The organism is Pseudoalteromonas sp. L23 (assembly GCF_021728455.1).
GTDB lineage: Bacteria > Pseudomonadota > Gammaproteobacteria > Enterobacterales > Alteromonadaceae > Pseudoalteromonas.
This window is the reverse complement of record NZ_JAKKCW010000003.1, coordinates 346,029-403,699: the sequence shown is the minus strand read 5'-3', so window position 1 is coordinate 403,699 and position 57,671 is coordinate 346,029. Positions and strand designations below refer to the sequence as shown.

36 protein-coding genes (1 of these 36 only partly in view) are annotated in these 57,671 nt (G+C 41.4%); 24 read left to right on the top strand and 12 right to left on the bottom strand.

Going from position 1 to position 57,671, the window contains the following annotated elements:
• Positions 1-159 precede the first annotated feature (159 nt).
• The 3 genes from L3V43_RS08270 to L3V43_RS08260 all read right to left on the bottom strand — a co-directional run bounded on the left by L3V43_RS08270 (position 160) and on the right by L3V43_RS08260 (position 5,631).
• Positions 160-3,252, bottom strand: a complete 3,093-nt coding sequence (locus tag L3V43_RS08270) for a DEAD/DEAH box helicase (protein ID WP_237116241.1) — start codon at positions 3,250-3,252, stop codon at positions 160-162.
• A 170-nt stretch (positions 3,253-3,422) separates the two neighbouring features.
• Positions 3,423-4,385, bottom strand: coding sequence for a ParB N-terminal domain-containing protein (locus L3V43_RS08265; protein WP_237116242.1), 963 nt, complete (start codon positions 4,383-4,385; stop codon positions 3,423-3,425).
• A gap of 13 nt (positions 4,386-4,398) precedes the next feature.
• Entirely contained in the window at positions 4,399-5,631 is a 1,233-nt protein-coding gene (locus tag L3V43_RS08260) for an AAA family ATPase (RefSeq protein WP_237116243.1), read from the bottom strand.
• A gap of 702 nt (positions 5,632-6,333) precedes the next feature.
• Here L3V43_RS08260 and L3V43_RS08255 point away from each other — a divergent pair.
• Positions 6,334-7,548 carry a hypothetical protein gene (locus L3V43_RS08255; protein ID WP_010605529.1) on the top strand — a complete coding sequence of 405 codons (1,215 nt, stop codon included), beginning with the start codon at positions 6,334-6,336 and terminating at the stop codon, positions 7,546-7,548.
• A 789-nt stretch (positions 7,549-8,337) separates the two neighbouring features.
• On the opposite strand, the gene L3V43_RS08250 is transcribed toward L3V43_RS08255, so the two are convergent.
• Positions 8,338-9,204 (bottom strand): DNA replication terminus site-binding protein, encoded by an 867-nt coding sequence (locus tag L3V43_RS08250; RefSeq protein WP_010605528.1) that lies wholly within the window; start codon positions 9,202-9,204, stop codon positions 8,338-8,340.
• 2,450 nt (positions 9,205-11,654) lie between these two features.
• On the opposite strand from L3V43_RS08250, the gene L3V43_RS08245 reads away from it, so the two are divergent.
• The gene (locus tag L3V43_RS08245) at positions 11,655-13,010 is read left to right on the top strand and encodes a 3-deoxy-7-phosphoheptulonate synthase class II (protein ID WP_010605527.1); all 1,356 of its coding nucleotides are present in this window, start codon (positions 11,655-11,657) and stop codon (positions 13,008-13,010) included.
• 31 nt (positions 13,011-13,041) lie between these two features.
• On the opposite strand, the gene L3V43_RS08240 is transcribed toward L3V43_RS08245, so the two are convergent.
• A complete protein-coding gene (locus L3V43_RS08240; RefSeq protein WP_039495336.1) occupies positions 13,042-13,851 on the bottom strand; it encodes a pyruvate, water dikinase regulatory protein in 810 nt (269 codons plus the stop codon).
• 143 nt (positions 13,852-13,994) lie between these two features.
• Here L3V43_RS08240 and ppsA point away from each other — a divergent pair, with 143 nt between their 5' ends.
• A complete protein-coding gene (gene ppsA, locus L3V43_RS08235; protein WP_237116244.1) occupies positions 13,995-16,370 on the top strand; it encodes a phosphoenolpyruvate synthase in 2,376 nt (791 codons plus the stop codon).
• A gap of 34 nt (positions 16,371-16,404) precedes the next feature.
• On the opposite strand, the gene L3V43_RS08230 is transcribed toward ppsA, so the two are convergent.
• Positions 16,405-16,611 carry a PGPGW domain-containing protein gene (locus L3V43_RS08230; protein ID WP_010605524.1) on the bottom strand — a complete coding sequence of 69 codons (207 nt, stop codon included), beginning with the start codon at positions 16,609-16,611 and terminating at the stop codon, positions 16,405-16,407.
• A 139-nt stretch (positions 16,612-16,750) separates the two neighbouring features.
• Between L3V43_RS08230 and L3V43_RS08225 the strand changes: the two genes are divergently transcribed.
• Positions 16,751-19,789, top strand: coding sequence for an FAD-binding and (Fe-S)-binding domain-containing protein (locus L3V43_RS08225; protein ID WP_237116245.1), 3,039 nt, complete (start codon positions 16,751-16,753; stop codon positions 19,787-19,789).
• A gap of 275 nt (positions 19,790-20,064) precedes the next feature.
• Here L3V43_RS08225 and L3V43_RS08220 read toward each other — a convergent pair whose 3' ends face one another.
• Entirely contained in the window at positions 20,065-21,387 is a 1,323-nt protein-coding gene (locus tag L3V43_RS08220; RefSeq protein ID WP_235367187.1) for an HD domain-containing phosphohydrolase, read from the bottom strand.
• 404 nt (positions 21,388-21,791) lie between these two features.
• On the opposite strand from L3V43_RS08220, the gene L3V43_RS08215 reads away from it, so the two are divergent.
• From L3V43_RS08215 to L3V43_RS08190, 6 genes are all read left to right on the top strand, one after another.
• Positions 21,792-24,905 (top strand): glycosyl hydrolase family 18 protein, encoded by a 3,114-nt coding sequence (locus L3V43_RS08215; RefSeq protein WP_237116246.1) that lies wholly within the window; start codon positions 21,792-21,794, stop codon positions 24,903-24,905.
• A gap of 46 nt (positions 24,906-24,951) precedes the next feature.
• Entirely contained in the window at positions 24,952-26,379 is a 1,428-nt protein-coding gene (locus L3V43_RS08210) for a lytic polysaccharide monooxygenase (protein WP_095726509.1), read from the top strand.
• 52 nt (positions 26,380-26,431) lie between these two features.
• Entirely contained in the window at positions 26,432-28,900 is a 2,469-nt protein-coding gene (locus L3V43_RS08205) for a glycosyl hydrolase family 18 protein (protein WP_102058130.1), read from the top strand.
• Positions 28,901-29,066: 166 nt separating this feature from the next.
• On the top strand, positions 29,067-29,828 hold the full coding sequence (locus L3V43_RS08200) for a transporter substrate-binding domain-containing protein (RefSeq protein ID WP_237116247.1): 762 nt from the start codon (positions 29,067-29,069) through the stop codon (positions 29,826-29,828).
• Complete coding sequence (locus L3V43_RS08195; RefSeq protein ID WP_237116248.1) at positions 29,825-31,759, top strand: RecQ family ATP-dependent DNA helicase; 1,935 nt, start codon at positions 29,825-29,827, stop codon at positions 31,757-31,759. The genes L3V43_RS08200 and L3V43_RS08195 overlap by 4 nt, the downstream gene beginning before the upstream one ends.
• Positions 31,760-32,923, top strand: a complete 1,164-nt coding sequence (locus L3V43_RS08190; protein ID WP_237116249.1) for an anhydro-N-acetylmuramic acid kinase — start codon at positions 31,760-31,762, stop codon at positions 32,921-32,923.
• A gap of 3 nt (positions 32,924-32,926) precedes the next feature.
• On the opposite strand, the gene L3V43_RS08185 is transcribed toward L3V43_RS08190, so the two are convergent.
• Together L3V43_RS08185 and L3V43_RS08180 are read right to left on the bottom strand one after the other, a co-directional pair.
• Positions 32,927-33,406, bottom strand: coding sequence for a hypothetical protein (locus L3V43_RS08185; RefSeq protein WP_102058126.1), 480 nt, complete (start codon positions 33,404-33,406; stop codon positions 32,927-32,929).
• A gap of 136 nt (positions 33,407-33,542) precedes the next feature.
• The gene (locus L3V43_RS08180; RefSeq protein ID WP_102058125.1) at positions 33,543-34,682 is read right to left on the bottom strand and encodes a Na/Pi symporter; all 1,140 of its coding nucleotides are present in this window, start codon (positions 34,680-34,682) and stop codon (positions 33,543-33,545) included.
• A gap of 329 nt (positions 34,683-35,011) precedes the next feature.
• Here L3V43_RS08180 and L3V43_RS08175 point away from each other — a divergent pair, with 329 nt between their 5' ends.
• Positions 35,012-36,922 (top strand): sensor histidine kinase, encoded by a 1,911-nt coding sequence (locus L3V43_RS08175; RefSeq protein WP_237116250.1) that lies wholly within the window; start codon positions 35,012-35,014, stop codon positions 36,920-36,922.
• Positions 36,923-37,168: 246 nt separating this feature from the next.
• On the opposite strand, the gene L3V43_RS08170 is transcribed toward L3V43_RS08175, so the two are convergent.
• Positions 37,169-38,905: a diguanylate cyclase gene (locus L3V43_RS08170; RefSeq protein ID WP_237116251.1), complete on the bottom strand. Its 1,737-nt coding sequence runs from the start codon at positions 38,903-38,905 to the stop codon at positions 37,169-37,171.
• A 242-nt stretch (positions 38,906-39,147) separates the two neighbouring features.
• Here L3V43_RS08170 and L3V43_RS08165 point away from each other — a divergent pair, with 242 nt between their 5' ends.
• Complete coding sequence (locus L3V43_RS08165) at positions 39,148-39,642, top strand: YcgN family cysteine cluster protein (RefSeq protein WP_237116252.1); 495 nt, start codon at positions 39,148-39,150, stop codon at positions 39,640-39,642.
• Between the two features lie 62 nt (positions 39,643-39,704).
• Here the strand turns inward: L3V43_RS08165 and L3V43_RS08160 are convergent, their stop codons facing one another.
• Positions 39,705-40,658: a carbohydrate kinase gene (locus L3V43_RS08160; RefSeq protein ID WP_102058121.1), complete on the bottom strand. Its 954-nt coding sequence runs from the start codon at positions 40,656-40,658 to the stop codon at positions 39,705-39,707.
• A gap of 1 nt (position 40,659) precedes the next feature.
• On the bottom strand, positions 40,660-41,841 hold the full coding sequence (locus L3V43_RS08155; protein ID WP_102058120.1) for an AGE family epimerase/isomerase: 1,182 nt from the start codon (positions 41,839-41,841) through the stop codon (positions 40,660-40,662).
• A 131-nt stretch (positions 41,842-41,972) separates the two neighbouring features.
• Here L3V43_RS08155 and L3V43_RS08150 point away from each other — a divergent pair, with 131 nt between their 5' ends.
• From L3V43_RS08150 to L3V43_RS08095, 12 genes are all read left to right on the top strand, one after another.
• A complete protein-coding gene (locus L3V43_RS08150) occupies positions 41,973-43,247 on the top strand; it encodes a sugar MFS transporter (RefSeq protein WP_010605507.1) in 1,275 nt (424 codons plus the stop codon).
• A 145-nt stretch (positions 43,248-43,392) separates the two neighbouring features.
• The gene (locus tag L3V43_RS08145; protein WP_102058119.1) at positions 43,393-45,747 is read left to right on the top strand and encodes a GH92 family glycosyl hydrolase; all 2,355 of its coding nucleotides are present in this window, start codon (positions 43,393-43,395) and stop codon (positions 45,745-45,747) included.
• Positions 45,747-46,514, top strand: coding sequence for a basic secretory protein-like protein (locus L3V43_RS08140; protein WP_102058118.1), 768 nt, complete (start codon positions 45,747-45,749; stop codon positions 46,512-46,514). Before L3V43_RS08145 ends, L3V43_RS08140 begins: the two co-directional genes overlap by 1 nt.
• 197 nt (positions 46,515-46,711) lie before the next feature.
• Positions 46,712-48,601: a methyl-accepting chemotaxis protein gene (locus L3V43_RS08135; RefSeq protein ID WP_102058117.1), complete on the top strand. Its 1,890-nt coding sequence runs from the start codon at positions 46,712-46,714 to the stop codon at positions 48,599-48,601.
• A 249-nt stretch (positions 48,602-48,850) separates the two neighbouring features.
• Positions 48,851-49,600, top strand: coding sequence for a DUF3450 domain-containing protein (locus L3V43_RS08130; RefSeq protein ID WP_235367204.1), 750 nt, complete (start codon positions 48,851-48,853; stop codon positions 49,598-49,600).
• Positions 49,601-49,614: 14 nt separating this feature from the next.
• Positions 49,615-50,982 carry a MotA/TolQ/ExbB proton channel family protein gene (locus L3V43_RS08125; protein ID WP_102058115.1) on the top strand — a complete coding sequence of 456 codons (1,368 nt, stop codon included), beginning with the start codon at positions 49,615-49,617 and terminating at the stop codon, positions 50,980-50,982.
• A 2-nt stretch (positions 50,983-50,984) separates the two neighbouring features.
• Positions 50,985-51,512, top strand: a complete 528-nt coding sequence (locus L3V43_RS08120; RefSeq protein WP_010378705.1) for a MotA/TolQ/ExbB proton channel family protein — start codon at positions 50,985-50,987, stop codon at positions 51,510-51,512.
• Positions 51,513-51,534: 22 nt separating this feature from the next.
• Complete coding sequence (locus L3V43_RS08115) at positions 51,535-51,945, top strand: biopolymer transporter ExbD (RefSeq protein WP_237116253.1); 411 nt, start codon at positions 51,535-51,537, stop codon at positions 51,943-51,945.
• Positions 51,946-51,954: 9 nt separating this feature from the next.
• Positions 51,955-52,560, top strand: coding sequence for an energy transducer TonB (locus L3V43_RS08110; protein ID WP_010605501.1), 606 nt, complete (start codon positions 51,955-51,957; stop codon positions 52,558-52,560).
• A 21-nt stretch (positions 52,561-52,581) separates the two neighbouring features.
• Positions 52,582-53,892, top strand: a complete 1,311-nt coding sequence (locus tag L3V43_RS08105; RefSeq protein ID WP_237116254.1) for a CDC27 family protein — start codon at positions 52,582-52,584, stop codon at positions 53,890-53,892.
• Between the two features lie 191 nt (positions 53,893-54,083).
• Positions 54,084-55,754 (top strand): hypothetical protein, encoded by a 1,671-nt coding sequence (locus tag L3V43_RS08100; protein WP_237116255.1) that lies wholly within the window; start codon positions 54,084-54,086, stop codon positions 55,752-55,754.
• 77 nt (positions 55,755-55,831) lie between these two features.
• A protein-coding gene (locus L3V43_RS08095) for a TonB-dependent receptor (protein ID WP_237116256.1) crosses the window boundary here: on the top strand, positions 55,832-57,671 show its 5' portion. The gene runs 848 nt beyond the window's last position; 1,840 of the gene's 2,688 nt are visible here — the first part of the coding sequence; it begins with the start codon at positions 55,832-55,834; the stop codon falls past the right edge of the window.

Sequence of the window (57,671 nt, the reverse complement as noted above, 5' to 3'; positions counted from 1 at the left end):
CAGGCCCTAGAGCCAGAAAAAAGAAAAGCCAACTTAATTAAGCTGGCTTATTACAATCAGTAACAAAGGGGGAAAATCAACATATGCCTACTGTTTCAACAATGTCACAACAAGCACTATCATAGACCTTCACCTTTGTTGATTAGTTCCAAATTATTTTTAATTTTTTATCAGCGCTAGCATTTGCGACTCATCAAACTGACCAAGATTGACTCCAGAGTCTGCAAATAGGGCGTCAACAAGGGCTTGCTTATCGCGCTGCATCTTAAACACTTTCTCTTCGATAGAATTCGCCATAATCAACTTGTACACGAACACCGGCTTATCTTGTCCGATACGATAGGCGCGATCTGTTGCTTGATTTTCTACCGCAGGATTCCACCAAGGGTCGAAATGGATAACCGTATCTGCTTGAGTCAAATTCAAACCAGTTCCCCCTGCTTTTAGGCTTATCAAAAAGACATTGCACTTGCCTTGAGTAAACGCCTCAATGGCTTTATCCCGTTGTCTGGTCTGCCCTGTCAGCATAGTGTATTTCAACTGTTGCTGTTGACACTGCTCAGCAATGAGATCTAACACGCTGGTAAACTGGCTGAAGATAATTATCTTACGGCCCTCACTGAGTAGCACAGGCAGGTGTTGTGCAAGCCACTCAAATTTAGCGCCATGTTGGTCGGTCAGTGATTTATCAACCAATTGTGGGTGACAGCAGATCTGACGTAACTTTAACAAGGCATCGAGAAATGCCAGCTTGCTTCTTTCAACGCCTTGCTCCTGAAATAGATTGAGCAATTTGCTTTCTACTTGGTGCTGAACACCTTGATATAGCTTATGTTGTTCATCAGAGAACTCTAATTCTTTGATGAGTTCTGTCTTATTGGGTAGCTCTTTCACTACCTCAGCTTTGGTACGACGAAGAATAAAAGGTGCGATCAGCGATCTGAGCTCTCGAGCTCTAGGGCGATCTTGTTCTTTTTCAATTGGGATCTGGAAGTGTTGCTTAAACTGCTGCTTAGTGCCCAACACATCAGGCATGACAAAATCGAGCAGCGATTTAAGTTCGAGTAAATTATTCTCTACTGGTGTGCCACTTAAACAAAGTTTGAAACGCGCGGATAGACTCTTTACGCATTTAGAGATTTGTGCGCTTTCGTTTTTAATATATTGCGCCTCATCCAACACGATGGAATCAAAATCTAGTCCTTTATAATACGCCACATCGCGCTTAAGTAGCGGATACGTCGTTAGAATAAATCGTGCACCTGACAAGTTAGTGAGTGCTTCATCTCTATTGGAACCATGAATAATAGTGAGAGGTAAATGCGGTGCGAAACGTTTAAATTCGTCACGCCAGTTCCCCACTAAACTCGTCGGACAGACAATTAAACTTGGTTGTGTCACTAGCGTATTGTGCTGAGAAATAAAGTAAGCAATAACCTGAAGCGTTTTTCCAAGGCCCATATCATCGGCCAGAATGCCACCTAACTGGTGACGATTAAGGAACTTAAGCCAGTTAACACCTTGCGCTTGATAATCTCGTAGGGTGAAGCTCTGTCCCTCGCTGGCAGGGATCATGTCAAGATTTTCTATCGGTTTATCTAGCTCAGCGAGATACTCAAGTAGCTTTTGATCGTCTGAGTCAGCATGAATATGCGTCAGTTCAAACAGCTTTTTGGCATACGACAACGGAAATTTAAATTGTGAGCTCGAAAGGTAATAACTAAAACGAGATTTCAGCTCCAGCAATTCATCAAATATGGATTTGCTAATGGCATAGAACTGCTCGCCAATTTCGACGTAGCGATATTCATGGGCGAGGTTGTTAAGCTCATGAACCGGATGCTTATCCCAGTTGAGCGTAACGGGCTTGTCATCTAACATCACCTTTCCAAGCACATGATGTTGCTTATCTCTCTTAAGGCTTAACAGCACTTTTGGTGTAACAACGAGGCCATTGCTTGGCAGCTCGTCAACAATCCAACGTTTACCCTGCAAAAGCGGCCTGATCTCCCTGTTAAACCAATGGACTTCAACGCCATCCTCAGTTGGTAATAAAAATTCGTCGCCCTCATGGATAAAGCCGAGACCAGTGAGTACCTGCTCCAGCCTTGCTAATTGCTTTTTCGTCGCGCCTTTTCCAAGCGGCTCAATTGCAAAGCGAATTTTATTTGGCCTATCTAGTTTTATAAGCTTAGCAACATTAGATTGCTTACTCGCTAACTGCGAAAACCCAGCAGGAGGCGCAATGACATCATCCGTAAAGATATCTTGGAAACGCGCCATCACCTGCTCTAGCTTTTCAGCCGTGATGGTAGGCATAGTATGAAGATGGGCGATTTCCTGCGCGGTAAGCTCTGACTCAATTCTGCCAACGACCAAGTTTTCAGTATCTAGATACACCGGAGGTTCGGTTTTAATCAAGCGCCAGTGTTCAACATTCGCTAGACGGCTTTTAAGTTGGTATTCATTGCCTTCTTGATGCCAGTAAAAATCAAGCGTTTGCTTATGCCCTAGCTCCAAAGGTTGGCGCTGGTTACGATAAAAACAGCGATGGGTATGCACAAGTTGTGTGAGTGCATTAAAGCCCCAGACGCCAAATAACTCAAAATGACCCGGTGTATTTTGCGAGCGGATCCAGCTAAATAAGCGAAAATCGTTTTCTAATAGACCAGCTGGAGCGACCTGACTATTGAGCTGTTGCTCAGTTAACACTCGGCCTAAGGGGTAAACACCGTCGGGCCTATTTGGCGAGACCTTTGGACTTACAAGGATTTCGTTTGCTCGAGGCTCTAACACGAAGAGTAAGACGTTTTCTGCGTCTGCTTTATCAACTTGCTGCAACTGCCCTAGTTCGTTAAACCAGTCATTAACTAAATAAGCCTCACCAAAGCCGCCAGAATGTTCAATTTTAAGTTTGAGTAATACCGCAGCAATGTGCCGACATTTAGGATTATTTGAACACGAGCAGTTTGCTTCGACCGAAACGCTACTTTGCGTTTGGTTTATTTTGATGTGCTGGGTGAAGGTATTGCCGTAATTTCCCAATACCTGTGCATCAATTTGCGCGAAGTTTTCGCTGTGTTGAAGGTAACAGACTTGCTCGTCTTTCAAATACTCCTTAGCTTTCGCAAGTAAAGCTGAATTGAAGTATTGACGAAGAAAACGTTCAGACAAAGGAAATTGATTAGCCTGCTCCTGTTTGATTTCTTCAAATAAGGCGAAAAGTTGCTCTTTAGATAACTGCGAAGACATTAAGTGCACGTCAAAATTAAAATAAAAAGCCAGTATATGAAATTAGTGATTTGAGCTAAAGAGAGAAATGTAAGAAATTCGCTAAAAAAGGACTGGTTGGAGGTCAACTGACTAGAAAAAGCGCCGAGTTGCTTGATAATTCAACCAACGCGGCAATTTTTGAACGAACCTTAATTATAACTACTTAGCAGCTTTTGCAATTGTTCCAGACGCTTATCAGTCAATACTCGATTATCTATTTTCACGGTAACATCACCACTCTTTAGATTTCTCTGTACTCGAATGTAGTCGTTCTCTAGCATGGATTCGACACGTGAATCGCTACTTCCGAATGTGGTCAAGAATTTAGTGATCTGAACAGCACGTTTCTCGTCCGACATCTCTTCTGTCATAAAGTCTTGCGCTTTTAGTGCGGCAATTTGCTCTGAAAACTGCCCAGGCTGTTCTTGTTTTGCTGTGATGAGCTTTTTAGCTGCTTCACGGCCTAGATGATTTGCCGTTGGATACAACTGCAATACTTCGACCGGAATACTTTCATAAGCTTTCAACGCGTCTGCGATAGCTGTGTGAGAAACACCTTCCACGGCAGCGATTTCTCGATACGATCCTTTTTGGCCTTGTTTGATCAAGTTATGCTTAGTATCAAAATAGGCTTTACCCAATTCCCAAAGGCTCGGGGCGATGTATTGATCGGAAGATACCGCTAATGTTTTTGCATCTTCATCACTAAAGTCTTTCGAGCTCAACACCACATAATCCGCTTCGGCCAGCATACAGGCTTTACGGCGTCTAGAACCCGATAAAACGTGAAGTTTGCCATTGTGCTGCCAACATAGGGCAGGGTGGAGATTACGTTTATCTTTTTTAATGGCAGGTAATATATCTGCGACCGCTTTTTCGCTTAATAGGGATTGCTCACGGCGATTCTGCCCATAAACTGTAGTTTTACTTTCAATTTCGCTAAACGGTACTACTTCACAGGTCAGTACTATGGTTTTTGTTGGATCGCTTGGCGCAGGCATAGTAACCACATCACCTACTTTCGCCTGATCTAAAAGATCGTCGAGGCTACTGCCTTCAACCGCAGTAGCAAAAGGATCTATTCGAGTGTCATTTTTACGTTTTCTAGCCATTATTAATACCCTTTTATTCTGCTAGCGAAGACTGTGTTGAAGGCCAATTTGAACGGATCAGCATTTCTAATTCATCAACCACGTCTTTGATATTTTCTTGCGCTTTTAGCAATGCTTCGCGACTTGCTAAGCTATCAGAAGTCTTTTGATCAAAAATAGTGTTAAACGATGAAGAGCTCGCCGTAATTGCAGAGCTGTGATTAATTGGATAACTCATTACTTGACGGCCAAAAGCACTACGTACATCTTTAACGATATCGCGCTGAGAATGATTGCCTTTAACATAGTTAGTGACTAAAAATTGCATAAAGTCCCAGCCTTCGTGACCAAGAGCTGCAACGGTATGGTATATCTCACCAAGACGTTTCAGATATTTATTATTAGCGTCGAAGTCTACGGCCTCTGGATGTACAGGTATTAACATAGCCGTAGACGCCATCAATGCGTTATAGAACATAAAATTAAGTGAAGGCGCGGTATCTACTAGGATAATATCAAACTCGTCTTGTACGGGCTCTATAACCTTCTCTTTAAGCTTATGGTAATGACGTGTCTTTTCGTAGCTTGAACTTTCTTTTAACTCTGTTGCTATTTCGTGTTCAAAGTAAAAGTCATCCATACCAGAAGGTAATACGCGAATATTTGGAATGTGGGTTTCTTGGAATGAATTAGAGACAAGATCTTTCCATGTTTCACCTTCATCTAATTCGATGCAATCTCTCATCAGATCACCAACTGTGATCGGTTCATGATCATTAGATGGAAAAAAGCTTGATGATGATCCTTGCGGATCAAGATCAATGATCCCGATGCGATAGCGCTTAATATTAGTTGTAGCTAGAGCTGCTGCGATATTCACCAAACTTGTTGTTTTACCACAACCGCCTTTCAAACTATTAATCACAATGACTTGTAATTTATCGCTAGGCTTTCGTTGATCAGCATTTACACCCAGAACATCTGCCATCGCAAAGATATTTGCTAATGTGTATGCATAATGACCGTTTGCGCCTTTCTTTATATTGATGGTATCAAAGTCACCTTGGTCATGACGTCTTTTGAGTGTTCTATTATTCACACCAAGTAGATCTGCAGCAGCTTTTTGAGTGTAAGTTCTAAGCTCTTTTTCTTCAGTTTTAAGATGAGCTCTATAATGTTGAATACGACCAGCAAGTGATTGTTCAGCTACTTCTGCTGTAGCTTTCAACAGCCGGTACGTTGATAGCGCATTGTTATTTATAGACATACACATTATCCTTTATTTGATAACGATTATTATAATGTCCATATATTTTGCTGTAAACACAAAAAAACAAAGACATTTGTAATTTTGATTTACATCTAAGTATAAATAAGAAAGTTTAGATATGGTTAGATATATAGGTATTAAAGGCTAAGGCAAAGATATTATATTCTATCCAACTGTTTTACATAACTTTTTTTAATTTTCATAGATCTACTTTTTACTAGGTTAAGATCTGATCTCTTATAACTCCCAGATCGAAATTTTACTAACTACTATTTCAAAAAGTTATATATAAACAGCTTATACACAGAATTACTCACAGGTATGGTGGTTGGGATCGATTTTTTACCAAGTAAGATCAAACAGTTATGCACAGGTGATATAAGATCAAGTGCTTTAAGGTATGTATAGATCTGATCTCTACCTAGCATAGATCAGATCTTTACTAATTAAGGACCTAGTTTTCCACAAGGGCGTCGGATTTGCCGTTGTAAATCCGCTAAATATGCCTTAAACAAAGGTTTTTCAGCGTTCATTTTACCTTTGTTAGTAAAAACTTGATCTGAAAATGAGTCATACTTAGTAAAACAATGATCCCAACAAAAAAAGTTACTTCGGATCACTTTTTTACTAACTTTAATCATTAACTTTTTCTGTCGAATATGTTGTTATTAGACGTCATGAAAATTTGGAAGTAAAACAATGAGCCGGAAGGTGAACATCTCTGTTGACAATTTGCCCGATTCACTTCGTGGACAGATCCATGGTGTAGAAAGTGCAATCGATAACGAAAGTTTGGCGTTGTTTACGGACAATAAAGATGTTCGAGTATCTTTAGAAAATGCAGCCCATGGGTTAAGAGCTTATTCTAACACCTTTAATCATTACGATTTATGGGGACGCTTTGTTCGTTCTGGACATAAAAAATTACCATTAGAAGAAGCGCCCAAAAAAACAATCGTAACGAGAAAAATATCAGAAAAAGTAGATGGTATTCTATACGAAGGTGAGATAAAAATTACCCCTGCTGTTGTTAGTACTAAAAGAGATGGTGATGACGAAGAGTTTTTAGTTTGGCCATCTGACCGAGAAGAAAAAGTTGAGCGCGCACTGATCCGCCTAGCTTCTAAAGGTAAGATTGTTAAAATAAATTTTAAGTCCGGTATTCAATACGCGGTTATTTTTTCGATGAACGAGCTTGCTCAAGAATTAAAAGCTGTTGGTCAATCAATGCCTTATCCGCAAATTAAGGAATCTTTGGAAGCTCTTCAAGGTTCTAAACTTTCGTTCAAATATACGGCTACAGATACTAAAAACCCAAGTATTGATGATTCATTTTACGAATCAAACATGAACTTTCTGTCGTCGCTACACTTTAGTGGTAAAAAAGGGCAGGGTGGGAACATCAAATGTGTTGCATGTTTAAATGCATTTGTTCATAACATGATCGATAACTTGGAGTATAAAGGCTATTATTTCAACAGTGCTCAAGAGTTAAAACGCGGTTTGTCTCGTTGGATGATGCTACGTTTGTATCATCTATGGCGTTACGCAGCTCCAGGTAAAACTTATCATTTTCGCCTAATTTCAATTATGGAAAAGTATGGTTCAATTTATTCTGATGATGAAATAACAGAGAATAAATTGAAGGCACTTCGTCGTGATATGACCACAACAATGAAAGATTTGATCGAGAAAGGGGCGATATCCGAATACAATATTTCAAATGTTAAGGATGAAAAGTCCGGGAAAATCGTTGATTATGTGTACGAAATGCACCCATCAGCTCAGTTCTGTGATGAAATATTGGCTCTCAATAAACACCATAAACGTATCGAAATTCAAGGCGGAAAACGGATCGTTGAAAATGTTGAAGTAATTGATGAAGATACATTAGAAGAAATCGTTAAAAAATAAAATTTCTTATTTTGGCTAGAATGGTATTTCTAGCCAAAACAAAAAACTTTTATATCAAAGCTAATTTCTATTTCAACTTAAGATACTTTCTGAGCGAAATTTATCACAACCCAATTCTTCAAAATGATGAAGTCTATAAAGCTAAAAATTTTCTGTGGTGGAAAATACTGACATAAATAAATCTTGAAACTACATCAGCAGATCAAATTAATTCTCTAATCCTTGGAAGAGGGGAGAAGTATATCAATAATTGAAATTTTCCTATTTAAAACAATTAAATAGAAAAGCATGTTAGCCAACAGAAGTTGATTTTTTGTAATTTATAGATGCGACTCCGTGGTCGATAAGCTATTTCAGAGCTTAACACGTAATGATAAATCAAAATTTAACCTGAAAAAATTTAGTACTTAATCTGTGAAGATAACGATTTCATCATAGTCTTATAATACCAATTAGCCTTGATACTTGTTCAATTTGAAGGAGCAAATCTGATGCTAACTGCGTTAAAAATTTCTCATTTAGAACAACTAAATAGCAAAAATTTTCGCCTTGCCTATATGGATGTAACTTGGCGATAGCTGGATGCGGTAATGGTGTTATCGACAAGATTTTCTTCGCCTCAGAAGAGATCACTTAATTAAGCTAATTGGTATAAGTTTTAAAATGGATAGAACACATCATACTATAATGAGAACAAGTCAGTTAGCACTTGCATGGACTATACTAACTCAACAAGATTATGTTAAATTGCGTGCTATTGTTAGATTCCGTATGAATTATACCTTACTATTACTCAAATCTTTCTAAATAAATTCTATCGACTAGAAAGTTGTACTCTCGCTTTCTTGGATGATCATCTTTTTGTGTAAAATGACTTAACTCTCCAAGTTTAGTGTCTGGATGCGGGTTAAAGAGTATAAATGGAAGTGCGGCACTTACATGATAGCGATTTTGAGCTGTATATCTCACATTCACCTCAGGTGTTACTCTGGTTGGCCTTCTAATTCTGAGCTTTGCATTTTCTGATAGACTAGAAACTCTATATTTTTCTTGTTCTACTAGCTGTTGCCACTTTTCCTGATCTATCATCCTCGGATTTGAATATAGTGAAGAGCGATTCAACATCTCCATAGCAAGTTCTTTACTCAAAACTCTGGTTGCATGTTTTTTCATCCAGGTAAATCGAACGGAATAGGGAGCTTCGGATTCGCTATGTATTTTTCGATAGGCAGCCAAAGTCATTAAGTTAGGAACTGCACTATGAACAGCTTCGAATCTGGCATCATTGTTAGAAATTTCCAGAATAGCATTTTTAAAATTTTCTTTGGCAAGATTCACTGCATTCACCCTAGAGTTGATAACTTCTTTAGGGTCATTAACTAACAAAAGACCAGGAAACCTTTGCAACAACTTTCCGCTTTCTCGGTCGTTTAAGTAGAGGTCGCGATAAGCATCTAAACATTTAGAGAGTGCTTTTTCACCTTCTATTTTTTTAACAGTTATATTTGTTGGAGCGGTTTCTTCATCTTGTTTTTTGATATCAGGCAGTTCATAAAATGTTGCCTTTTTTATATCGGCTTCTGTCAGTTCATGGCATAGCTGGTTAATGTGTTCATTAAGAATATCGAAAGTTGAACGTATATTAAATTTATTCATTGTATGATGTGTTCTTGTTATCTCTCTCGAATTATATCAAAAATAATGAAATCTCGCTAAGCGATTTTATTATGAGTATCTAATGGAACAAAAACTAACCATATCACTTGCCGTTTGCTAAATTAAGCTAAGTATCGTTTTAGTCGATCGTTGTTGAGAACTTAGTTATTTGATCAATTAGCTGTGGGTATTTTGTGATGATGCATACTTTTATTGATATTGTAAGTATGATGTGTTCCCTGAGATATATGTAAATTATATCAGAAATATTCTGTTAGCTCATATTTATCTTCACTTATTAAGCTTTTATTTGGAGCGTTTAGGTTTTAGAGAAATAAAATATCTGCTAGTGAATTTTAAAATAGGAAAGTGATTCTATGTCGTCTTGATGAAATTACTAATTAGTTTTGTAGAGTTGAAATTGTTTTATCTTACTTTGTATGATGTGTTCCTTTCCGATAGACTAAATTATATCAAATTTTTTTGGATTTCTCCTATAAAATTAGATTTTTGTCACTTTTGAAGGGAGTTTCTAATGGGCAATACTATTAGGCTAAAAAGCAGTGGCTAGTAACCACTCAGAACAACAACGCTACTTGTCAGCTTTTTGATTAATTTTTAAATTTAACACTGATTTCATATATATGAAAAAACTGTATGATGTGTTCCTTTATCCTCGCGATAATACTCTTTTTTAGAAATTAAAGTCAACTTTTGATACTGACAGAGTCTTCTTCTGGTTCAAGATTTTAGTGTTGAAAAACAATAGTAAGTGTTCACTTATTTTGTTTCGACCGAGCACTTTTCCGTAGGCATGAAGGTTTAATAAATTCTAGTTAGGCCGAAAAGGGAAGGTGATAGATGGTTAGTAAGTGTGTACTCACTTTGCAATAAGCATCATTTGGGATCCTTTAAAGGGATTGGCTAAATTGTAGAGTAGAACACTGAGTTTAATTTTGCACTTTCAAAGAGAACAATCGTACCACTTCTTTTTCTTGGCTATGAATCTTCGAGTAACATCCGCACTTTTGTAGTCGTACCTGACTAAAACACGAAGACGGTTATAGCACAAGTTTCTTTTGTACATGCACATGTACAGTTCGAAGTTGCAATGCTAGTACTTCTTTATAATAACTACACCTGCTACTTCAGTGATTGCTTACTGTTATTCACGCTTCGCCGGAATAAATACTAATGTCAGTGTCTTACTCGATTTGTAGCGAAGTTAAAATAACGGAAAAAACGAGTAGATAGAAGACACGTCTCCTGTGCTTTGATTATTTAAATATCATGTAGTTTTCACACCTGAATTCATGGTCTGATCGTCAAAGAGCAAAGTAGACAGAGATCTTTTCAAGCGTCTGAACAGCTTGTTTGCGAACGAGTCAAGCTGGATTAGCTAACTGTTCATGGAAAAATATCTCTGAAACTAACTGGCCAGAAACTAGCGAGAGTTTTGGAAATGAAAATAGCTATTAAGCGAGTAACCTTATGCCCAATTATATTAGGCAAAGTGACTACCCCTTGATACTGTAAGAATAAAAGTCGTTGTGTTAGATATCAAGAAAAGAATGAGGGGCAAGAGTAAACTCAGTAGTACTACGTAATCAATATCACCTTTTTGACAGTAGAGTTTTATTTTTATCTAGTGATAGATTGTTCGGCGTTCTCGCCGTTTCAATAAGATAGCTTAATCAGGAAAATTTATTTTAATAACCCAGATCACTGAAGAGAAATCTCCCCAATTTTTCAGCATTGAGTTCTCATTGGAGGAGTTAGCTGTTGGAAGTACCTATACGTGTTAATACTTCCAAATACTATATAGCACATGTGATTAGTACTCATAGCAATCACTATAGACTCATTTTTTCTTGCTTCCTTCCTACTCATAAAATACGACGAGTCACTACAGCAATTACTAGTCTGAACTTAAATAAACATCAATTTAACATAATAATAGGCTAAAGTCAGTGTGTCATCTTTGTATATAAATGCTCTGTAAGATGATTTTCTGAAGAGGTAGGTGGGGTCCTGCTTGATCACAAATTCTTGAATTGACTTCTAATCAAGACACTCAAAGTGAAAAACAAGACATCGACAAGATTATATTTGATATTGGTATAGGTTCCAGAGTCTTCAATTCACTCTAAAATGAGTGATAGTACTCATTATAGCGATTTAAAGATCAGATCTTCCAAGTCTGATAGTCGACAACTTTAGGTCTGCTTTTTTTGCTAGCTGAAAAGATGTATTAAAAATACACCATATCTCAAGAAGTTCAATACTTTGATTAATTTTTAGAACAGTTTTAGCTAAAGCATCATATTATTAAACCAACAATAGTATGATGTGTTCTTTGATAAAAACAAACTAAAGTTTTTCCTTGATGAATAAGGGGGCTTGGGGTACTGTTCAATGGTGGTAACACATATTGGAATGAGGAAAATACAATGGCTAATTGGAGCCCAAATAGCTGGAGAGATAAACCTATCTTGCAGCAACCTGAATACCCAAATTCAGAGAAGTTAAAATCAGTTGAAAAAGAACTAAATTCAGCACCACCGCTCGTCTTTGCAGAAGAGACGCGGAGCTTGTATAAAAGCCTAGCTGATGTTTGCGAAGGTAAAGCTTTTATATTGCAAGGTGGTGATTGCGCAGAATCGTTTTCAGATTTTAGTGCCGCTAATATTCGTGATACGTTCAAGACGCTTTTGCAAATGGCTGTCGTATTAACATATGGCGGTAAATGCCCGGTAGTTAAAATTGCTCGAATGGCAGGGCAGTATGCTAAGCCCCGTTCTTCAGATTTTGAGACTATTGATGGTGTTTCTTTACCTTCATACCGTGGTGATATCGTTAATAGTTTTGAGTTTACGGAAGAAGCGCGTATCCCAGATCCTGATAGATTGATGAAAGCATATCATCAGTCAGCAGCAACACTTAACCTACTTCGCGCGTTTGCGCAGGGTGGTCTTGCTGATCTGCATCAGGTAAATCGCTGGAATATGAGTTTCGTAGCTGCAAATCCGTTAAAAGACAAGTTTCAACAGCTCGCAGAGCGTATTCAAGAAGCGCTTGAGTTTATGGAAGTTTGTGGCATCGATTCAACAGTAGCACCAAGCCTAAAGGAAACTCCGCTTTATACCTCACACGAAGCGCTATTGTTAGGTTATGAAGAAGCGTTAACTAGACGAGACCACTTATCGGGGGACTGGTACGATTGTTCTGCTCACTTTGTTTGGATTGGTGAACGTACGCGTCAGCTAGATCACGCTCATATCGAATTTTTCCGTGGTATTAAAAACCCTATTGGCGTAAAGGTTGGCCCAGGGATGCAAGAAGATGAGTTAATTAAACTTGTCGATGCGCTTAACCCTGATAATATTCCTGGTCGTCTAACACTTATCACACGCATGGGTGCAGATGTGCTGCCGGAAAAACTGCCTAAATTAGTTCGTAGAATTCAAGAAGAAGGCCGCAAAGTTATTTGGACTTCGGATCCGATGCACGGAAACACAGAAAAAGCGACGACTGGATATAAGACACGTAGTTTTAACAATATCTTGAGAGAAATCAGTCAGTTCTTCGCAGTGCATAAAGCTGAGGGGAGCTATCCTGGTGGTGTGCATTTAGAAATGACAGGGCAGCACGTCACTGAGTGTGTTGGTGGTGCCTACGGTCTATCAGACGAAGACTTATCTCAGCGTTACCGCACCCAGTGTGATCCGCGTCTAAACGCAGACCAAGTTTTAGAGCTAGGATTTTTAGTTGCTGATCTACTAAAAGACGCTCGTAAAACAGTATAAACAACAAACAAAGGGCCGCATTGCGGCCTTTTTAGTATTTATGGCGCTTTAACCCAGTTTCAGAAATAATCTTTGCTGATATTTCCTCAACGGAATAACGTGTACTATTTAAGTAAGGCGTTCTATTCTTTTTAAATAGCATCTCTACTTCTTTGACTTCGATACGGCATTGTCTGATTGATGCGTACTTGGAGTTTGCCATTCTCTCTTGCCTTATTGCGGCTAGTCTTTCGGGATCTATGGTTAAGCCAAAGAGCTTACCTTTGTATTTATCCAGACATTTGGGTAGTTTTCCACTTTCTAAATCATCCTCTGTCATCGGATAATTCGCGGCTTTTATCCCATATTGCAATGCTAAATATAAGCTTGTCGGCGTTTTACCGCTGCGGCTGACACCTACCAATATGATGTCTGCCTCGTCATAATCTTTAATATTTGCGCCGTCATCATTTGCAAGTGCGTAGTTAACTGCATCTATTCTAAAATCATAAGAAGATTCGTGAATGCTATGCGTGCGGTGCATTTTTGGCACCGGCTGAACTTTTAGCTCTCTTTTTACTATTTCGCTCGCATAAGATAAAAAGTCGTAACAAACCCCTTGCGACGATAAAATAATATCGGACAATTCTGGATTAACGAATGTAAAAAACACCAATGGTTTTTCACCTGAAGTCTCAGCAACCGAGTCTATTAATTTTTTGATTTCATTTGCTTTTTTTACTGTTTCTACAAATGGTATCGTTTGGTGATTAAATTCTACAGGGAACATTGAAAGCGTTGCGTGACCAAACACTTCAGAGGTGATAGCGGTACCATCGGAAATATAGAATGCTGTTCTCATTTTGCTATTATTCATTCAGAAATTGTTGAAAATAAGCCATCGCGGTTTACGAAGACTGCCTTACCGTTGTAGAATGCCCTTGACCAAGTGGAAAGGTCAATTAATCTCTCACATTTAATACAATTTGTTTTGGAGACAGTTCCGTGCAAGACTACGTTCTCTGGTATCAAGAGTTGGGTATGCAAGATGTACCTCGAGTTGGTGGTAAAAACGCTTCTCTAGGTGAAATGATATCTAACCTTGCTAACGCTGGTGTACAAGTACCTGGTGGATTCGCAACAACTGCTGATGCGTTTAATGAATTTCTTGAGCAATCAGGCCTCAATGAAAAAATCCACTCAATCCTAGATACTCTCGATGTTGACGATGTCAACGAATTAGCCAAAGTCGGCGCCCAGATTAGACAATGGGTTATCGATACACCATTCCAACCAGAATTAGATAAAGCAATCCGTGACGCATATAGCCAGTTACACGGTGACGCAAGCCAAGATGTCTCCTTTGCTGTTCGTTCATCAGCAACAGCAGAAGATATGCCAGACGCCTCCTTCGCTGGCCAACAAGAAACTTTCCTAAATGTTCGTGGCATTGATGCCGTAATGGTCGCTATCAAGCATGTTTTTGCTTCGCTATTCAATGACCGTGCAATTTCTTATCGTGTACACCAAGGCTATGATCACAGAGGCGTGGCGCTTTCTGCTGGTATTCAGCGTATGGTGCGTTCAGACAAAGCGTCGTCTGGTGTTATGTTCTCAATCGACACCGAATCAGGCTTTGAAGACGTTGTCTTCGTTACTTCTAGCTATGGTTTGGGCGAGATGGTAGTTCAGGGCGCAGTAAACCCAGATGAATTTTATGTTCATAAGCAAACGCTTGCAAAAGCAAAACCAGCTGTTCTTAAGAGAAATATTGGCTCAAAAGCAATCCAAATGATCTACTCAAGTGATGAGTCTCACGGAAAGCAAGTTGAGATTGTTGATGTAGACTCAGCACTATCTAACCAATTCTCGATTACAGACGCAGAAGTAGAAGAATTAGCAAAGCAAGCTGTTATTATCGAAAAGCATTACGGTCGTCCAATGGATATCGAATGGGCAAAAGATGGTAACGACGGTAAGCTTTATATCGTTCAAGCCCGTCCAGAAACCGTCCGTTCAAACGAAGATGCGAACGTAATGGAACGCTTCCAGCTAAAATCAAAGTCTGAAGTTATTGTTGAAGGTCGTGCAATCGGTCATAAGATTGGCTCAGGCGTAGTTAAAGTCCTGTCTTCAATTGATCAAATGGACTCGGTAAAGCAAGGCGATGTACTTGTTACTGATATGACGGATCCTGATTGGGAACCTATCATGAAGCGTGCCTCTGCTATCGTAACTAATCGTGGTGGACGTACTTGTCACGCTGCAATCATTGCACGTGAGCTGGGGATCCCAGCGGTGGTTGGATGTGGTAATGCAACCGATTTGATCACCAATGGCGACACGGTAACAGTTTCATGTGCTGAAGGCGACACAGGTTATATCTACAAAGGTGAACTTGAATTCGATGTTATTTCTTCTCGCATCGATGCAATGCCAGCTATTCCGATGAAGATAATGATGAACGTAGGTAACCCAGATCGCGCGTTTGATTTTGCGAAGTTACCACATGCAGGTATCGGTCTTGCGCGTCTTGAATTTATCATCAACCGTATGATTGGTATTCACCCTAAAGCACTACTTCATTTTGATAAGCAAGATGCAGAGCTACAGGCTGAAATTAAAGAGCTAATCGCAGGATATGAATCACCAGTAGAGTTCTATATCAGCAAGTTAGTTGAAGGTATTTCAACGCTAGGTGCGGCATTTGCTCCAGAGCGTGTAATCGTTCGTATGTCTGACTTTAAGTCAAATGAGTATGCAAACTTGGTTGGCGGTCAGCAGTATGAGCCCGAAGAAGAAAACCCAATGATTGGTTTCCGCGGCGCATCTCGTTACATTTCTGAAGACTTTAGAGAGTGCTTTGCATTAGAGTGTGAAGCCATTAAACGTGTTCGCAACGAGATGGATTTAACCAACGTTGAAATCATGATCCCATTCGTTCGTACCCTAGAAGAAGCAGCTCAAGTTATTGAAATTCTTGAAGCTCATGGTCTAAAACGTAGCGAGAACGGTCTAAAAGTCATTATGATGTGTGAACTTCCATCAAACTGCCTGCTTGCTGATGAGTTTTTAGAATATTTCGACGGCTTCTCGATTGGTTCAAATGACCTTACCCAGTTAACACTTGGTCTGGACCGCGATTCTGGTCTTATCGCGCATCTGTTTGATGAGCGAAACCCAGCAATCAAGAAACTACTTTCAATGGCAATTCAAACTGCTAAAGCGAAAGGCAAATATGTAGGTATTTGTGGTCAAGGTCCATCGGATCATGAAGATTTTGCTGCTTGGTTAGTTGAAGAGGGGATTGACTCTGTTTCACTTAACCCAGATACAGTACTTGAAACTTGGCTTTATCTAGCTGAAAAGTTTACTAAATAATTTAATGGCCCCAATGCAACACATTGGGGCTATTTCATTTCTGAAATGTCCTATCTAACTTTTCGCAGCCAAGCTTAAACAGACGCTGCACATTTTTTAGGTGCTTCTTTGCGCCTTCATGATTCATCGAGAAACACACCAAGGCCGCAAGTAAAAAGATAACCGATGGACCGGGCACAACAAAGAAGATCAATGCTAGAATACAAAACACAATACCAGCAAGGTCGTAAATAATTTTCATGTTATTTCCTCCTATACAATATGAGTATAAGGTATGTGGTGAAATAAACTATTTCCAATTGTAACAAACCATAAAATTCTCAAGTTGATCATTAATCCTTCGTGATACAATTAATTCAAAGCAAGTAAAATATACCGTCATGATCGCAAATATTAGTCAGCAGGATTCTGCAAACGAACTTATCAACCTCTATCAAAGTAAACTAACTGATGCAGGTTTTAGTGGGGACATTGATACGAGTTATGCAACTCGTCTTGTTACGTCAACCGACAATAGTATCTATCAGGAAATCCCTCAAGCAGTATTATTTCCTAGAACAAATCGAGACGTACAACTTGCACTTGAAATCGCCCAACAAGACCCATTTTTGTCTCTCACCTTTGGCCCTAGAGGCGGAGGAACTGGTACGAATGGTCAATCACTTACGCCCGGTATCGTGATTGACCTCTCGAGACACATGAGAGAAATTCTTGAGATCAATGAACAAGAAGGCTGGGTTCGAGTTCAGGCGGGTGTGATCAAAGATCAGCTTAATGACTTTCTAAGACCTTACGGCTATTTCTTTTCTCCAGATCTTTCCACCAGTAACCGAGCAACAATAGGTGGTATGGTAAATACTGATGCGTCGGGCCAAGGTTCACTCGTTTATGGCAAAACAAGCGATCATATTCTTGGGCTAAAAACTTTTTTAGTGGATGGAACAGAACTAAATACCTCGAAGTTAGCAATCGATAAAGCCGAGCTACTAGCTGAGCAAAACTCAAAGACTTCTCACATTTATGCGAATGTCATCGAGATCTGTCGAAGCAATCGAGCACTTATACTAGAAAAATTTCCAAGACTAAACCGTTTTTTAACCGGTTATGACCTCGAAAATGTATTCGACGATTCACTAACTACTTTTGATTTGTCTCGAATTATTACAGGCTCTGAAGGTTCGCTTGGTGTTGTAACCGAAGCAAAGCTTAATTTAACGCCAATTCAGCCATATAAAACCCTAATCAATATCAAATATGACTCATTTGAATCAGCGCTTAGAAACAGTCCTTTCTTAGTTTCCGCTAATGCTACATCAGTCGAAACCGTAGACAGTAAAGTTCTAGGTCTTGCCAAAGAGGACATCATTTGGCATTCAGTATCGGACTTAATTCAAGATGTACAAGGTGTTGAGATGCAAGGTCTTAACATGGTTGAGTTTAATGGTGAATCCGAAGATGAAATTTCGTCTAAAGTCGATAGTTTATGTCAACGATTAGATCAGCTTATTGCGAACAAAGAAGCGGGGGTTATTGGTTATCAACTTACTAATGATAAAGCGGATATCCTTAAGATCTATGCGATGCGTAAAAAATCAGTTGGCTTGTTGGGTAACGCAAAGGGTAATAAAAAGCCACTTGCTTTTGCTGAAGATACAGCCGTTCCACCTGAAAACCTTGCTGATTTTATCATTGAGTTTAGAGCGTTGCTTGATAGTTACCAATTAGATTATGGCATGTTTGGTCATGTTGACGCCGGTGTTTTACACGTGCGCCCTGCGCTTGATATGTGCGACCCCGAACAGGAAAGACTACTACGTGTGATCTCAGATAAAGTCGTAGCGTTAACTGCAAAATACCGAGGACTAATGTGGGGTGAGCATGGAAAAGGTTACCGAAGTGAATATGGACCCGAGTTTTTCGGTGAGCAACTATTTAATGAACTTCGTAAAATTAAAAGTTTGTTTGATAAAAACAATCGCCTAAATCCTGGAAAAATTTGTACACCACTGGGTTCAAGCGATCAATTAGTGTCAGTCGATGCACAGAAAAGAGCTTGGTTTGACCGTACAATACCAACTGAAGTAAAAGTAAACTACGAAGCGCCAATCAATTGTAATGGTAACGGACTTTGCTTTAACTATGATGACAACTCACCAATGTGTCCATCGTACAAGGTAACCAAAGATCGTAGAAACTCTCCAAAAGGACGCGCTGGGCTATTTAAAGAGTGGTTACGACTACAAAGCAATAAAGGGGTCGATTTGATTGCTGCAGAAAAGCAATTAATCAATCATGAAAATGATACCACTTGGTGGGAGCGCTTTCTCAATACCCGAAAGAAAAACGAATATGACTTTTCCCATGAAGTTAAAGCATCAATGGATGAATGTTTAGCCTGTAAAGCATGCACAACGGCTTGCCCAATAAAAGTGGATGTTCCTACGTTTCGAGCTAAGTTTTTAAACTTTTACTACAGCCGTTACAATCGTCCATTTAAAGACTACTTAGTTGCGAATATTGAGCGAGCACTGCCTACCATGGCTAAGTTTCCAAATTTAGTTAACGCTCTACAAAGTAATCGCATATCCAACTTTTTTGTTGAACGGCTGATTGGGTATATTGACTCCCCATCGCTAAGTAAGGTGCAACTTAGCAAATTAGTTTCAAGCAAACACTTTTATTCAGAGCGTAGTTTTGAAATGTTAAGCGATGAAGAACAACAAAGCGTGGTATTTGTTGTTCAAGACCCGTTTACTAGTTTCTATGAAGCAGAACTAGTATCGGACTTTGTGCAAGTTATATCAAAGCTTGGGTTTTATCCGCTCGTGTTACCATTCAAACCGAACGGTAAGCCACAACACGTTAAAGGCTTTTTAAAGGAATTTAAATCGACCGCGAAGACTGCCGCAGAGTTTTTAAATACTGTCAGTGAGTATAACAGACCTTTAGTTGGGCTCGATGCCTCTTTGGTGATGTGCTATCGCGATGAATATAATGATATTCTCAAAGAGAGCAGGGGAGACTTTAAGGTACAATTAGCGCATGAATGGCTTGCAACAGTCGATATCCCAACGGCTGCGACAATCAGTCCATCAAAATTTACATTGATAAGTCACTGTACAGAAACAACAGCGATGCCTGAATCTAAAAATGTTTGGCAAGGTATTTTTAATAAGTTGAACTCTAATTTAGAAGCGGTTAATACAGGATGTTGTGGCATGGCGGGAACTTATGGCCACGAAGCGCAAAATCAGGAAAACTCAAAAGCGCTCTACGAATCCTCATGGCAGCATCATATTGATAACGCAGCTCAAGATGAAATATTAGTGACTGGCTTCTCTTGTCGGTGTCAGGTTAAACGCTTTAGTGGAGAAAAACCAAAACACCCGCTTCAAGCACTTAATAAACTACTAGATTAGTTTAGTAGTTGAACGAGCCCAGTTTGCTGGGCTTTTTTTATTAATAGTTTTAGCTGAAGATAAACTAAGCTAATTGACTTTATAGTATGATGTGTTCTTTGTGGCGTGTTGCGCGAATACAAGTCAGTTATTCTCGAGCCAGTATAATTTGACCGCTCAATAACATTGATCCAATTAAAGGCTTAAAAGCTATATTTACTATCATCTACACAACACCAGCAAACGAGTATTCGATAGTGCAGTCGCCGATAAGTCGATAAGTCGGTAAGCTATTATTATCGCTTGACCATAATTCGAAAGGGGATTGGCCGTTGTGTTTCCAGCTGTTTAAGTTTATCTATCGACTTATCAGAAAAGGTATGACCTTTTGGTAGCAATAAAATACCTTGATTACTGTGAAGCGCTAAACCTAATGTCATGCCTGGCTTGAGTTTTTCAGTTGTCAATATATCAACCGAACCGACTTGCTCTTGGCCTAGCTCGTTGTTACTCACTGCTGTCTCTAAAATATCAACGACTTCTGGGGAGTAGAAATTCCCTCTATAGGTTCGGATAAGATCTAACGCTAAATCGGCTTTCTCTTTATCAGAACCGTTAGCGCAGTATAAATTGTCATAATAATCTCGGGCGACTGCAAGTATCTGTGAGCCTAAAGGAATTTCTTTACCTTTAAGACCTTTTGGGATCCCTTGGCCATTAAATTTTTCAAACTGATGATAAATCGCCTCGGATACGTCAGATAAGTGCTGCGCTGGCATCAACATAAGCTGTGCAATGGAAGGATGCGTATAATAAATTTTCTTTTGGGCTTCGCTTAGTTTTCTGGGTGGCGATTTATAAATTTCTGGGTCCATAGCAAGTAAACCTACTTCTGCTAAATACCCTGACATCATAGCCGTTTCAGCTAATTCACTAGAGAGCTCTAGCTTCTTAGCTATAATTTTACATAATTTGGCTATGCTCTTCGCTTTTTTACCATCGATAAATGGATTTGCATTCAGAAAATTATAAAGTAACTCGACGGTAGCCCGATGTTCTTTACGTTCTTTTTGATTAGCTTGCTCTAGTTGACTTAACACTTTGCGGATCTGCACAGTGCGTTTTTGTACAAGTCCTTCAAGGTTTTCATTTAACTCTGTGAGTTGCGCATTTTTTTGTACTATCTCTTCATTTAGTCTCTTATTGACGCTTTTTAACCTGTATTTCTCTGAACATTCTCTCACAGTATGTACGAGTATATCGTTATCCCAAGGCTTTTGAATATATGCATGGATCCCACTTTCATTAATGGCTTTAATTGTTGAAGCAAGATCAGAGTATCCTGTGAGTAATATCCGTTGTGTATCTGGGCAAATACGCTTTACTTCATGCAAAAATGTGGCGCCATCCATTTCAGGCATCCGCATATCACTAATAACAACTTCAAAGGAGGAGTCTCGGACAAGCGCCAAGGCCGTCTGTGGATCACTACAGAGCTCTGCGTGTATTCCATTTTGACGAAATAAGCGATTTAATGACCGTATCACATTCGTCTCATCATCGAGACAAAGCACTCGTATCGCTTCATTTGAAGTCGTTGATAGCTCAGCAAATTCCAAAGTTCAATCTCCTAAATGAATTAATTTAAACTTAGTTCAAAAAGGAAGCCACGACAAGAAACCGTTAAAATACGCCTTAAGTCTAATATTACCCTTAAACCTGATTAATAACTTTTTAATATATGCATAAGAAACAAACTGGTAACTGTAATAAATTTAGAGATGTGGCTAGCAACTATCGCTTAATATTAAATAATTACAGTTTCATTTCCATGTGTCAGCGAACCAAAACTAAGCATATGAATCAATCATTTAGTGTTACATTTTGATGAAAAACACGGTTCAATTTACGCTTACGTTAACGTTATCGGCTGGAGAAAAATGTTGTTGCCATATTGATTTTATGTGTTAGGTTTATGTTGTTATTGTTAACCAAATACAATAAATGGTTGGAGAACCAAACTATGAAACAACATGTAAAGACCCTTAAATTATCGCAAATGGCTTCGATCCTCGGAGCCATTTTCTGCGCTAACTCATATGCTTATAATTGTGATGGCTTACCTGAATGGTCACAAAATTCGGCATACAATGGTGGTGCTCAAGTACAAAAATCGCAACAAGCTTTTGAAGCGAAATGGTGGACTCAGGCTGATCCGGTTACCCATTCGGGTCAGTGGGATGATTGGAAAAAATTGGGGGACTGTGACAGCGTTGTCACAAACACACCACCCACAGTACAGAGCTTACTGCCAGCTGATGGCAGCGCTTTTAAAGAAAATGACAGCGTTGCCATTTCTGTAAATGCAACAGATAGTGATGGCCAAGTAGCGCAGGTAGAGTTTTTTGTAGATGGCACGTCAGTTGGTATTGATACCACAGCGACAGGTGATAATTTTTCATTTAACTGGTCAGCAACCGCTGGAACACACGCAATTTCAGTAGTTGCGACAGATGACAAGCAAGCAGAGTCCAACACGTTAACAACAAATATCATCGTTAATACGGCTGGAAATCAGTTACCTACAGCAAACCTTTCGTTAGGCGGAGGTAATAATCTGGTTATTAATCAGCCTGTAGACATCGTTCTTGATGGTTCAGATCCCGACGGCTCAATAGCAAAACTAACACTGCTTATTAACGACCAAGTCGCATTTGAAAGTGCAACAGCACCAGCTCAGCATACTTGGACACCAACGCAACTGGGCGCCGTAACTTTAAAACTTATTGTTGAAGACAATACCGGTGCGACAGCAGAGAGCATACTCAACGCAAATGTGGTTGAAACACCACCAGTTGTAAACAACTGTGTTCCACATGGCCTATATCAGACCCCTAACACATCGCCTAACTACTGTGATATTTACGACGAGAATGGCCGCGAGAAAATGGGCACTGATCACCCTAGACGCGTCATCGGTTACTTTACTAGTTGGAGAACGGGTAAGAATGGTCAACCGAGCTATCTAGTTGATGATATTCCTTGGGATAAGATCACCCACATCAATTACGCTTTCGCGCACGTTGATGCCAATAACAAGGTGTCAATAGGCAATCCAACAGCTCCTAACAATGCAGCGACGAACATGACTTGGCCTGGGGTTGCTGGTGCAGAGATGGATCCGTCTCTTCCTTATACCGGTCACTTTAACTTGCTGAACAAATTTAAGAAACAGCATCCTGATGTTAAAACCTTGATCTCAGTCGGCGGTTGGGCAGAAACTGGTGGCTACTTTGACGAAACAGGTAAGCGAGTTGCCAGCGGCGGTTTCTATACAATGACGACCAATGCAGATGGCAGCGTGAATCACGCTGGTATTGATGCGTTTGTAGCAAGTTCAGTTGAATTTATCCGTAAATACAACTTTGATGGTGTCGATATCGACTATGAATATCCATCTTCTATGAATGACTCTGGTCACCCGGATGATTTTGCGATATCAAACCCGCGTCGAGCAGCATTGAATGCTTCTTATCAAGTGTTGATGAAAAAGCTAAGAGAAGCATTAGACCAAGCTGGCCAACAAGACAATACACACTATCTATTGACGATTGCATCACCATCTTCTGGTTACCTTCTACGTGGTATGGAGACATTCCAGGTCACCAAGTATCTAGATTACGTCAATATCATGTCTTATGACTTACACGGAGCGTGGAACCAGCACGTTGGTCATAACGCATCGCTATTCGACACTGGCGAAGATTCAGAGCTTAAACAATGGAATGTATATGGCACCAAAGAGTTTGAAGGAATTGGTTACCTTAATACCGATTGGGCGGTCAAATATTTCAGAGGCTCGGTCTCTGCAGGACGCATCAACATTGGTATTCCTTATTATACTCGCGGTTTTAGAGATGTAACAGGCGGTACAAATGGCCTTTGGGGGCAGGCTGCATTACCTAACCAAGCAGATTGTCCTCCGGGAACTGGTAGCGGTGAAAAGAATAAATGCGGTAATGGTGCTGTAGGTATTGATAACTTGTGGCACGACAAGAACGACGTTGGCTTAGAAGTACCGGCAGGTTCGAACCCACTTTGGCATGTTAAAAACCTTCAAAATGGCGTGTTAGGTAGTTACCTAAGTGATTATGGACTAGATCCAGTTAATAACCCTGAGCATCAAATTAATGGCAGCTACACGCGCCACTATGATTCAGTAGCGGTTGCTCCTTGGCTCTGGAACGCTACCAAAAATGTTTTCTTATCCATTGAAGATGAAGAGTCAATGGCCGCCAAAGTCGACTATGTCATCAACCAAGAGCTAGGCGGTATCATGTTCTGGGAGCTTGCTGGTGACTTCGATTATGATGTAAGCAAAAATGAATATTTCATGGGTTCATCGCTAACAAGCTTAGCCTACAACAAGTTTAACCAAAATGGCACACCATACTCTGTTAAACAAGGAAATAAGACTTTTGTAAAACCAGCTTCGGCGGTTGATGTCACATTCGTTGCTAAAGATTTCCCAGCTGGAGATGCTAACTATCCAATAGCACCAACTTTTGCCTTTACCAATAACTCAGCGATAGATTTGAGTGGCGCGAAAATTTCATTTGATGTTCCTGTTGCGACTTCGGCCATTTTCAAATCTAACTGGAATGCGCAAGAAAAACTTGGCATGGCAGTTGACGTAAATGGCTCAAATGCTGCTGGAAATAATATTGGCGGCTTCGAAAACGAATTCCATCGATTCTCAATCACGCTTGTGAACGAGTGGGGTGGAACGCCTAAGTCTTTTGCTCCTGGCGAAACCATCAATGCCCAAGTCATGTACTACATGCCGATTTCTGGTCCTGTTAACTTTGTGGTTGAGAAAGACGGTAATCGCTATGCATTTACCAGCGAATATACCGACCTACCAATCGCAACACCTGGTACAGGGCCTACAGATCCGGTAACTAGCTGTAAAGGTACACCTATCAGTCAAATTGTGGTTTACCCGAACTTGCCACAGGGCACACATGCAGCTCAAGGTGATTTAATTGTTGAAGGAAACGCGGTATATGAAGCGAAATGGTGGAGCAATAAGCAACCATCAGTCAGCAGCGACTATACCAAGGTTTGCAACTTGTAAATAATAAATGGGGAGCTTTGCTCCCCTTTATAAAAGGCGAATAAGCATGAATAGTTTACACCGTAAATATGCGCTTGGTCTTTTGGGCGCAACCTCAGTTTTGCTTTCAAGCGCAGTTTCAGCTCATGGTTTTATGGACTTTCCCAAAGCAAGACAAGCGATCTGCCAAGCGCAAGGAGGTTATTGGTGGCCGGATGATGGCTCAAATATCCCAAATTTAGCGTGTCGAGCAGCTTTTCTAGACTCAGGCCATTTTCAGTTTGTGCAAGAGCATGAATTTTCGACCAATACCGCTGACTACAATAACCTAGAGGCAGTAAAAGCGAATATCCCCAATGGTACGCTTTGCTCAGCTGGTGACCCAAACAAAAGTGGCATGAGTGTTGTCTCACCACACTGGCAGCGTACAGTTGTAGAGCCAAACGCTCAAAATAAACTTGCCATTAGCTTTAGGGCGACAACACCTCATAATCCCAGTTTTTGGCAGTTTTTCCTGTCAAAGCCAAACTACGATGGCGATACATCTCCTCTGACTTGGAATGATTTAGAGCTTATTAATGAATTTGGCAATATTGATTTCGTTGTGGATCCAGAAGGTAAACGCTTCTATAAAATGGAAATAGATATACCGCAAGGCCGTGAGGGCGATGCAGTTTTATATACCCGTTGGCAGCGGTTTGATGTCGCAGGAGAGGGATTTTACAATTGCTCTGATATCACAATAACCTCAACAGGCACGCCACCAGAATGGGTGAGCAGCGGCTATTTCTTAAAGCAAGGGCAAGATGCTAAAGCCGGTGATAGCGTGTGGTTTAGGACGTTTGACCAATCTGGGAATGAATTAATTAGCCATAACTTGAATGTAACCTCCACTAATGCATCAACATGGCAAGCTGAGTTGGCTCTTTATCTTAATAGCAATTACGGAAATAAGGTCAACATTGGTGTTAAGCAACCGGATGGTTCAATTGCGTTTGATGCAAACGCCTTATTAGCAAACGAAGTATTTTTGCCACATGCCGCTTACACCAGCAATCTTAGCGTTGTAAAAGGGGGTGACAACACCGCTCCTACGGTGAATCCAATTTCTAACCAAAGCATCGCAGAAAATAGCCAAGCGACAGTGCATGCTCATGCGTTTGACGACCAAAATGACCCACTGACATTCATTTGGAGTATTCCTGCACCGCTTAGCTTTAGTGGCGAAGGTGACACGATTTCCATCTCAACACCTGAAGTGACGGCTGATCAAACCTTTCAGGCTGAACTTAATGTCACCGATGGCAAAGCAAGCACTACCGTAAGTTTCTCAATTACCGTTCAAGATAGCACCAATAACCAATACCCAGCTTGGAATAGTACAACTACCTATGTCGCAGGCGACAGAGTAACGCATCAACAGAAAGTGTATGAAGCCAAGTGGTGGACGCAGGGAGAAGAGCCCGGCGCATCCGATGTTTGGAAAGCAATTTAAAGAAAACCCAAATTAATTGGGTACAACATGTAACTACAATAAGGTTGAAGATATGAAACTTAATAAAATAACCAGCTATATAGGACTTGCCTTACTGAGTGGCGGGGCACTTGCAGCCCCTTCTACACCAACATTAGATTGGCAGCCACAACAGTATTCATTCGTTGAAGTTAATGTTGATGGCCTAGGCTCTTACAAGCAACTGGTAAAAGCCAAAGATGTTGTCGATATTAGCATCAAATGGAATGCTTGGAGTGGCTCTGGCGGTGACAACTATAAAGTATATTTTGATGATCTACTCGTAAACCAAGGTACGCTTGCAGCTGGTACTAAAAGCGGAGTAGTACAATTCCCCTACACTAAATCGGGTCGCCATCAGCTTTATTTAGAACTGTGTGAAGGTACCGTATGTGCAAGAAGCGCAGGGAAAGAAATCGTCATTGCCGACACTGACGGTGCACATCTAGCGCCACTTCCTATGAATGTAGATCCGAACAACCGTAATAACGGTACAATACCAGGCCGTGTAACCGGTGCATATTTCGTCGAATGGGGCATATATGGCCGTAATTACGACGTAACTAAGATCCCAGCTCATAACCTATCGCACATTTTATATGGCTTTATTCCGATTTGCGGACCTAACGAGTCGCTAAAATCCATCGAAAATGGTAATAGTTGGAGAGCGCTTCAAACTGCATGTGCTGACTCTCAAGATTATGAAGTCGTCATTCACGACCCTTGGGCTGCAGTGCAAAAATCTATGCCAGGGGTGGATGCAAAAGATCCTATTCGCGGTGTTTATTCTCAATTAATGGCGCTAAAGCAACGTTATCCGGACCTTAAAATTCTGCCTTCAGTGGGTGGTTGGACGCTATCTGATCCATTCCATGGCTTTACAAATAAAGCAAACCGCGACACTTTCGTCGCGTCTGTAAAACAATTCCTTAAAACGTGGAAGTTTTATGACGGTGTAGATATCGACTGGGAATTCCCGGGTGGTGATGGTCCAAACCCAGACTTAGGCGACCCAATTAACGACGGTCCAGCCTATGTGGCGCTAATGCAAGAGCTGCGTGCAATGCTAGATGAGTTAGAAGCTGAAACCGGACGCCAATATGAACTCACTTCTGCAATAGGTGCAGGTTATGACAAGATTGAAGATGTAGATTACCAAGCAGCTCAGCAGTATATGGATTATATCTTTGCGATGACCTATGACTTCTATGGCGCTTGGAACAATGAAACGGGTCATCAAACCGGTATCTACTGTGGCTCTCATCTCAGCACAGACGAATGTAACGGTACAGGCGTTGACGACAATGGAGTGCCACGTAAAGGCCCGGCATATACTGGCGACCATGCAATTCAATTGTTACTTCAACAAGGTGTGCAGCCCTCTAAGCTCGTTATGGGCGTTGCAATGTACGGCCGCGGCTGGGAAGGAGTGCTAGATGCAAATGCCACAATCCCAGGTAATCCGATGACGGCGCCGGGCAATGGCCCGTTGACTGGTTCTACAAGTGAAGGCGTTTGGGAGCCTGGCATTATGGATTACAAGGCTATTGCAGCAAACGCTGTAGGCCAAGGTGGTTCAGGTGTTAATGGTTATGAAGTAGGCTACGATGAGCAAGCACAAGCAGCATATGTTTGGAACAGAAGTAACGGTAAACTCATCACTTACGATAGCCCACGCAGCGTTATCGCAAAAGGTCAGTATGCAAACACTCATCAACTGGCTGGTTTATTTGGTTGGGAAATTGACGCTGATAATGGCGACATTCTAAATGCAATGTATGATGGCCTTACAGCAGGTGAGATCCCTAATCGTGCCCCTTCTATCGGAGTTTCTGGACCAATCAATGTGACCTCAGGTCAGGTTGTGAATGTCGATGCGCAAGCAAGCGATTTAGACAATGATCCATTAACCTATTCATGGGTTGCTGCGCCTGGTTTGGCTTTATCTGCTAACAACACCGCAGCTGTCGCTGTAACCGCTCCTTCAGTCAATCAACAGACAAGCTACGACTTGACTGTAACGGTCGATGACGGCGCGTTATCAACAACCAAAACAATCGTTGTTGTTGTAAACCCAGAAGGTGCAAATGCAGCGCCTGTTGTTACACCGGTTTCAGATATTTCGGTTAATGAAGGGGCCTCGGCTACTGTCAATGTGTCAGCAACTGACCCTGAAGGCGCAGCGCTTAGCTATAGCTGGAGTGCACCAGCCGAGCTGAGCGTAGTAGCAAATGGTAGCTCAGCGACTATTACTGCTGCAAATGTCACTGCCGACACAACCGTCCCAGTAACTGTTACCGTATCAGACGGGGTGAACGCTGTTGATACAACATTTAATGTTACGATTAAAGACGGTGGCGCCCAATACCCGACTTGGGATCGCTCTACAGTATATGTCGGTGGCGACCGAGTAATTCATAACGGCAATGTCTTTGAAGCAAAATGGTGGACTCAAGGTGAAGAACCTGGAACCGCTGATGTATGGAAGGCAGTAACTAACTAATCTAACCATCCCCAATTAATGAGCTTGCCAGTCAAGCTCATTTTTTATTCACATAAACATAAAGTTACCCATTATCTGGCTTTTATCACCAATTTCTTCTTTCTTTTTCTGCTTGGTCTTTCATAATGACATAATGAACTTCATAAAAGAGTCATAAGTTCTGGCAGTGCTTATTCGTCTATCCGTTTTATTATTCGTGTTAGTTTTTCCAAAAAGCTACGCGTCCGACTGCGCGGATCAGTCATCCCTAAAAATCGGCATTGGCTCTAGCTGGCCGCCTTTTGTTATGTATGGCACTCGTCCTTACGGCATAGACGTAGATATCACTAGAGCAGTTTTTGAACGAGCAGGGTTTTGTATCGAGTTCATTCAACTTCCTTCATCGGCTCGTGGGATCACTGAGCTTGAAAAGGGCTTAATTGATGTCCTGCCATCGGCAAGTTTTAGCGTCGATAGAGCAAAAATCGCTTACTTCTCCTCGCCATATCGGCGTGAAAAAATGCGCTTGTTCGCTAACAAGGAAATAGATCTCGATAGCAACTTAATCGAGTTGTTTTCTGCAGGCTATACATTCACGGCCAATCCCGGAGCCTACTACGGTGAGGAAGTGAAACAAATAAAAAAAATCGATTGGTACGACAGGCGTTTGTTTGAAATCGCGAGCTTAGACCGGCGAATAGAAATGGTGGCTAAAAACCGCGTCGATTTTCTGATTGAAGATGAGGACGCAGGCTACTACTATATCAACAAGCTAGGCTACCAAAGCATTCAGCTACACCCTTATGTAGTTAACGATAACGCTATACATTTTATGCTTGGACGTCATGCATTTAAGCGTAGTGACATTGAGCGCGTTAATGAAGCAATCACCAGTTTAAATGGCACAATAGCGAATATCTCAGAAAAATATAGAAAAGATTCAGGATGACTCAACAGCAGCAACTCTTTCAAACACTACAAAGTACATTTGGACATACGACACTTCGCCCGGGGCAATCGGAAGTCATTGAATCTATACTGCAAGGTCAAAGTGCAATCGCTATTTTTGCAACTGGTGCAGGCAAGTCGTTGTGTTATCAGTTACCAGCAATATTGAAGCAAGGGATATGCTTAGTCGTTTCACCACTATTGGCACTAATGCACGAGCAACGAGATTACCTACAAAGTAAAGGAGTTGCAACTGCTTGTCTTGATAGTACTCAAAGCAAAGAGGAAACGTTGCGCATAGAAAATGCGGTGCGAGATAATGCCCTTAAAGTTCTCTTTATATCAGTCGAGCGGCTTAATAGCCAAAAAGCACGTACCTTGTTATCACAAAGCAATATCTCTTTTCTTGTCATTGATGAGGCGCATTGTATTTCTGAGTGGGGACATAATTTCAGGCCAGATTACCTAAAAGTGGCCAAATATCGACATGAACTTGGTATCAACCAAGTGCTATTACTCACCGCGACAGCAACAAATAAAGTTGCACGCGATATGGCGGTTAAATTCGATGTATCCGATCAAAATATCATTAGAACGGGCTTTTACCGGAAGAATCTATTCTTAAGTGCGGCGCATATTAGCGAATCTCAAAAAGACGAATATTTACTCGCCTTCTTAAAAAAGGCAAAAGGCGCTGGTATCGTTTATGTCACGCAGCAAAAGCAAGCAGAAGAAGTAGCAAAAATGATAACGGCTTGCGGCTTTCCTGCAGAAGCTTTTCATGCATCATTGCAGAGCGAGAAAAAGGCCCAAATTCAAGCTGACTTTCTAGGGAAAGAAAATCTTATCGTTGTAGCTACCATTGCATTTGGTATGGGTGTAGACAAACCCGATGTTCGCTGGGTACTACATTATGATATGCCAAAATCTATAGAGGGATATAGCCAAGAAGTGGGTAGGGCAGGCAGAGATGGCGAGAATGCACATTGCGTTGCTTTAATTAATAATGAAAAAATTGCCACATTAGAGAACTTCGTTTATGCCAGTGCATTAGAGCGAGAGTCATTAACGCTGCTTTTTGATGAACTTTTCGGTGATCCAGCTACAGATTATCATCTAAATGAATACGATCTCGCCTATAAAACCAATATTAATCAATTGGTGCTAAAAACACTTATTGTCCAGCTCGAACTGCAAGGATACTTACAAGTAAACTACAGCTATTTTGAGGAGCTAAGCATCGCATTCACCCAAGACAAAGATAAAATATTAGCCAAGTACTCGCCTGAGCGGCAACTGTTTTTGACTCAGCTATTCTCGTGTTTTGAATTCAAAAAGAAATGGGGATTACTTTCACATCAAGCATTAAGCGAGCAAAACATCCCACAGGCTAAAGCCCAAGAAGTCGTTGAGTATTTGCAAAACCAACAACTGATTGACGTAAAAGTCGCTAAATATACGTCGGTTTATTCAAAGCCTATCCAACAAGTTAACATTAATGAACTGGTTGAGTCTTTCTATCAGCAATCACAAATTAAAGAGCAAGGCGAACTTGCACGGCTAAGGCATTTACTCAAATTTTTCCAACTGACTTCATGCTATCACAAAGCGCTCGCCAGCTACTTCGGCGATATGCACGCACCAGAGCAATGTGGCCATTGCGGAGTCTGCTGCGGTAAGCAACTGATCGTCAACGCACAGGAGAGCCACGAACTAGATATTGAAACAACACGAAATACTTTAAGAGACGCTTCGCAATTTGCATCGCAACGCGGCGTTATTTTTTCTACTCACCTCAAAGCGTTGTTTTTACTAGGCTTAAATTGCCCCTATTTTACTAAATATAAATTCAGACAACTTGAAGGATTTGGCAGTTTATCCGGCGTAAAGTATGAAAAGGCAAAAGCATTGATTATGGAGCGCGCATTATAAATGAAAACAGATATTATTAAACTCGCCACGATCGCGGAAAAAAAGACCAAATATATACTCGGACTAATGAGCGGTACGTCATTGGATGGATTAGATATTGCGTTATGTAAAATTGAAGGTGCAGGGAAAAGTACAGAGCTAACGGTCGAACAATTTACCACAATAGAATACAACCCTTCGCAAAAGCAGCTTCTCAGTGATCACGCATCTAGATCTCAGGTAAATCTTAAAACATTATGTCAATTAAATGCGTGGCTAGGCGAGTTGTACGCAAGTCTAATCAATAATGCTTTGAAAGAATGGCAAGTTGCAGCCGACACTGTTGATTTAATAGCGAGTCATGGACAAACACTTTACCATTGTCCAAAACAATCTTTTGCAGACGTTGAAAAATTAAATAGCACATTACAGATCGTTGACGGCGATATTATTGCGGCAAAAACGAACATCATCACCATCGCAGACTTTAGACAAAAGCATATAGCCAAAGGATATGAAGGAGCCCCTCTCGTGCAATATGGTGACTATTTGTTATATTCGGACACAAGTATCGATAGGGTTTTGCTCAATATTGGCGGTATTTCAAACCTTACTTATTTACCAAAAAATTGTGCACTAGCGCAGAGTATGAGTAGTGACATCGGTCCAGGAAACACATTAGTAGACCAATATTGTCGCCACGTATTAGGGCTACCATTCGATGAAAATGGTGAGATTGCGTCAAGTGGAAAAATTCAATTGCCTTTTCTCGAAGCATTACTGTCACACGAATTCTTTGATAAGCAACTTCCAAAATCAACTGGACAAGAGTTATTTAATCAAGCCTTCGTGCATCATGCGCTGGATGGAAAAGATTATAATCATGAAGATATCATCACGACACTGACCGAATTTACAGCTATCGCTGTCGCAAATGCGGTGAACGAGCTTGGTACAACTGAATTAGAGCTATATGTTAGCGGAGGTGGAATTCATAATGTGTTTTTAATGGCGCGAATTGAAAGCCATTTGAATAACCGTGTTTTAATCAAGGATTTCTCACAACTGGGTATCAACCCTGATGCCAAAGAGGCCGCTTTATTTGCGCTACTTGCGAATGAAACCGTATCAGGTGGTAGCGATGCGCTGCCTTTTTCTATGGGTAAGATTTCATTACCAACATAGTCGCTAAAAAACGGATAATACAGCGCTGACCGCCGAGTTAAAAATACGTTTGAAGCCAGTAGTCTGAGTTGTAACCGCTTCAGATGCTGGTTCGCTTACGATAATTCGCTCATTCAAAATGATATCAAACTCAGCCGCGTTTTTTAGGTAGTCGTGGAGTCCTACCAAGTTCAATTGCATAAAATAAGGACCAGCATCAAGCGATTGCTTTACTTTAATTTCGACAATCTTAGTGAGATACGACTCCGGATCAACCACCAAAGAGACCTCGCACTTCGCATTTCGCTCGCCGTGCTTTGTTAGTACAACGTTAACTCGGTCATCAATACGCGCATCCATTGGCAACTCTATCACCAAAGAAAGTCCTTGCTCACCTGGTTGCAGACTAAGTTTCTCATAGGGTTGAACAGCACGGTACTGTCCCCTCATAGAACTTGTGATCTGTGCTGCATTAAAACTAAAAATACCAGGTTTGCTACTCATTACTTTCTTTCGTTATTTACAAGACAATGTTAATTGTCTCAAAGCTAGATTACAGAATTATGACTTATCAACCAAAGGCTAAAAAAGTCAAAGCTCGGCAATACCGAGCTTTAAATGCATTCTTTGTTCGTTTTATTTATCGTACTGCGAGCATAATGATTCCCGGAAACACAAAGAATGAACCTAATACGTAAGCCAAAGCTGCTGGTTTATTCTGCGCACCAATCTCCGCTAACTTCTCAGCTAGACGAAGCGGGATTTCTCTCAGTAGTGGTAAACCGTAAATAAGTGCTACCGCAAAAACGTTAAACATTACATGTACAAGTGCAATCGTTAATGCGACTTCTGCTGCAGGACCAGTGATAGATGTTGCCGCTAACAAAGCGGTAATTGTAGTGCCGATATTTGCACCTAGAGTGAACGGATATATCTGACGAGTGGTAAATACGCCGCTGCCAGCGAGTGGGATCATCAAGCTTGTTGTTGTCGACGACGATTGTACCATCACCGTAACTACCGCGCCTGAGCTTATACCTACAACAGGGCCTCTGCCTATCGCACTGTGTAATAATTCTTTCGCTTTACCTACTAACGCCTTTTTGAGTAATTTACCTAAGTAAGTCACAGCGAACAGGATCATCATGATACCGATAACAACCATGGCAATACCTGCAGCTGTAGAATCTAAAAAGCTAACACCATCTTTTACCACGCTAACCGCTGGTTTCACTAGTGGTTTGATAAAGTTGTAACTTTTTAACGATAAGTCAGCATCACCAACAAATACATGGGCAAGTCCTGACGCAAGTTTCTCTAACATGCCAAACATGATTTCCAAAGGCAGGAAAATAGCAACGGCTAATAAATTAAAGAAGTCATGTACGGTGGATGCGGCAAACGCTCTTCTAAACTCTTCTTTACTACGAATGTGGCCGATAGAAACGAGCGTGTTGGTAATAGTAGTACCAATATTTGCGCCCATTACCATAGGAATTGCGATACTAATAGGTAATCCACCAGCAACGAGGCCAACAATAACAGAAGTCACCGTTGATGAGGACTGCACCAATGCAGTTGCCAAAGCCCCTAAGAGTAGGGCGACGATTGGATTGGTTGCGAATGCGAAGATTTCCTTCGCCCCTTCACTTCCACCTGAGGCCAACTTAAAACCGCCACTCACAGTGCCAACTGCGACTAAGACTAAGTAAACAAGTAATACGATTGACAGCCAGTTAAAAAGTTTAGCTGATGCTGAAGTCTGAGATTGATTAACCATAGTTTCGCTCTTAGAGTAAGTAATGTTCATTCATTACACTTTTATTTCAGCCGCGCATTTAACCACCCAATTGTTACAGTTATATTTCAGTTTTATGTAACTCGACACGTATGCTCATTTTCTCATCGCATTTTTTGAAACAGTGGTAACTAATAGTAGTAATATGCTGTTTTTACTGATTATTAGTTATGTGATTGCATTTACATTTGTTTACTTCTCCAAATTTGATCCACATTTGCTTCACTATTTAAAAGTAGGATTTAGCTATAATTATTGTGCCTTATATCACTATGTTAAGACTTTTCTCGTTAATTTTTATGCTTTTTTCTATGGCGGCTGGTGCAGTTGACTTTACGCCTAGTGCCGAGCATAGAGTAAGTGAACCATTAACAATCCACTTTGGAGAAGTCGATGCTACGCAATTATCTTCAACGCTTGGCATAAATGAGCGCGAAAGCCAATCTATTGCAGAGGTACTTTCAAGCCAAGTGCCTGAGCTAAAGAATGAGCCTTATCAGTGGGCGTTGATCACCCCAAATATGCTTATATCCGAGGACAGAAATTACATCGCATTTGGCTTTGCCAGATTGCCTTGGCTAAGTGTTGCTTTGATTAACAACGGCGAGGTCTCATTTTTAACGCAGCACACCCTGAATACCGCGTTTAATATTAGGGAAGTAGAAGCACCGCAATTATATCTACCAATATCAAAAGAACACTTAGCAGGGGCAAGTCTTATTGTCCGCTATCAGACTTTTGCGAATGCCCCCGCTGACCTTAGGTTAATAAATGATAATGAGCTAAACAGTAATGTTCTTACCAGTACGGTGACCAATGCTGCACTAAGCGGGATCATAGCAGCCGTGTTTGTTATTGTATTGGTTAACTTCTACTTTAATGCCAATGCGACCAACGCTTACTATTGTCTTTGGACGCTATTGTTTTTGCTTATTGTGTTGGATATGTCAGGGTTCACATTTCAATATTTTTGGCCTTCACAAGGCAAATTTGCCACCTTATTTTCAGCTTGTTTGATGACTTTTGTACCAGTGTTTCACCTTCTTTTCGTCAAGCAATTTCTGCAATTAAAGCATCGAAACGAAACCTTACATCTTTTATATAATGGATTTTTAGCGGCTTACCTACTACTTATCCCAGTGGCAATCTATTCAAAATCGGTTCACTACAATCTAGTATTAAGCTTGAGTATCATCCCGCTATTTCTTTATACCAGCTATTGGTCTTTGAAACAGAGTGCTCCTGGTTCTGTAACTTTTTCCCTCAGCCTGCTAAACCATGTCATTTTTGTAAATTTCATTGCTATCGGTGGGACAATGTATGCGGGTTTTATCAACGTTCATCATATATCAAGCGCGATTAAATTTGGCTACTTAATTGAGGTCATGTTATTTACGCTGGCACTTGCGCAACAAAATAAGTCAGCCCAAAATAATCTGCTATCAACGCTACAAACTCAGGTGAATGCACTCTCGAATACAGTACAAACAGAAAAGCAGTTCAACCGTCAAAATCAGCAGGCATTAGAAAAGAAAGAACAACGTTTATTTACCGATCTCTCCCATGAGCTGCGCACCCCCCTAACGGTGATGAAGGTACAAGTTGAATCTCTACAATACAATATTGTAGAGAATGTTCAGGAAAGCTACGGCAAGCTCATGGATAAAATTGACGAGTTAAATCACTTTATTAATCAATTGATGCTGGTCACTGACAATGAAAAGTTAGCAACTATGCTTAATCTAAGAGACTTCACGATCTGCAAGCTGGTAAATCAAGTACATACTCAGGCCGCTGGTTTATTTAAGGATAATAAGGAGCAATTAGAAGTTAACTATCAAATATCTGGTACAGAAAAGATAACCATCGATCTAGATGCGATAACTAACTGCGTCCTTGAGATCTTAGGTAATGCGATTAAGCATGGAGGAGATAAGGTCCAAGTAAAGATGAGTTTCTTTAGCGTCGACAGCAATCTAATCATTCGCATTGAAGACTCTGGCACTCCGCTATCCTATGAGGCGCACCAACAGCTATTTGACCCGCTTTACAAATCACAATCAGCAAGAACCAATTCGGGAAAATCCAAGGGTATGGGCCTTGCGATGTGCAAAAAAGTGGTAGAAGCTCACAGTGGACAAATTGAATCCTTTAATAGCCTATTAGGCGGGTTGAACATGGAGATCAAGCTTCCGTTAACTAAAGTGCCTGCTTTTAGTTGATATACAACAGTATGTTTTCGCGCTCACGTTTTATTATTTCGTCGCGGTATTAACTTAAGCCAAAATGCAATTTCAAGTGCCACACCCAATATCACAAAAATGAACATCCCAGTGTGGCTGCTATAGCTATAAGCAGCTATTGCCCCAATGAGGAGCGCCAATAAAATAGCGATTCTGTAAAGTGTCTTCATTTTATATCCTTTTCTATGGTGACTTAGCTAATTCATTTACAGCCGAATACCAAATTTACGGCTCACCTGAGATTGCCACTTGATTACGACCATTACGCTTAGCAAAATAAAGTGCCTGATCTGCCGAGGCGAGCAATTCTTTACCGCTGTATGGTGGCTTAGTCTGAGTATGTAATCCTGCACTTAATGTCATCTCTATACAATAGCTTTCGCTTATCAAAGGGCTAGTCTCACATGTCATTCTGATCTTCTCTGCAAGGTCAAAAGCCTGCGAGCTATCGGTTTGTGCAAGTACAATACAAAACTCTTCGCCGCCATACCGTGCGACAAAGTCTCCCGCTCTCGTAGCACAATTGGAAAGTATACGTCCGATGTGAATCAGACAATCGTCTCCCGCTTCGTGACCATAGGTATCGTTAACCTGCTTAAAAAAATCGATATCGATCATAATAACACTAAGAGCGTGTTCAAAACGCTTTGCTCTTAAGCATTCACTATGCAAGGCTTCGTCTAGCGCTCGCCTATTGGCAACACCAGTAAGCGCATCGGTGCGACTCGCAAGCTCCAGTCTATCGTTAGCTTCCTGTAGCGCTTGAGTTCGGATGGCGACAGTCTTCTCTAATTGAGAGTTTACTTTTTGGATTTCATTGAATGCCGTTAATTGCGCTTGAAAACGCTTGTTTTTCTCGGTATTGAGTTTTTCACCTATTGCTATCGATAAACAGGCCACCTCAATGGCAGTACCTATTAATAGCGCATTTTCGGTAAACCAAGTTTGGCTGATTAAATCTAATTTATTTAGCGCAAGAATGATCCCGCCAATGAGCACTGAGCTCCAAGCAATCGAATAGTATGTCGCTAAGCGGCTTTTCCCAGCCAAACGTAAAATACGGCAGAATACGCCCCAGATACAAGCTGATACGGCATACGCTATGGTAAGTTTTATCATCACTGCATAGTCAAAAAACACAGAAGAAAATAAGAGTACCAGCCCTAATCCCAAAATTAAGCGACAACCTAGATAAAGCCACTTGTCCGAAATACCAATCTCGAGCAATGTCATAACAAAGTAAGTGCCGGTTAACACCGAACTGATAAGAAAGAACAAGATTGCTTGATCGTTCCACCAAAGACTATTTGGCCAAAGATATCGAAAGGCAAAACCTGACAAACAAGCAGAAAATAGCGCTAAACAAATAACGTATAAAACATAGTAAAATAATGTGGATTCGCGAATGGTAAAATAGAGGAGCACATTATAAGCTGCCATTATCCCCATCAAACCAAAGTAGATCCCCATCACGATACGAAAAACTTGGTCGTTTATCAAAAAGTCATGGTTTGTCCAAAGTACCACGGGAAGTTGCAGCGCACTGGATGAGCGTACTTTAATGTATAGTGCTACCTTACCATGCGTGCCGTTTGGGAGTGGTATAATAAAATGTTCATGCGCAAAAGGGCGGTCAACGAAAGGTTGTTTATCTCCTAATTGCTGATGAACAAATATATTGCCTTCTTGTAGCATGTAAACATCAAGTTGATCCAGCACCGGATAGGCAATCTCAAGTAAATAAGGCCCTTCTTTTTCGTCAATATTTAACGACGTACGTACCCAGTAACTTAGGTTGGAATAACCTAAGTTCAACACTTTATCATCGGTAGTTTGCCAATGGATACTTGAGTTATTTATGACGTCGACAATTTTAGCATTTGAAGCCACGTACTCTAGTTGCAACGTCTCTTTGCCAGCAGCTACCACTTGACTACACAGAGACAACAGGAGTACAAACAATAAAAAGACGTACCTTTGCCTCAATCAACCACCCTCGCTACATTCCATAATCGCAGACAAATAGCGCTCTCGCCAAAGATTATGAAATAAAAATAGTACTTTAATCATAGTCAGCCATAAATAGTTCGCCAATTTTGAATTACGTTCAACTATCCTATAGAATGCGCCGCTTGTTTGATGTGATCGATTCCAACATCACAAATCAAATATGATGCAAAAAAGCGTAATGAAGGGGCAAAGTAATGAGCTTTTGGCAAGAAAAAGCACTCGAAGAAATGACTAGAGATGAGTGGGAAGCGATTTGTGATGGCTGTGGCAAATGCTGTTTACACTCTTTTATCGACAGCGATGAGGAAGATGAATCATTTGAAAGCACCGACTTTTTACGCGAAGGTGAAGAGTTACTCTACACTGATGTTGTTTGCCAATATAACGATAAAAATAGCTGTGGTTGTAGCCGCTACAGCGAAAGGCAAGTTCTAGTTCCGTCTTGCGTACAGCTAACCAAAGAAAACCTCAAAGATATCTTTTTTATGCCAAACAGTTGTAGTTATCGACGACTTCATGAGGGCAGGGGACTGGCAAGCTGGCATCCTCTTAGAAATAATGGTTCCAAACAAGCCATGATAGATGCGGGGATCAGTATTTTTGGTAAGGCAACCTCAGAACTGGAAGTAGATTTAGAATCTGATTTTGAAGCGCATATAGTAGAGTGGCCCCACAAAGACTGCGAGTAAAAAACAGGGACTAGGATAAATGTTTTGCTGTAGAGCATGCATCTATCCTAGAAAAAAGACTACTATTCGCCAATATCACCTTTAGACGGCAAAGCGGCAAATGCACCGTAGTGTTGAACGGCGAACGCACCACATTTTGCAGCATATGCGACTAAGCCTTTTGCTTCATTTAGTGTGATGGCAAACTCAGTATCTCGGGTAGGTTTAAACTTTCGAATGATCTCAGCAAGTAACCCCCCTACAAACGCATCTCCCGCAGCCGTGGTATCCACCGCGACAACATTTGGCGCAGCGACTTTAGCACTATCATTTTGTAGATAAATCTCAACGGGGTTTGCGCCGTCGGTTATTAATAACAATTGAGTTTGCTTATCCATAATTGCGGCTATGGTTTGCGCTTCGGTTTTACCCACATGACTATTCGCGTTCAGGTATTCCAATTCTTCGCGTGAGAGTTTAACGACATCACTTAGTGCGATACAATGCCAAATTCTATCAAGAATATGCGCTGTCGAACTCCATAGGTTCAACCTCAGGTTCATATCAAAACTAACAAGCATGTTGTTTGCTCGTGCACGCTCAAGCGCATAAACCGTGGTTTTATAGATATTCTCTTCAGTAAGACTGTTACTGCATATATGTAATACAGAATGCTCTGTAAACATATCCTCAGAAAAATGTGTTTGCCTGAACAACAAATCCGCCGCTGGTGGCCGATAAAAACTAAAGCTTCTTTCACCTTGTTTATCTAAAGAGACAAATGCCAATGCCGTTTTGGCTTTATCTGTATACTCAAGGTACCGGGTATTTACGCCATTAGCCTGTAGCTCTTCAGCTAAAAACTGGCCGAACATGTCATTGCCTAACATGCCGCAAAAATACGCATCAACGCCTTGCTTTGCCGCAGCTACTGCCACGTTTGCAGGCGCGCCGCCTGCATATTTAGTAAATGATTCTGGTGTTTTGCCATCCGATAAAAAATCAATCAACGCCTCACCAAAACAAACAAGTGCCATGTTATTCGCCTTTTAACTTCATTGAACGCAGGACTTCGTAACACGCGCCCATAGTGTGATAATCGGTCTTGCCCGCCGGGCTTTTTTCATCGCTGTACTTTTCGTTCTTGTTATTCAAAATACGATACCAAGCACCGTATTCATGGTCGACGAAGTTATCCCAAGCATATTGCCAAATTCTGTCGTACCACTGCCAATATTTTTCATCACCGGTTTCAAGTGCTAGTAGCGCAGCCGCAGCGAATGACTCAGCCTGAACCCAAAAGTACTTATCATCATCACAAATCGACTTATCCGGCGCAAAGCCGTAGCAAATTCCGCCAAATTCACTATCCCAAGCAGCTTTTAATGACTCATCAAACAAGTGCGCGGCTTTTTCCACAAGCCATGACTTTGGCATGTAGCGGTTAATCAACAATAATAATTTTGACCACTCAGTTTGATGACCGGGCTGAAATCCCCAAGGCCTGAATAAGTGTTTGGGATCGCCTTTGTTATACTCAAGGTCGACTTGCCATTGACTATCATAGTGCTCCCAAATCAGCCCTTCTGCCTTAGCGGCTTGACGATTTACCATATTGTCGGCAAGCATATATGCACGCTGTAAAAACTTTTCATCCTGCGTTGCTTCAAAGCAAGCTATTAGCGCTTCGCAGGTATGCATATTGGCATTTTGACCTCGGTACTTATCTGCCTGATTAAAGTCTGCATCGAATTCGTCTTTATAGAGTCCAAAATCAGGCTCAAAGTATTTCTCTTCTAACAGCTGCCATACTCGCTCAATTGCAGACTTGCTGTCTGATAACCCAACCTTCAACGCACAGGCATGAGCCAATAAAACAAAGGCGAGCCCGTAACAATGGTTAGTGCCATCTACAACATTTTCGCCTTCAAGCAACCACGCATAGCCGCCATTTTCCTGCCTATGGACAGTTTCTAAATATTCGATACCATGCTTAACCTTATCTAAGTCAGCTGGCTCTTTAAAATAGTCATAAGCCATAGCATAGTTAAAGACAAAACGGGTACTTGATACTAAGTGACGCGTGTTCGCATCATAAATCTCGCCATTATCCTTGAAGAAGTGATTAAAGCCACCACGTTCATCCACGCAATTTGGTGCGTAAAAGCTGAGCGTCTTTTTAATGTGTGCTTCTAAAAATTGCGTTGTTCTAAAATTCATCTAACTTTTAACCTACTGCTGAACATTTCCGTTACTTTAGCAGATAAAACATGGAACGATCCAACAAAACATTTGTGATTTTCATGTAACAGTGTGTAGAATCAAGGTGAAAACAGATTGGAGTATCACTTGTGAGCGAAATAAATACAAATCAAACCTTCGTCACAAGCGGGAATACCGAGAATAATAATTATCGACTTCCGCTTATTGCAATGACAACGCTTTTTTTCCTTTGGGGATTTATTACCGTTTTAAACGATGTCCTCATCCCACGTCTAAAAGGCGTATTTGACCTTAACTACACCGAAGCAATGCTGATCCAGTTTTGCTTTTTTAGTGCCTACTTTATTATTTCTTTACCTGCTGGGTATTTAGTTAAACGCTTTGGCTATAAAAATGGCGTACTAACGGGCTTAATCGTGGCATCCATTGGCTGCATCATGTTTTATCCCGCCGTTGTTGTTCACGAATATTGGATTTTTCTCTCAGCGCTTTTTGTGCTTGCATCTGGCATCACTGTTTTGCAAGTATCAGCGAATCCTTATGTAGCAGCACTCGGGCATCCTCGCACTGCGTCAAGTCGTTTAAACCTTGCGCAAGCGCTTAATTCACTGGGTACCACTATTGGTCCTATCGTGGGTGGCTTTTTATTGTTTGGTTCAGCCGGTACGCTAACCGTTGAAGCTGCGGCAAGCGCAGAGGGGGTAAAGGTACCTTATCTTATTTTGGCAGCTGCGCTACTAACAATCGCCGTTGTATTCGCGTTTTTAAAGTTACCCATTATTGCTGAGCATACTGAAGCCGTCGATTGTAAAGCGAAACACCATAACCTAATTGAAGCCCCACACTTAGTAATGGGTGTAGTAGCTATTTTCTGCTATGTCGGTGCAGAAGTTGCGATTGGGAGTTTCCTTGTAAATTACTTTGCAGAACCTGAAATCGCAGGACTTGAAGAGCACGCTGCAGCAAAACTTATCGGGTACTACTGGGGTGGTGCTATGGTAGGGCGCTTTATCGGCTCTGCTGCCTTAAAGACCATTGCACCTTCAAAAGCAGTGGCTTTCAACGCTGTCGTTATTATTTTATTACTGGCATTGACCATGAGTACCAGTGGCAACATTGCGATGATTGCCGTACTCGCGATTGGCTTGTTTAACTCCATTATGTTTCCGACAATCTTCTCAATGGCAATTGAAGGCTTGAGCTCACTAACTAGTAAAGGTTCTGGCTGGCTGTGTTTAGCCATTGTCGGTGGTGCTATTGTGCCGCTCATTCAAGGTGTGGTTGCGGATAAATTCCATATTCAGATCAGCTTTATTGTGCCATTGCTTTGTTATGTCTACATCGCATGGTACGGATTAAACGTGGTTAAGCTGTCGCAAAAGTGGCAAGCAAAACTGAATTAAGTTAACGAAAGTTTACAAGGCGAGCATAGCTCGCCTTTTTTATTGCATAATTTTTTCGTCGCAGAGTATTGAATACGTATTCATAAAGGGTATTATAAAACAAAATTGGAACGCTCCAATTCAAAACAAAAACTAGGAGAGAGTAATGCGAGCTAAAACTTGGGCGTTGGCAATCACACAAAGTGTGTTGTTATGCGCAACAGTTCACGCCACTGAATCAAATACTCAGTGGGTCGATACCTTCATTGGTACTGGCGGTGATGGCCACACCTTCCCAGGCGCAGTCGTGCCATTTGGTATGGTGCAATTAAGCCCAGATACAGATAACCCCATGCGCGGTGTTTCCCCTCAACCAGAAATCTACAAGCGCTGCGCTGGTTATCACTATGACGACCATACTATTGTTGGTTTCTCCCACACGCATTTCTCTGGTACTGGTCACTCAGATCTTGGCGACCTGCTGATCATGCCAATGACAGGCGAAGTAAAACTCGATGCTGGTACCGCTGAAAATCCAGACATAGGGTATCGCTCACGCTTTTCTCACGACCAAGAATGGTCTGAACCTGGCTATTACGGTGTTGACTTACTCGACTATGGTGTGAAAGCCGAAGTCACTGCAACCACGCGAGTGGGTATGCATAAATACAGCTTCAACAAAGCAAAACAGGGTCATGTATTGCTTGATTTGACCTCAGCAATCTATAACTTTGAGAATAAAGTGATTTGGAGCGACATCCGCAAAATAAACGACACCACATTGGTTGCTTACCGCGCAACTAATGGCTGGGCGCGTAACCGCCAAATGTATTTTGCCATCGAGTTCTCAAAACCTATCGCTGACTATCAGTTTTATAATCTAGACAACAACCGTTATCGTTGTATGAATTGCTTAGGAAAAGACAGCAAACACTCTACGATTGAGAATACCGCAGTAAAAATGACAGCAGGTAAAGCCGTTAAGTTTGTTGCAAGCTTTGATAATTTAGACGAAACGCCACTGTTGGTGAAAGTCGGACTTTCTGCAGTTAGCCGCAAAAACGCATTAGAGAATCTTAAAACTGAAGTACCAAGTTGGGATTTTGATAACGTTCGCGAAAATGCCAAGTCTCAGTGGGCAAATTATTTAGATAAAGTCGACGTGGAAGGCACCAAAGCGCAAAAACGTCAGTTTTACACTGCGCTTTACCATGCGCTACAAGCGCCTAATATCTACCAAGATGTAAATGGACAGTATCGAGGCGTTGACGGTGAAATTCATGACGGCAAAGGTTTCGAGCACTATACCTTATTCTCGTTGTGGGATACCTATCGTGCATTACATCCATTGCTCACTTATATCGACCCAGACCGCGTATCCGGCATGATCCAATCGATGCTAGTACATTATCAGCAAAGCTATGAAAAAATGTTACCTATTTGGTCGTTCCATGCCCACGAGACATGGACCATGATTGGTTATCATGCGGTTTCAGTCATTGCTGATGCATATCTAAAAGGGATCAGAGATTACGATATTGATTTAGCAGTAGAAGCAATTGAAAACACGGCTAACAACCCAGTGTACGATGCCATCCCTGAATACAAGAAATTTGGCTATGTACCAATGGACGTACTTCCTGAGTCTATTTCTATCACTCTTGAATATGCTTACGATGATTTTGCCATCGCAAAAATGTATGAAGCGATGGGCAATACCAGTAAAGCGAAAGACTATTACCAACGTGCGATGAGCTATAAAAATGTGTTCAATAAAGAAACCGGTTACATGCAAGGGTTAGATTCAAAAGGAAACTGGGATCCCGAATTTGACCCTTTTGAAGCAAAATACATGGGCCCATACACCGAAGGTAACGCGAAGCAATATAGCTTCTATGTACCGCATGATGTAGCTGGCCTGATTGAATTAATGGGTGGTGATGATGCATTTGAAGCGCGTCTAGATGCACTGTTTGATACCCACCTTTCTGAAGAGATGATCAAAGAGCACGAAGATATTGCAGGCCTGATTGGTAACTATGCCCATGGTAATGAGCCTAGCCATCATATTGCCTATCTATATAACTACGCGGGTAAACCGTGGAGAACCCAAGAGCGTATTCGTCAGATCATGGATACCTTGAGCTCAGACAAACCGGATGGCCTTGCAGGAAATGACGATGTAGGTCAGATGTCTGCTTGGTATATATTTTCAGCGATGGGCTTTTATCCTGTTGCGCCAGGCGACCTAAGCTACGCGATTGGTGCGCCTCAAGTGCCAGAAGTTACCTTGAAACTTGCAAACGGCAAAGCATTTAGAACCGTTGCGAAAGGTTTCAGTGACAAAAACAAATATATCAAGTCCATTAAATTAAATGGAAAACCGCTTAAGCGCAGCTACATCACACATAACGACATTATGAATGGTGGTACATTGGAGTATCAAATGTCTAGCAAGCCGAATAAAGCATGGGGTCAATCCAAGACGCAGAGACCGCCTTCATTGTCGGAGTATAAGTAATGGTTAAAGCAGGAATATTTCTTGCGGCTATGACCACATTTGCAAGTGCGCCGTTCGCACTTGCAAATGACATCGATAATGCCGCAGCGCGATTAAAACCGATCGCGTTTCAGTCAGACTTAGCATGGCGTCAATTTCCTCTACCAGCCGTCTCGCTCAGCAAAACGACTAAAATTAACCATTTCGCATGGCAAGAAATTGATAACAAAGTAATAGAGCAAATAAGTTATAACGTGGCTAGATTACTTTATAAAGATATGACTAGCGCGCCTAAGCTACCAACCCTCCATATCGTCTTTGAAGACCTAAAAGGGGTTGCATATAAAGAGGGCGATTTTAACGGCGCAACAATCCATATCAGCGCAAACTACATGGAAAACTTTTCTACATCGCACAGTGAAACAGAATCAGTCGACGAACTTATCGGTATTCTCTATCATGAAATTGCCCATGCTTATCAGCTAGATGATCATAACTACAAGGAAATAGGGCCAATCATTGAGGGAATAGCAGATGTTGTTAGACTAAAAGCTGGGTATATTCCTGATGATACCCAAAAGCCTGGTGGCAACTATAAAGACGGCTATAAAAATACAGCATTCTTTATCGATTGGTTATCGAAGCAAAGTAACCGAGACCTACTTCAGGAGATCAATGCTCAATTGGACCCACATGACGACATAAAGTGGGACTGGCAATACTTTGAGCAATCAGCAGGTGTTAAATTAGATACTGCTTGGCGACATTATCAAGCGTCGTTACTGTAACGCAAGGTGAGCGAAGTCTCACCTTTATTTAACATTCACTCTAAACCTCTCTCATTTCCTGCCGATAATCAAAGACAAACCTTTGAGTTTTTGATAAAAATAGTTACAAAGGAATCCAATTCCTAAATCTATTAATAATAATCGGCCAACAAGTGTATTGTTTGGCTGAAGAAAAGAACAATTTCAACAGGATCATGATGTTTAAAGCGCTAAAGTTCACCACCAAAGTAACCGTAGCAGCCTCCCTTGTGTTAGTAATTGTGCTCGGCTTATTTACCGTAAACAACTTTCTTGTTATGCGAGACCAAACTCAAGCTCGACTTACCTTGGTTTTACAAGAGATTTCAAGCTCGGTTTCACAGAATATCGCCAATTGGCTCAATGACAGACTTGAAATCGTGGTCTCGATTGCTGATGGTCATAGAGCTGATGACTCCACTGAACAGATAAGAAGACGGTTAAAAACCGCAGACACTGCGGGGGATTTCAAAAACGTTTTTATTGGCACGCCAGATGGAACATTTGTGTTGGACGATCCAAGTATCCAACTTCCTGCTGATTTTGATGCGACTAGCCGCCCTTGGTACAAGCTCGCTGAGCAAAAACAAGATACCGCATTTACCGCACCTTATATCGACGTTACCACCAACGAATTCACTATCTCAGCCGTTGTACCTGTAAAACAAGGAGGCCGTTTCGCAGGTGTGGCAGGGGGGGACATCGACATGTCAACCATCACAGAAATTATCAATGAAATTGACTTCTTAGGGTTTGGTTACGGTTTCTTACTTGATGAAAGCGGTAAAATACTCAGTCATCCAGATACTAAACTGAATGACAAGCCGATGTCAGAGCTGTTTGGTAAACGCCTGTCATTAAATCGGGATTTCACGGAGCTTGAAATTGATGGCACAGAAAAGCTCGTTTCATTTGTAAAAATGAAAGGCATTAAAAATGTCGACTGGTATCTTGGCGTTGTCATTAATAAAGAAATTGCCTATTCGTCCGTATCTTCTTTTAGAAATATGGCGGCTATCTATATGCTACTTGGCGTGATTGCGATTGTGGTGATGCTACAACTATTGCTCAAGTATCTGATGCGCCCGATGTATAATCTCAATGCAGCCATCAAAGACATCGCCCAAGGTGAAGGTGACCTTACTCGTAGGTTAATCGTAGAAAATCAAGATGAATTTGGCGAGTTATCCGATTATTTCAACCAATTTATCGATAAAATTCATGCTTCTATTACGCAGGTAAAAAATACTACAGTAACACTTGAAAACGTCGTAAATAGTTTGGTTGCGCAAACGCAAGATACCTTATCTATGTATACAGATCAGTCAAAGCGCACCGATAGCGTCGCGACAGCGATCAACGAGCTTTCTTCAAGTGCACAAGAGATCTCAAACAATGCAACCCATGCTTCAGAACTTGCCAGTAACGCCAACAAGCTTTCTGTTGAAAGCCAACATTCACTCACTCAAAATATCGAAGAAATTGCTTCACTGACACAAAAAATGTCTCAGGCACAAGACACGCTGGATGGATTGGATAAACTCTCAGGCAGCATAGGGCAAGTGCTTGAAGTGATCAAAGGTGTTAGCGAGCAGACCAATTTACTGGCGTTAAATGCTGCCATCGAAGCGGCTAGGGCAGGTGAGGCCGGACGTGGATTCGCCGTCGTTGCCGATGAAGTAAGGCAATTAGCACAGCGCACGCAAGAGTCAACGCAAGAAATCGAAAGCACTATTGCACAACTACAACAAGGTTCTGCTTCAGCTGTGGCCGTAATGAAAGCGAGTTTAGAAGACTCAGCAAGAAGCGCCGATAGAGCCAATGCTTCAGGTACTAAAATGCAAGAAGTGAGCAATTCGATTGATGCCATAGACGGCGTTAACCATGCAGTTGCCAGCGCCACCCACCAGCAAAACACCGTTATCCAAACATTAGATAGCGACATTCATCATATTAGTGACCTCAGCCTGCAAGGCAGCAATAACCTAACCGCAACCCTTGAAGAGTGTAAGTCATTGAAACTACAGTTCGACGAATTAGAACAAATGGTGCTCAAGTTTAGAGTCTAACGCCATCTCACTAGAGCTTAAAAGCCGCTTAACAAAAGCGGCTTTTTTGTGATCCTTTTATGACACAAAACACCTGCAACATCTCATTAACCAACAAAATTTCCTTAAAAACAATAAGTTAATTGATTAATGTAATTTCAATGACAGCTGTCACATTTGTGTATTAGTTGCGCAACATGGTTGTCATTTTTCGTAATTAGACTGCACCCAGTTTTTTAGCAACTAGCAATAATTTATAAGGTGTATGCGATGAAGTGCGTTAACCACTTGCTTATAGCAGGTATGCTAGCAACGGCCTCTGCCGGAGCAACAGAATTAAATCAAGCGATGGACAAAAGTGCAGCTATCAATGAATCTGCATTAAAGTCTCAAGGGAAAATCGATGGTATTGCAGACGATATGCAGTCTCGTTTGCAAAAGTTCAAGACGTTGAACAAAGAAATCGACGGCCTATCTGTTTACAACGCTCAATTAGAAAAACAAATCAAAAACCAACTTGAAGAAATGGCAGCCATTAACACCTCTATGGATCAGGTTTCGGTGATCGAGCGTCAAATCACACCTCTCATGATGCGCATGATCACAGGTCTGAAACAGTTTGTTGAATTAGATGTGCCTTTCCTTCCTAAAGAGCGTGCTGAGCGTATTACTCAGTTAACTAACTTGATGGAGCGTGCTGATATTTCATCAAGCGAAAAGTTCCGCCGCGTACTTGAGGCTTACCAAGTCGAAGTTGACTACGGACGTACTATCGAAGCTTACACCTCATTACTTGACGTGAATGGACAAGAACGTGAAGTAGATTTCCTACGAATTGGTCGTCTTGAGCTGCTTTATGTCACAAAAGATGGCAGCCAAGCTGGTTTTTGGAACAAAGACAGTAATGCTTTTAACGCATTACCAGATACCAACATCAGCCAAATCAATAAAGGCATTCGCATCGCACGTAAGCAGTTAGCACCTGACATGTTAACGCTTCCAGTTCAAGCCGCAGAGTAATAGGTGAGACCACTATGAAATTCGTACAAAAATTCACTAAACACGCTATTTTCGCAACAACACTTGCGTTAACCGCATCTGCGCATGCTGAACAAGCATTAGATTTAGATTCACTACTAAAAACCTTAGAGCAAGGGCAAACGGCACAAACAGCCCAAAACAAACAACGTGAAGCCGAGTTCAAAGCGCAGCAAAACAACCAAATCCAAATGTTGAATGCGTTAACGGGTGAACGTAACCAAGCGTTGGCTAAATCAGAGCGTCTAGAAACCAATTTCGAAGAAAACGAAATAAAACTGGCCAACCTAAGTGACACGCTTAGCAAGCGTATGGGTACATTAAAAGAGCTATTCGGTGTGCTTCAACAAGTAGCTGGCGATAGTTCAAATAAGTTCGCAACTTCAGTTGTATCAGCTGAAATTAAAGGTCGTGATGATTACATGACTGAGCTTGCGAAAAAGATGGGCTCAACATCGCGTCTAGCATCAATCGAAGACATTGAAAAAGTCTGGTTTGAGATGCAACGTGAAATGACGGAACAAGGTAAAGTGTCGCGCTTTAATACCGAAGTTATCGTAGCCGGTGGTACCAAGCAAAACAAAGAAGTGCTTCGCGTCGGTGCGTTTAACTTAATCGCTGATGGTAAATACCTGACTTACAACAATGATACACAAACGCTTTCTGAACTGACTCGTCAGCCAGCGTCTCGTTTCACCTCAACAGCGGGTGAATTACAAAATGCGAAGACCGGTTCTGTCGATTTTGCCCTTGACCCAACAGGCGGCTCAATTCTCGGTCTACTAGTACAAGCGCCAAATACCGAAGAACAAGTACACCAAGGTGGCGCGGTAGGTTATGTGATCCTAGGTGTTGGTTTACTGGCACTACTTATTGCAATTGAGCGTTTTGTATCACTCATGTTGATGGGTTCTAAAATCAACCGTCAGCTTAAAGATAGTGTTGCCCGTGACGACAACCCATTAGGTCGTGTGATGAAAGTGAAAGAGCAATATCCAGATGTGGCTTATGACACGCTAGAGCTCAAACTAAGCGAAGCAATCCTTCGTGAGATGCCAAAGATCACTCGTAACCTGACTTTAATCAAAATTATTTCAGTCGTAGCACCTCTACTTGGTCTACTCGGTACAGTGACCGGTATGATCAACACCTTCCAAGCAATCACCTTGTTTGGTACGGGCGACCCTAAACTCATGGCTGGTGGTATTTCTCAGGCCCTCGTAACCACCGTACTTGGTCTGGTTGTCGCTATCCCAACCGTATTCCTTTACACACTACTAAACACACGTTCTCGTAACTTGCTGCTTATTCTTCAAGAGCAGAGCGCGGGGATCATTGCTGAGCGTAGCGAGAAAGGAGCGTAATCGTGGTTTTATTGCTTGATGCAATTAACGCTTTACGTGAATTCCTTGATACAGGTGGCCAGGTTCTCCTGGTCATCGGCTTCGTAACCTTCGCCATGTGGCTACTTATTCTCGAGCGCTTCATGTTTGTGTTCGGTAAATACAGAGGCTACAAAAACGAAGTCCTACAAGCTTGGAATTCGCGAAATGAGCGTAACAGTTGGAACGCAGAGCAGATAAGACAAGCAACTATCTCTCGCGTGGGGATCAAACTCAACGCCAACTTACCATATATCAATGTCATGGTGGCACTGTGTCCTTTACTAGGACTCCTAGGCACGGTAACTGGCATGATTGAAGTATTTGATGTAATGGCGATCACCGGATCAGGCAGTGCACGCTCTATGGCATCTGGGGTATCAAAAGCAACTATCCCGACAATGGCAGGCATGGTTGGCGCGCTTTCGGGTGTATTTGCATCGACCTACCTTCAGCGTAAAGCCAAGCGTGAAGTTGAGTTGTTAGAAGATAAAATGCTACTAGACCATTAAGCGGTCGTGTGAGGAAAGAATTATGAGAGCACCACTTGCAAAAGTATTCCAAGAAGAAGAAGCAGAAGAAATCAACATGACGCCAATGCTGGACGTTGTATTTATCATGCTTATCTTCTTTATTGTAACGGCCTCTTTCGTTAAAGAAGCGGGTATTGATGTTAACCGCCCAGAAGCGGCCACTGCAGTTAAAAAGCAAAGAGCCAGTATCCTGGTTGCAATTTCAGATACTGGTGAAATTTGGATTAACAAACGCCAAGTAGACATCCGTGCAGTTCAAGCAAATATTGAGCGTCTTAAAGCGGAGAATCCGCAGGGTAGTGTGGTTATTCAGGCTGATAAAAAGGCAACTACTGACACGCTAATTAAAGTAATGGATGCATCACGCGCAGCTGGCGCATTTGATGTTTCGATTGCAGCACAGGAGTCATAGGAACATACCATGCGTTACTTAATTGCTTTAGTAATTGCAGGCATAGTTACCTTTTTCCTTTTCTTGGGTATGCAAGCGCTTATCCAAGGAGGGGAAGGAGCAATGACAGATCCTGTAAAAGGACAAGTACTAGATTTCGTCCGTCTTAAAAAAGAAGAGACGGTGGAGAAAAAAGAGCGTAAGCCACAAAAGCCACCAACACCTAAAGAGCCGCCTCCACCAATGGATGCACCACAAACCCAGAACAATAATCTTGACGCAACAGGCGGCAACTTTGATTTCAGTGCCAATGTGGACGCTGACGTAGATTTGGCGAGTGGTTTAGCACTTGAGTCCAGTGATGGTGAATATCTGCCAATCGTTAAAGTTGCGCCGGTATATCCAAGACGTGCTTTATCACGCGGAATTGAGGGGTATGTGATTGTTGAGTTCATTGTAACTAAACAAGGCACTGTGAGAAACCCTGTTGTAGTAAGCGCCGAACCGGAATCAATCTTTGACCAAGCAGCGCTTGATGCGGCATTGAAATTTAAATACAAACCTCGCGTAGTAAACGGTGAACCGGTTGAAGTTGCGGGTGTTCAAAATAAGATTTCATTTCAAATTAATGGCTAACTGCCATTAAGGATTGCGATTATGAAAATGTTTAAAAAAATTACGTTAGTAAGTGCGTTATTTAGCACAGGTTTAATGGCGCCGAGTCTCATTTCAGTCATACCAAATGTTAATTTGGCAACGGCTTATGCTGACTCAGAAACTAAAACCAAGCGTGTGCCCGCGCTACGCGAAAAAGTGTATAGTCAACTGGCCCGCGCGCAAAAACTTGCAGACGACGGGCAAGTTGCAGAAGGCCTCGCCGCATTAGATTCGGTGAAAGAACGCGTTTCGAGTATGAATAGCTACGAAGTGGCAATGATGTATAACTTCTATGGCTTTATTTATTACAACGAAAACAAGCTCGACAAGGCCATCGAATCTTTCAAAGCAGTTATTGCGGAAGAATCTATTCCTGAGTCCCTGCGTCTTTCTACGACATTTAGCTTGGCTCAATTGGCCATGGCAAACAATGATTTTGAAAGTACATTATCATTCCTTGATCAGTGGAAAGAAGCTAATACCCAGGCCCCAAAAAGCAACTTTTATATTTTAAAAGCGCAAGCGCAATATCAACTAAAAAAATATAATGATGCGATAAGCAATATAAATACTGCGATTAATTTAGTTGAATCCGAAGGTGAACTACCAAAAGAAAACTGGTTAGTTCTTCAACGAGCGATATATTACTCATTAAATCAGCCGAAAAAAGTGGCGGATGTTTTAGAGAAAATGGTTACCCTTTATGACAAACCACAATACTGGATCCAGCTTGGCGGTATGTACGGTGAAATAGGAGCCGAGAAAAAACAGCTTGCAACATTTGAAACTGCGAAGCAAAGGGGCTTTATAAAATCGAAATCTGATTATATGCAACTTGCTCAAGTCTATTTAATGAACGCCTTGCCTTTTAAAGCAGCTGAAGCACTCGATAACGGAATAAAAGCAGGTGTCGTTGAAGACAGCGCCAAAAACCTAACTTTTATCGCAGAAGCGTTCGTTCAAGCAAGAGAAGATAAAAAGTCACTACCTTTCTTCCTAGCAGCAACCGAAAAAGTTGAACATGGCAATTTAGATCAGAGACTTGCAGAGATCTACTTAAATCTTGAACAATATGATGAAGCCGCAGATCACGCCCGACTTGCTCTCAATAAAGGCGATTTAACGTTTGAGTCTAACGCCTATGTCGCACTTGGAATGGCACAGTTTAACCTGCAAAACTTTGATGCTTCTATATTGGCCTTCGAACAAGCTGAAAAGCACAAAAAATCAGCAAACCTCGCTAAGCAATGGATTAAATATGTGAAGCGGGAAAAAGTTCATGCTGAAACATTAAAACAAGCTTTATTATAATATTTTATAATCGCAACACCAAAGCCGCCTTCGGGCGGTTTTTTTATTTTTAAAAGTTCCAATTTTTATTATGAAGATTTAATTACAATCATTTTGTGTAATCTTCGTGTAATAAAACCCCATTAATTTAGTCACATCATTTAAACACAGTAAAAAAATAATTTTTTAAAAGTCTACTATTGGAGTTAGCAATGGAACTAAAAAACCTCTTCAGAGTCTCTGCAATCGTCGCTGCTATGGCACTTACTGGTTGTGGTGGTGACATCGAAGTTACACCTACTGTAAACGATAACAGCACTAACAATTCAAACAATACAACAAACAATGGCGATTCAGGCGGTGATACAGGTGGCGATACTGGCACAACTAACCCTTGTACAACTCGCGCTGTAGGAAGCACTGAAGTTCAAGGTACGTTCCAAGCACCACACTGTGTATACGGCACTGACTTTGCTTCTAAATCGCTAGAAGTACAAGGTGATGTTACATTCAAAAAGCTTGAGAATGGCGGCGCTCACGTATTCAAAGGTGCACTTTTAATCGGTAAAGATTGTAACACATCAACAGGTTGTACAATCGAGGCGAGCGGTCCAACACTAACTGTAGAGCCAGGTGCTGTAATGGCATTCACTTCTGGTGAGTCAGTGGTTCGTATCGCGCGTGGCGCGAAGATCAACGCAGTTGGTACTGCAGCCGAGCCAATTCGTTTCACTTCAGCAGCAGAATTTGACGCATTTAACCTAGCAGGTATCGGTCCACAGTTTGCTGACTGGGGTGGTATCATGGTTAACGGTTTTGGTATCACAAACGAATGTACCGATGCAGAGCGTGATGGCGACCTATGTAATGCAGATTCTGAAGGTGTAACAAGCTACTATGGCGGTAAAAACAACGCAGATAGCAGCGGTCAAATCAAATATGCGCACATTTGGTATGCAGGTTCTGGTCCTCGTGATGGCGGCCCTGGGGACGACTTAAATTCACTAACACTGAATGCTGTGGGTTCTGGTTCAAGCTTCGAATTCCTTCACATTCACCAAGGTTTTGACGATGGTATCGAATTCTTCGGTGGTGCTGCAAACATCAAAAATATCGTAGTAACGGATACTCAAGATGATGCTGTTGACGTTGATGCAGGATGGCAAGGTAAAGGCCAGTTTATCCTTGTTAAGCACGGTACAATTCAAACTAAGCGTGACGTTACTTATGCTGATGACAACGGCGACGCGGTACTAATTCCTGCGGGCACAGAAGGCTTCATGGGTAACAATGGTTTTGAAACCGATGGTGAAAAAGCAGCAGGCCCTGATTACAGCCAAGCACCAGCATCTACGCTTAATTTTGCAAACGTAACTGTGTTAACGACTGATGGTAACTCAATTCGTGATGATGACGAATCACAAGGTATGAAGTTTGACGATGCAATCCGTGGTATGTATTACAACGCATTAGTAGTTAAATCATCAGCTGCGAATGGCACTGAATGTTTAGAATTTAAAGATGATAAGGCTGCTGCAAACGCTGAAGCTGATACGCTTAACTATGTAAGCTCTGTACTTGCTTGTGCTGCAAACTTTAAAAATGGTTCTGACCCATTACCTGCAGGTGAAGGTAAAGAAGACTGGTTTGTTAACGCAGGCTCTAACCAAATTCTAAACGGTGCAGCTGACGTAATTGCAGCTGACGGCTTCTCAACAAATTCAAGCTCTACCGCTATCACTGTTGAAGCAAACGACCTAAGCAGCCTAAATGACAACTTCTTCACGACCGTTGATTACATTGGTGCGGTATCTGATAAAGATACATCTTCTGAATGGTATCAGTGGGTTAAGAAAGCAATTGAGGCTTCAAACGCTGACTAATTATCCGTAATGACCTTAGTTATTACAATTAAGGCGCAGTCATTGCGCCTTTTTTATGATTTTTGGCAGGATTGCATATGGATACTCAAATGAAATTTAAAAAAGTTGCTTTAGCCATCAGTACGGCACTCTCAGTCGCAACTTCTCTACCAAGCGTTGCAGAAGAAGAACAGGCAATCGAAGAAGTTGTTGCGGTAGGTACTCGTTTGCAAGGTAGTGCTGCGGCGGTAATTGAAGAACGTAAAAACCAAGCCTTCGTTGCGGATATCTTAGGCGCAGAGCAGCTATCTAGAACAGGTGATAGTGATGCAGCATCCGCGCTACGTCGTGTTACCGGTCTCACGTTAGTTGACGGCAAGTTTATCTATGTTCGTGGCCTAGGTGAGCGTTACTCAAGTGCTCGCCTGAATGGTGCCGCAGTACCGAGCCCGGACTTAACCCGAAACGTTATTCCACTCGATATTTTTCCAGCAAGCATTATTGAAAGTCTAGCGGTACAAAAAGCTTATTCTCCATCAATGCCTGCTGCATTCGGTGGTGGTAACATCGATATCCGTACTAAGTCTGTACCATCGGAGTTCACCGCAGGTATTGAGGTAGGTATTGGCCAAAACTTTAATTCTGATAAAGGCTTTACCTACAGCGGTACCACGGAAGGTATACCTCAAGTACTACAAGATGCAGTTGTAAGATATCGTGGTAACTTTGACATCGGCGAAGTTGTAGACAAAAACGGTTTCAAAGATAAAGACGGGCTAACACGTGCGGATCAAGCAATTGACGTGATCAAAGGTTTTGTGTCATCACTTCCTCGCGATATTCAAGTCAAAGAAGAGTCCCTAGATCCAAACTTTGATGTAAAAGCCAACATTGGCAATAGTTTCCAAGAAGATTGGTTAGGCGGCACGGTAGGCTTTATGCTTGCGGGTTCCTATGACAACGATTGGAATTATAGCGACCGCACAACAGGTGTTATTGACGACACATTAGCTGAAAACTGTACTTCAAAACTAGAAACCGCAGAAGACACAGCCAATTCCTGTTATGTGACACTTAAAGAATCTAAAGTAACGACTGAAACTGAACGCCTAAATGGTGTATTCAATATCGGTTACCGCTTAGATCAGCATAGCATTACTTATTCTAAGATTTATCTAGAAGATAACGAAACCGAATCAGAGTTTTCCGTGTTACAAAGCCCTAACGGCAGTACCGTTAGAACAATTGCGGGAACGGGCGCGGCACAGCGTTCACATCAGTTTGATTACGAAGAACGCACGTTGGATATCGACCAAGTGATTGGTCAACACACGTTCCTCGATTACTGGGGGGTAGGCTTTGACTGGCAGTATACAGAGTCAAAAGCGCAAACCGATATTCCAACAGAAATCGACTTTAAGTTTATTGATAACTATAACGAAGACGGTTCTTATAAAAACTCCATCGTAACCGGTGATGATAACCGTATAACGTACGCCTTTACCGACATGGAAGACAACGTAAAGTCTTACAGCGGCAATGTCACCTTACCGTTAACCTTCGAGGGTATAGAAATTACCCTTAAAGGTGGTTATGACTTTATGGACAGAGCGCGTGTTTACAATACCAGTAACTTCGTTGTAAACAACAAAAGTGGTATATCCATCCCAGTAAACTTTGATGAGTCTGAGATCTATGGATTATCGGGTTATCTTGACGATGAGTTTTTGAACAACAACACTTTCTTGTTGACCTTCAACGAACCTCAGGCACCAGCGGCAGACGATTATATCGCGGCTCAAAAGATTGATGCGGGCTATGGTGAGTTTGATATCTTCTTCGACAATACCTGGCGTATTAGTGGTGGTATTCGTTACGAAGACTTTAAACAAGTGTCACTTGCAACATCGAGTCTGATCTTCGACCGCATAACGATGG

Coding starts and splice junctions, on each gene's coding strand:
- L3V43_RS08270 (WP_237116241.1), bottom strand. CDS start 3,252: ATGTCTTCGCAGTTATCTAAAGAGCAACTTTTCGCCTTATTTGAAGAA.
- L3V43_RS08265 (WP_237116242.1), bottom strand. CDS start 4,385: ATGGCTAGAAAACGTAAAAATGACACTCGAATAGATCCTTTTGCTACT.
- L3V43_RS08260 (WP_237116243.1), bottom strand. CDS start 5,631: ATGTCTATAAATAACAATGCGCTATCAACGTACCGGCTGTTGAAAGCT.
- L3V43_RS08255 (WP_010605529.1), top strand. CDS start 6,334: ATGAGCCGGAAGGTGAACATCTCTGTTGACAATTTGCCCGATTCACTT.
- L3V43_RS08250 (WP_010605528.1), bottom strand. CDS start 9,204: ATGAATAAATTTAATATACGTTCAACTTTCGATATTCTTAATGAACAC.
- L3V43_RS08245 (WP_010605527.1), top strand. CDS start 11,655: ATGGCTAATTGGAGCCCAAATAGCTGGAGAGATAAACCTATCTTGCAG.
- L3V43_RS08240 (WP_039495336.1), bottom strand. CDS start 13,851: ATGAGAACAGCATTCTATATTTCCGATGGTACCGCTATCACCTCTGAA.
- L3V43_RS08230 (WP_010605524.1), bottom strand. CDS start 16,611: ATGAAAATTATTTACGACCTTGCTGGTATTGTGTTTTGTATTCTAGCA.
- L3V43_RS08225 (WP_237116245.1), top strand. CDS start 16,751: ATGATCGCAAATATTAGTCAGCAGGATTCTGCAAACGAACTTATCAAC.
- L3V43_RS08215 (WP_237116246.1), top strand. CDS start 21,792: ATGAAACAACATGTAAAGACCCTTAAATTATCGCAAATGGCTTCGATC.
- L3V43_RS08210 (WP_095726509.1), top strand. CDS start 24,952: ATGAATAGTTTACACCGTAAATATGCGCTTGGTCTTTTGGGCGCAACC.
- L3V43_RS08205 (WP_102058130.1), top strand. CDS start 26,432: ATGAAACTTAATAAAATAACCAGCTATATAGGACTTGCCTTACTGAGT.
- L3V43_RS08195 (WP_237116248.1), top strand. CDS start 29,825: ATGACTCAACAGCAGCAACTCTTTCAAACACTACAAAGTACATTTGGA.
- L3V43_RS08190 (WP_237116249.1), top strand. CDS start 31,760: ATGAAAACAGATATTATTAAACTCGCCACGATCGCGGAAAAAAAGACC.
- L3V43_RS08185 (WP_102058126.1), bottom strand. CDS start 33,406: ATGAGTAGCAAACCTGGTATTTTTAGTTTTAATGCAGCACAGATCACA.
- L3V43_RS08180 (WP_102058125.1), bottom strand. CDS start 34,682: ATGGTTAATCAATCTCAGACTTCAGCATCAGCTAAACTTTTTAACTGG.
- L3V43_RS08175 (WP_237116250.1), top strand. CDS start 35,012: ATGGCGGCTGGTGCAGTTGACTTTACGCCTAGTGCCGAGCATAGAGTA.
- L3V43_RS08165 (WP_237116252.1), top strand. CDS start 39,148: ATGAGCTTTTGGCAAGAAAAAGCACTCGAAGAAATGACTAGAGATGAG.
- L3V43_RS08160 (WP_102058121.1), bottom strand. CDS start 40,658: ATGGCACTTGTTTGTTTTGGTGAGGCGTTGATTGATTTTTTATCGGAT.
- L3V43_RS08155 (WP_102058120.1), bottom strand. CDS start 41,841: ATGAATTTTAGAACAACGCAATTTTTAGAAGCACACATTAAAAAGACG.
- L3V43_RS08145 (WP_102058119.1), top strand. CDS start 43,393: ATGCGAGCTAAAACTTGGGCGTTGGCAATCACACAAAGTGTGTTGTTA.
- L3V43_RS08140 (WP_102058118.1), top strand. CDS start 45,747: ATGGTTAAAGCAGGAATATTTCTTGCGGCTATGACCACATTTGCAAGT.
- L3V43_RS08135 (WP_102058117.1), top strand. CDS start 46,712: ATGTTTAAAGCGCTAAAGTTCACCACCAAAGTAACCGTAGCAGCCTCC.
- L3V43_RS08130 (WP_235367204.1), top strand. CDS start 48,851: ATGAAGTGCGTTAACCACTTGCTTATAGCAGGTATGCTAGCAACGGCC.
- L3V43_RS08125 (WP_102058115.1), top strand. CDS start 49,615: ATGAAATTCGTACAAAAATTCACTAAACACGCTATTTTCGCAACAACA.
- L3V43_RS08115 (WP_237116253.1), top strand. CDS start 51,535: ATGAGAGCACCACTTGCAAAAGTATTCCAAGAAGAAGAAGCAGAAGAA.
- L3V43_RS08110 (WP_010605501.1), top strand. CDS start 51,955: ATGCGTTACTTAATTGCTTTAGTAATTGCAGGCATAGTTACCTTTTTC.
- L3V43_RS08105 (WP_237116254.1), top strand. CDS start 52,582: ATGAAAATGTTTAAAAAAATTACGTTAGTAAGTGCGTTATTTAGCACA.
- L3V43_RS08100 (WP_237116255.1), top strand. CDS start 54,084: ATGGAACTAAAAAACCTCTTCAGAGTCTCTGCAATCGTCGCTGCTATG.